General features: G+C 73.5%; 52 protein-coding genes (1 of these 52 only partly in view). 23 read left to right on the forward strand and 29 right to left on the reverse strand.

The window, feature by feature from the left end; all coding sequences use genetic code 11:
* Window positions 1-203: 203 nt before the first annotated feature.
* Entirely contained in the window at window positions 204-1,502 is a 1,299-nt protein-coding gene (locus ACH4UK_RS21585; protein WP_398358550.1) for a DUF6986 family protein, read from the forward strand.
* 159 nt (window positions 1,503-1,661) lie between these two features.
* Here the strand turns inward: ACH4UK_RS21585 and ACH4UK_RS21590 are convergent, their stop codons facing one another.
* Window positions 1,662-2,210: a CGNR zinc finger domain-containing protein gene (locus tag ACH4UK_RS21590; protein WP_398358552.1), complete on the reverse strand. Its 549-nt coding sequence runs from the start codon at window positions 2,208-2,210 to the stop codon at window positions 1,662-1,664.
* A gap of 100 nt (window positions 2,211-2,310) precedes the next feature.
* Between ACH4UK_RS21590 and ACH4UK_RS21595 the strand changes: the two genes are divergently transcribed.
* A complete protein-coding gene (locus ACH4UK_RS21595; protein ID WP_398358553.1) occupies window positions 2,311-3,150 on the forward strand; it encodes an alpha/beta fold hydrolase in 840 nt (279 codons plus the stop codon).
* 16 nt (window positions 3,151-3,166) lie between these two features.
* Here the strand turns inward: ACH4UK_RS21595 and ACH4UK_RS21600 are convergent, their stop codons facing one another.
* Window positions 3,167-4,195: a LacI family DNA-binding transcriptional regulator gene (locus ACH4UK_RS21600; RefSeq protein ID WP_398358555.1), complete on the reverse strand. Its 1,029-nt coding sequence runs from the start codon at window positions 4,193-4,195 to the stop codon at window positions 3,167-3,169.
* A 196-nt stretch (window positions 4,196-4,391) separates the two neighbouring features.
* Between ACH4UK_RS21600 and ACH4UK_RS21605 the strand changes: the two genes are divergently transcribed.
* Both ACH4UK_RS21605 and ACH4UK_RS21610 read left to right on the forward strand, forming a co-directional pair.
* Window positions 4,392-5,321, forward strand: coding sequence for an ROK family protein (locus ACH4UK_RS21605; protein WP_398358557.1), 930 nt, complete (start codon window positions 4,392-4,394; stop codon window positions 5,319-5,321).
* Between the two features lie 191 nt (window positions 5,322-5,512).
* Window positions 5,513-6,550 carry an NUDIX domain-containing protein gene (locus ACH4UK_RS21610; RefSeq protein WP_398358559.1) on the forward strand — a complete coding sequence of 346 codons (1,038 nt, stop codon included), beginning with the start codon at window positions 5,513-5,515 and terminating at the stop codon, window positions 6,548-6,550.
* Window positions 6,551-6,568: 18 nt separating this feature from the next.
* On the opposite strand, the gene ACH4UK_RS21615 is transcribed toward ACH4UK_RS21610, so the two are convergent.
* Together ACH4UK_RS21615 and ACH4UK_RS21620 are read right to left on the reverse strand one after the other, a co-directional pair.
* Entirely contained in the window at window positions 6,569-7,255 is a 687-nt protein-coding gene (locus ACH4UK_RS21615; RefSeq protein ID WP_398358560.1) for an MBL fold metallo-hydrolase, read from the reverse strand.
* A 184-nt stretch (window positions 7,256-7,439) separates the two neighbouring features.
* Window positions 7,440-8,804 (reverse strand): dipeptidase, encoded by a 1,365-nt coding sequence (locus tag ACH4UK_RS21620; RefSeq protein WP_398358561.1) that lies wholly within the window; start codon window positions 8,802-8,804, stop codon window positions 7,440-7,442.
* 195 nt (window positions 8,805-8,999) lie between these two features.
* Here ACH4UK_RS21620 and ACH4UK_RS21625 point away from each other — a divergent pair, with 195 nt between their 5' ends.
* Complete coding sequence (locus ACH4UK_RS21625) at window positions 9,000-10,205, forward strand: geranylgeranyl reductase family protein (RefSeq protein WP_398358562.1); 1,206 nt, start codon at window positions 9,000-9,002, stop codon at window positions 10,203-10,205.
* 83 nt (window positions 10,206-10,288) lie between these two features.
* On the opposite strand, the gene ACH4UK_RS21630 is transcribed toward ACH4UK_RS21625, so the two are convergent.
* Window positions 10,289-10,744, reverse strand: coding sequence for a nitroreductase/quinone reductase family protein (locus tag ACH4UK_RS21630; protein ID WP_398358563.1), 456 nt, complete (start codon window positions 10,742-10,744; stop codon window positions 10,289-10,291).
* A gap of 163 nt (window positions 10,745-10,907) precedes the next feature.
* On the opposite strand from ACH4UK_RS21630, the gene ACH4UK_RS21635 reads away from it, so the two are divergent.
* From ACH4UK_RS21635 to ACH4UK_RS21645, 3 genes are all read left to right on the forward strand, one after another.
* Window positions 10,908-11,609 (forward strand): TetR/AcrR family transcriptional regulator, encoded by a 702-nt coding sequence (locus ACH4UK_RS21635; RefSeq protein WP_398358564.1) that lies wholly within the window; start codon window positions 10,908-10,910, stop codon window positions 11,607-11,609.
* 119 nt (window positions 11,610-11,728) lie between these two features.
* Window positions 11,729-13,036, forward strand: a complete 1,308-nt coding sequence (locus ACH4UK_RS21640; RefSeq protein ID WP_398358565.1) for a sensor histidine kinase — start codon at window positions 11,729-11,731, stop codon at window positions 13,034-13,036.
* Window positions 13,033-13,698 carry a response regulator gene (locus ACH4UK_RS21645; protein WP_398358566.1) on the forward strand — a complete coding sequence of 222 codons (666 nt, stop codon included), beginning with the start codon at window positions 13,033-13,035 and terminating at the stop codon, window positions 13,696-13,698. The genes ACH4UK_RS21640 and ACH4UK_RS21645 overlap by 4 nt, the downstream gene beginning before the upstream one ends.
* Here ACH4UK_RS21645 and ACH4UK_RS21650 read toward each other — a convergent pair.
* The 4 genes from ACH4UK_RS21650 to ACH4UK_RS21665 all read right to left on the reverse strand — a co-directional run bounded on the left by ACH4UK_RS21650 (window position 13,659) and on the right by ACH4UK_RS21665 (window position 16,490).
* The gene (locus ACH4UK_RS21650; RefSeq protein ID WP_398358567.1) at window positions 13,659-13,925 is read right to left on the reverse strand and encodes a DUF6332 family protein; all 267 of its coding nucleotides are present in this window, start codon (window positions 13,923-13,925) and stop codon (window positions 13,659-13,661) included. The two genes, ACH4UK_RS21645 and ACH4UK_RS21650, sit on opposite strands and share 40 nt — an antisense overlap.
* A gap of 89 nt (window positions 13,926-14,014) precedes the next feature.
* Complete coding sequence (locus ACH4UK_RS21655) at window positions 14,015-14,815, reverse strand: maleylpyruvate isomerase family mycothiol-dependent enzyme (protein ID WP_398358568.1); 801 nt, start codon at window positions 14,813-14,815, stop codon at window positions 14,015-14,017.
* 79 nt (window positions 14,816-14,894) lie between these two features.
* Window positions 14,895-15,260, reverse strand: coding sequence for an SCO4225 family membrane protein (locus tag ACH4UK_RS21660; protein WP_398358569.1), 366 nt, complete (start codon window positions 15,258-15,260; stop codon window positions 14,895-14,897).
* Window positions 15,261-15,359: 99 nt separating this feature from the next.
* Window positions 15,360-16,490, reverse strand: a complete 1,131-nt coding sequence (locus tag ACH4UK_RS21665; RefSeq protein WP_398358570.1) for an MFS transporter — start codon at window positions 16,488-16,490, stop codon at window positions 15,360-15,362.
* A gap of 352 nt (window positions 16,491-16,842) precedes the next feature.
* Between ACH4UK_RS21665 and ACH4UK_RS21670 the strand changes: the two genes are divergently transcribed.
* Entirely contained in the window at window positions 16,843-18,057 is a 1,215-nt protein-coding gene (locus tag ACH4UK_RS21670; protein WP_398358572.1) for an ROK family protein, read from the forward strand.
* 33 nt (window positions 18,058-18,090) lie between these two features.
* Here ACH4UK_RS21670 and ACH4UK_RS21675 read toward each other — a convergent pair whose 3' ends face one another.
* Window positions 18,091-18,672: a DUF4865 family protein gene (locus tag ACH4UK_RS21675; protein WP_398358574.1), complete on the reverse strand. Its 582-nt coding sequence runs from the start codon at window positions 18,670-18,672 to the stop codon at window positions 18,091-18,093.
* Between the two features lie 11 nt (window positions 18,673-18,683).
* The gene (locus ACH4UK_RS21680; protein ID WP_398358576.1) at window positions 18,684-19,253 is read right to left on the reverse strand and encodes a TetR/AcrR family transcriptional regulator; all 570 of its coding nucleotides are present in this window, start codon (window positions 19,251-19,253) and stop codon (window positions 18,684-18,686) included.
* 180 nt (window positions 19,254-19,433) lie between these two features.
* Between ACH4UK_RS21680 and ACH4UK_RS21685 the strand changes: the two genes are divergently transcribed.
* Complete coding sequence (locus tag ACH4UK_RS21685) at window positions 19,434-19,727, forward strand: SHOCT domain-containing protein (RefSeq protein ID WP_398358578.1); 294 nt, start codon at window positions 19,434-19,436, stop codon at window positions 19,725-19,727.
* 108 nt (window positions 19,728-19,835) lie between these two features.
* Here the strand turns inward: ACH4UK_RS21685 and ACH4UK_RS21690 are convergent, their stop codons facing one another.
* Window positions 19,836-20,354: an ATP-binding protein gene (locus ACH4UK_RS21690; protein ID WP_398358580.1), complete on the reverse strand. Its 519-nt coding sequence runs from the start codon at window positions 20,352-20,354 to the stop codon at window positions 19,836-19,838.
* 259 nt (window positions 20,355-20,613) lie between these two features.
* The gene (locus tag ACH4UK_RS21695) at window positions 20,614-20,976 is read right to left on the reverse strand and encodes a hypothetical protein (protein WP_398359231.1); all 363 of its coding nucleotides are present in this window, start codon (window positions 20,974-20,976) and stop codon (window positions 20,614-20,616) included.
* A gap of 232 nt (window positions 20,977-21,208) precedes the next feature.
* On the opposite strand from ACH4UK_RS21695, the gene ACH4UK_RS21700 reads away from it, so the two are divergent.
* Window positions 21,209-22,342, forward strand: a complete 1,134-nt coding sequence (locus ACH4UK_RS21700) for a PLP-dependent cysteine synthase family protein (protein ID WP_398358582.1) — start codon at window positions 21,209-21,211, stop codon at window positions 22,340-22,342.
* A 19-nt stretch (window positions 22,343-22,361) separates the two neighbouring features.
* On the opposite strand, the gene ACH4UK_RS21705 is transcribed toward ACH4UK_RS21700, so the two are convergent.
* The 5 genes from ACH4UK_RS21705 to ACH4UK_RS21725 all read right to left on the reverse strand — a co-directional run bounded on the left by ACH4UK_RS21705 (window position 22,362) and on the right by ACH4UK_RS21725 (window position 28,106).
* The gene (locus tag ACH4UK_RS21705) at window positions 22,362-22,841 is read right to left on the reverse strand and encodes an SRPBCC family protein (protein ID WP_398358584.1); all 480 of its coding nucleotides are present in this window, start codon (window positions 22,839-22,841) and stop codon (window positions 22,362-22,364) included.
* Between the two features lie 61 nt (window positions 22,842-22,902).
* Window positions 22,903-24,483, reverse strand: a complete 1,581-nt coding sequence (locus ACH4UK_RS21710; RefSeq protein ID WP_398358586.1) for an SDR family oxidoreductase — start codon at window positions 24,481-24,483, stop codon at window positions 22,903-22,905.
* Window positions 24,484-24,568: 85 nt separating this feature from the next.
* On the reverse strand, window positions 24,569-26,599 hold the full coding sequence (locus ACH4UK_RS21715) for a hypothetical protein (RefSeq protein WP_398358588.1): 2,031 nt from the start codon (window positions 26,597-26,599) through the stop codon (window positions 24,569-24,571).
* 140 nt (window positions 26,600-26,739) lie between these two features.
* Complete coding sequence (locus ACH4UK_RS21720; protein ID WP_398358589.1) at window positions 26,740-27,186, reverse strand: SRPBCC family protein; 447 nt, start codon at window positions 27,184-27,186, stop codon at window positions 26,740-26,742.
* A 62-nt stretch (window positions 27,187-27,248) separates the two neighbouring features.
* The gene (locus ACH4UK_RS21725; RefSeq protein WP_398358591.1) at window positions 27,249-28,106 is read right to left on the reverse strand and encodes a DeoR/GlpR family DNA-binding transcription regulator; all 858 of its coding nucleotides are present in this window, start codon (window positions 28,104-28,106) and stop codon (window positions 27,249-27,251) included.
* 246 nt (window positions 28,107-28,352) lie between these two features.
* On the opposite strand from ACH4UK_RS21725, the gene ACH4UK_RS21730 reads away from it, so the two are divergent.
* Complete coding sequence (locus ACH4UK_RS21730; protein WP_398358593.1) at window positions 28,353-30,800, forward strand: hypothetical protein; 2,448 nt, start codon at window positions 28,353-28,355, stop codon at window positions 30,798-30,800.
* Here ACH4UK_RS21730 and ACH4UK_RS21735 read toward each other — a convergent pair.
* The 3 genes from ACH4UK_RS21735 to ACH4UK_RS21745 all read right to left on the reverse strand — a co-directional run bounded on the left by ACH4UK_RS21735 (window position 30,767) and on the right by ACH4UK_RS21745 (window position 34,593).
* The gene (locus ACH4UK_RS21735) at window positions 30,767-33,214 is read right to left on the reverse strand and encodes a right-handed parallel beta-helix repeat-containing protein (protein ID WP_398358594.1); all 2,448 of its coding nucleotides are present in this window, start codon (window positions 33,212-33,214) and stop codon (window positions 30,767-30,769) included. The two genes, ACH4UK_RS21730 and ACH4UK_RS21735, sit on opposite strands and share 34 nt — an antisense overlap.
* Before the next feature lie 166 nt (window positions 33,215-33,380).
* The gene (locus ACH4UK_RS21740) at window positions 33,381-33,983 is read right to left on the reverse strand and encodes a hypothetical protein (protein WP_398359233.1); all 603 of its coding nucleotides are present in this window, start codon (window positions 33,981-33,983) and stop codon (window positions 33,381-33,383) included.
* A gap of 94 nt (window positions 33,984-34,077) precedes the next feature.
* On the reverse strand, window positions 34,078-34,593 hold the full coding sequence (locus ACH4UK_RS21745; protein WP_398358596.1) for a DUF6643 family protein: 516 nt from the start codon (window positions 34,591-34,593) through the stop codon (window positions 34,078-34,080).
* Window positions 34,594-34,851: 258 nt separating this feature from the next.
* Between ACH4UK_RS21745 and ACH4UK_RS21750 the strand changes: the two genes are divergently transcribed.
* Window positions 34,852-36,192: a TerD family protein gene (locus ACH4UK_RS21750; protein WP_398358598.1), complete on the forward strand. Its 1,341-nt coding sequence runs from the start codon at window positions 34,852-34,854 to the stop codon at window positions 36,190-36,192.
* A 49-nt stretch (window positions 36,193-36,241) separates the two neighbouring features.
* Here ACH4UK_RS21750 and ACH4UK_RS21755 read toward each other — a convergent pair whose 3' ends face one another.
* On the reverse strand, window positions 36,242-37,423 hold the full coding sequence (locus tag ACH4UK_RS21755; protein WP_398358600.1) for a glycosyltransferase: 1,182 nt from the start codon (window positions 37,421-37,423) through the stop codon (window positions 36,242-36,244).
* A 58-nt stretch (window positions 37,424-37,481) separates the two neighbouring features.
* Here ACH4UK_RS21755 and ACH4UK_RS21760 point away from each other — a divergent pair, with 58 nt between their 5' ends.
* The 4 genes from ACH4UK_RS21760 to ACH4UK_RS21775 all read left to right on the forward strand — a co-directional run bounded on the left by ACH4UK_RS21760 (window position 37,482) and on the right by ACH4UK_RS21775 (window position 41,134).
* Window positions 37,482-38,267, forward strand: a complete 786-nt coding sequence (locus ACH4UK_RS21760) for a glutamate racemase (protein WP_398358601.1) — start codon at window positions 37,482-37,484, stop codon at window positions 38,265-38,267.
* Between the two features lie 70 nt (window positions 38,268-38,337).
* Entirely contained in the window at window positions 38,338-38,901 is a 564-nt protein-coding gene (locus tag ACH4UK_RS21765) for a hypothetical protein (RefSeq protein WP_398358603.1), read from the forward strand.
* 127 nt (window positions 38,902-39,028) lie between these two features.
* Window positions 39,029-40,618 carry an apolipoprotein N-acyltransferase gene (lnt, locus tag ACH4UK_RS21770; RefSeq protein WP_398359234.1) on the forward strand — a complete coding sequence of 530 codons (1,590 nt, stop codon included), beginning with the start codon at window positions 39,029-39,031 and terminating at the stop codon, window positions 40,616-40,618.
* A gap of 33 nt (window positions 40,619-40,651) precedes the next feature.
* A complete protein-coding gene (locus ACH4UK_RS21775; protein WP_398358605.1) occupies window positions 40,652-41,134 on the forward strand; it encodes an NUDIX hydrolase in 483 nt (160 codons plus the stop codon).
* Between the two features lie 4 nt (window positions 41,135-41,138).
* On the opposite strand, the gene ACH4UK_RS21780 is transcribed toward ACH4UK_RS21775, so the two are convergent.
* Window positions 41,139-43,199: a neutral/alkaline ceramidase gene (locus ACH4UK_RS21780; protein WP_398358607.1), complete on the reverse strand. Its 2,061-nt coding sequence runs from the start codon at window positions 43,197-43,199 to the stop codon at window positions 41,139-41,141.
* 139 nt (window positions 43,200-43,338) lie between these two features.
* Between ACH4UK_RS21780 and ACH4UK_RS21785 the strand changes: the two genes are divergently transcribed.
* Window positions 43,339-44,292 (forward strand): 5'-nucleotidase, encoded by a 954-nt coding sequence (locus ACH4UK_RS21785; RefSeq protein WP_398358609.1) that lies wholly within the window; start codon window positions 43,339-43,341, stop codon window positions 44,290-44,292.
* A gap of 16 nt (window positions 44,293-44,308) precedes the next feature.
* Here ACH4UK_RS21785 and ACH4UK_RS21790 read toward each other — a convergent pair whose 3' ends face one another.
* From ACH4UK_RS21790 to ACH4UK_RS21815, 6 genes are all read right to left on the reverse strand, one after another.
* The gene (locus tag ACH4UK_RS21790) at window positions 44,309-45,235 is read right to left on the reverse strand and encodes a carbohydrate ABC transporter permease (protein ID WP_398358610.1); all 927 of its coding nucleotides are present in this window, start codon (window positions 45,233-45,235) and stop codon (window positions 44,309-44,311) included.
* Entirely contained in the window at window positions 45,232-46,170 is a 939-nt protein-coding gene (locus tag ACH4UK_RS21795) for a carbohydrate ABC transporter permease (RefSeq protein WP_398358612.1), read from the reverse strand. The genes ACH4UK_RS21790 and ACH4UK_RS21795 overlap by 4 nt, the downstream gene beginning before the upstream one ends.
* A complete protein-coding gene (locus ACH4UK_RS21800) occupies window positions 46,167-47,483 on the reverse strand; it encodes an ABC transporter substrate-binding protein (protein WP_398358614.1) in 1,317 nt (438 codons plus the stop codon). The genes ACH4UK_RS21795 and ACH4UK_RS21800 overlap by 4 nt, the downstream gene beginning before the upstream one ends.
* A gap of 156 nt (window positions 47,484-47,639) precedes the next feature.
* A complete protein-coding gene (locus tag ACH4UK_RS21805) occupies window positions 47,640-48,416 on the reverse strand; it encodes a sugar phosphate isomerase/epimerase family protein (protein ID WP_398358615.1) in 777 nt (258 codons plus the stop codon).
* Window positions 48,413-49,435: a Gfo/Idh/MocA family protein gene (locus tag ACH4UK_RS21810; protein ID WP_398358618.1), complete on the reverse strand. Its 1,023-nt coding sequence runs from the start codon at window positions 49,433-49,435 to the stop codon at window positions 48,413-48,415. The genes ACH4UK_RS21805 and ACH4UK_RS21810 overlap by 4 nt, the downstream gene beginning before the upstream one ends.
* Before the next feature lie 51 nt (window positions 49,436-49,486).
* Window positions 49,487-50,623 carry a GntR family transcriptional regulator gene (locus tag ACH4UK_RS21815; RefSeq protein WP_398358620.1) on the reverse strand — a complete coding sequence of 379 codons (1,137 nt, stop codon included), beginning with the start codon at window positions 50,621-50,623 and terminating at the stop codon, window positions 49,487-49,489.
* A gap of 120 nt (window positions 50,624-50,743) precedes the next feature.
* On the opposite strand from ACH4UK_RS21815, the gene ACH4UK_RS21820 reads away from it, so the two are divergent.
* The 5 genes from ACH4UK_RS21820 to ACH4UK_RS21840 form a co-directional block, all read left to right on the forward strand.
* Complete coding sequence (locus ACH4UK_RS21820) at window positions 50,744-51,778, forward strand: NAD-dependent epimerase/dehydratase family protein (RefSeq protein WP_398359236.1); 1,035 nt, start codon at window positions 50,744-50,746, stop codon at window positions 51,776-51,778.
* A complete protein-coding gene (locus tag ACH4UK_RS21825) occupies window positions 51,778-52,839 on the forward strand; it encodes a dihydrodipicolinate synthase family protein (RefSeq protein ID WP_398358622.1) in 1,062 nt (353 codons plus the stop codon). Before ACH4UK_RS21820 ends, ACH4UK_RS21825 begins: the two co-directional genes overlap by 1 nt.
* Before the next feature lie 41 nt (window positions 52,840-52,880).
* A complete protein-coding gene (locus tag ACH4UK_RS21830) occupies window positions 52,881-53,786 on the forward strand; it encodes a polysaccharide lyase (RefSeq protein ID WP_398358625.1) in 906 nt (301 codons plus the stop codon).
* An 82-nt stretch (window positions 53,787-53,868) separates the two neighbouring features.
* Window positions 53,869-55,683, forward strand: coding sequence for a glycoside hydrolase family 20 zincin-like fold domain-containing protein (locus ACH4UK_RS21835; RefSeq protein WP_398358626.1), 1,815 nt, complete (start codon window positions 53,869-53,871; stop codon window positions 55,681-55,683).
* Window positions 55,680-55,851, forward strand: partial view of an acyltransferase domain-containing protein gene (locus tag ACH4UK_RS21840; protein WP_398358628.1) — the beginning only. It continues 845 nt past the right edge of the window; the window shows 172 of its 1,017 coding nt (coding positions 1-172); its start codon is at window positions 55,680-55,682; its stop codon lies off the right edge, out of view. The genes ACH4UK_RS21835 and ACH4UK_RS21840 overlap by 4 nt, the downstream gene beginning before the upstream one ends.

Genomic DNA, 55,851 nt, shown 5'->3' on the forward strand with positions numbered 1-55,851 from the left:
GTTCCCCAGCTCACCGAGGAGATCAACACCCGCAAGGGCTGATCCCCCGCACCACCCCCGCACTGGGCCGCACGGTGAACCCCACCGCGCGGCCCAGAGCCGTTCCGGGCGACCATTGACGCAGGTCCGACGGGCTTATAACTTCACTATACGGATTGTTGATTCCGGGAAGCGGAAAAAACGAGAGCGTGGAGGGTACGGTCATGGGTCAGCAGGAGAAGGTGGCGACGAGCCTCGCGGGCACGGTCAGCGAGGGGATCAGCGCCTCCCTCACGGCGGTCGACGCGGAACTCGCCCGCCGCTACCCGGGAGATCCCGGCACCCGCCAACCCGTGCACACCGTCTACGTACCCGGTGACGTCTTCGAGCCCGGCACGTTGCGCTCCTGGGGCGACCAGGCGCTGGCCGCCCTCGACGAGCACGCCCCCGACGCCTCCTCGCTCGCCGCCGTCCTCGGCATCCCCGAGGAACTGGCCGGGCCGGTCCACGACCGGGTGCGCGCCAAGCTGGAGCGCGAGCCCGTCGAGGACCTGCGCATCGACTTCGAGGACGGCTACGGCCCCCGCCCGGACGCCGAGGAGGACGAGGCCGCGGCCCGCGCCGCCCGGCTGGTCTCCGAGGCGTACGCGAACGGCACCGCGGCCCCGTACATGGGCATCCGGATGAAGTGCATGGAGGCCGGTGTGCGGGACCGGGGCATCCGCACCACGGATGTCTTCCTCACCGGCCTGATGGCGGCGGGCGGGCTTCCCGACGGGCTCGTGCTGACCCTCCCGAAGGTCACCTACCCCGAGCAGGTCACCGCCTTCGTCCAGCTTCTCGAAGCCTTCGAGAAGGCCCACGGCCTCGACGCGGGCCGGATCGGCTTCGAGATCCAGATCGAGACCAGCCAGTCCATCCTCGCCGCCGACGGGACCGCCGCCGTCGCCCGCATGATCGACGCCGCGCAGGGCCGGGCGACCGGGCTGCACTACGGCACCTTCGACTACAGCGCCTGCGTCGGCGTCAGCGCCGCCTACCAGGCCAGCGACCACCCGGCCGCCGACCACGCCAAGGCCGTCATGCAGGTCGCCGCCGCGGGCACCGGCGTACGGGTCTCCGACGGCTCGACCAACGTCCTGCCCGTCGGCCCCACCGCCCAGGTCCACGAGGCCTGGCGGCTCCACTACGGCCTCACCCGCCGCGCCCTGGCCCGCGCCTACTACCAGGGCTGGGACATGCACCCCGGTCACCTGCCGACGCGCTACGCGGCCGTCTACACCTTCTACCGGGAGGGCCTGGAGCCGGCCGCGGCCCGGCTCGCCGCGTACGTCGCCAAGTCCGGCGGTGACGTCATGGACGAGCCCGCCACCGCCAAGGCCCTCAGCGGCTACCTCCTGCGCGGCATCGACTGCGGCGCGCTGGACACCGCCGAGGTCGCCCGGCTGACCGGCCTGACCCGCGCGGACCTGGACGCCTTCGCCTCGCCGCGCCGGGGCGACCTGACGGTCACGGCTCCGTAGGGGCTTCGGGGGCGTCGAGGGGGTGACGGGTCGCCGGGTGCCGCGCCCCGACGGTCGGGCGCACCCGGCGGACGCCGGGGCGCGCCGCTCGGGTTCCGCGGGCGACGGCGCCACGCGGGCCGGTGACGGCTCCACGGGAGCCGCGAAGCTCAGGCGGCTTCAGGCGTCCCGGCGTGCCGTCGCGCCGCCGCGGGCGCGGTAGGCCCGCATCTTGTGCCGCGCGCCGCACACGTCCATGTCGCACCAGAGGCCGTTCGACGACGGCGCGCGGTCGTAGAAGATCCAGCGGCACTCCGGAGCCGCGCAGGCCTTGAGCCGGGTGGCGTGACGCCCCGTCAGGCCCTCGCGCAGAAGCGCTTCGAGCACCGGGCGGACCACCTCGGCCACCGGGCCGCCGGAGGCCGGCCGCAGGCCGAGCGTGCCGTCGGGCCTGACCGCTGGGGCGCCCGCCACCTCGGCGATGAGCCGGTTGAGGCCGTCGACGGCCCCGGGCGAGGTCCGCTCGACCAGGAAGGCCCGGACGGTCTCCCGCGCCTCGGCGAGCGACACCAGCTCTCCGGGGCCGTCGAGTGCCGGGAAGCCGTGCGCGCCGAGCCATCGGGCCGCCGTCTCCGGCCGGGCGAGCTCGTCTTCGCCGTGGAGGTGGGTGGCCGTGTTGCAGAACGCCTCGACGAGGTCGAGTTCCGCGGGTGCCGGGTTCCGTCGCATGATCCCCACTGTATCTGCGTTACCGACAAGCCTGCCATGCTGGTAACGTCGGAAGTCCGATGGGGTTCTCCCCTTCCATCCGCGGGCCAGGAGGCACGGCATGAACGGGAAGCTGACCAGGACGTTCGAGACTCCGGACGGGACGGTGCGGTGGGACGTGCTGGGGGAGGGGGAGCCGGTCGTCCTGCTGCACGGCACCCCGTTCTCGTCCCTCATCTGGCGGGACATCGCGCCGGCCCTCGCCCGCGACCACCGGGTCCACCTCTGGGACCTGCTCGGCTTCGGGCAGTCGGAACAGCGCGACGGGCAGGACGTCGGACCGGCGGCGCAGGCGAGGGTGTTCACCCGGCTCCTGGAGCACTGGGGGCTGGAGCGCCCGCGCGTGATCGCCCACGACATCGGCGGGGCCGTGGCCCTGCGGGCGCTGCTCCTGGACGGTGCGCGGTACGCGGACCTCACCCTGGTGGACGCGGTGGCCTGCGGGGACTGGGGGACCGGGCTCTTCAGGCTGATCAGGGAGAACGCGCACCTCTTCGAGCAACTCCCCGGCTACGCCCACGAGGCACTGGTCGAGAGTCACCTGCTCCACGCCTCTCACACCGGCTACCGGCCCGACGTACTGGCCGCGCATCTCGAACCGTGGCGCGGCGAGCGCGGCCGGGCCGCGTACTACCGCCAGTACCGGCAGGCCGAACAGGCCGCGACCGATGAGTTCCAGCATCTGCTGGGGACCGTTCCGGTGCCGACCCGGATCATCTGGGGACGCGAGGACCGGTTCCTGCCGGAGCCCTTCGCCGAGCAGTTGCACGCGCTGATCCCGCACTCCGAGCTGCACTGGATCGAGGGGGCGGGCCACACGGTCCAGGAGGACGCTCCCGCGCAACTGCTGGCCCTGCTGACCCGGGCGTTCCGGCCACTGCCCGACGCCGCCGGGGCCTGACGGTGCCCTGCGGGCCTCAGGCGGGCGGCAGTTCGCCCGAGCCGCGGGGGATCAGCGTCGTCGGCAGTTCCACCCGCGCCGTGGTGTGGTCCGCCCCGTCGAGACGGCGGAAGAGATGCTCGGCGGCGGTCCTGCCGACCGCCGCCGCGTCCTGCGAGATCACGGTGATGCCGAGCAGGTCGGCCAGCTCGATGTCGTCGAACCCCACCAGCGCCACCGGGCGTTCCCGCTCCGCGATCACCCGGACCACCGTCACCGTCACCCGGTTGTTGCCCGCGAACAGGGCGGTGACCGGCTCGGGCCCGCCGAGCATCTCCTCGGCGGCGGCCCGCACCCGCTCCGGCTCGGTGGAGCCGAGGGAGACCCAGCCGTCCTCGACGGTGATGCCCGCGTCCGTCATGGCGGCGTGATAGCCGCGCAGACGCTCGGTGGCCGTGTGGATCCGCGGCTGGTCGCCGATGAACCCGATCCTGCGGTGGCCGTGCGCGATCAGGTGCGCCACGCCCTGCCTGGCTCCGCCGAAGCTGTCGGAGAGCACCATGTCGACGTCCACGTGGCCCGCCGGACGGTCCACGAAGACCGTGGCGATGCCCGCCTTGATCTCCGGCTCCAGATAGCGGTGGTCGTCGCCGGCCGGGATCACGATGAGGCCGTCCACCCGGCGGGCGCACAGCGCCAGCACCAACTCCTGCTCCCGCTCCGGGTCCTCGGCGCTGGAACCGTTGATCAGCAGCGCGCCGTGCGCGCGGGCGACCTCCTCGACGGCGCGGCTGAGCGGACCGTAGAACGGGTCGGCCAGATCCTCCAGGACCAGTCCGATGGACGCCGTACGGCCCTTGCGCAGCACGCGGGCGCTGTCGTTGCGGCGGAAACCGAGCGCGTCGATCGCCTCCTGCACGCGGCGCTCGGTGTCGGGCGTGACGCCGGGCTCGCTGTTCACCACCCGGGAGACCGTCTTGAGGCCGACTCCGGCGCGGGCCGCCACGTCCTTCATGGTCGGCCGGTTGCCGTAACGGGTCTCGGAATGACGGGTGGTCCGGTCCACGTGCGCTGTCCTGTCGTCGGAATACGGGCGGGGCTGCGGTGCTCCGGCCGGGCCGAGCGGGGCGCCGCGGGGGTGATCGGAGGCTGTGGCGTCGAGCATAGGCCCTGGACAACGTTGTCAGCAGAATGGAGACTGTGCAGACTATGGACGGAACCCGCAGGTCCCGCCCCCTCGCCGATCCGGAGACCCCACACCGATGCATACCGACCTCGTCGCCGCACTCGACATCGGCGGCACCAAGATCGCCGGAGCGCTGGTGGACGGCGATGGATCCCTTCTCGTACGGGCGCAGCGGCCGACGCCCGCCCGGGAGGGCGCCGAGGCGGTCATGGGCGCCGTGGACGAGGTGCTGGGCGAGCTGATGGCCTCGCCGCTGTGGCGCCGCGCGGGGTCCGTCGGGATCGGCAGCGCCGGTCCCGTGGACGCCGCCGCCGGCACGGTCAGCCCGGTCAACGTCCCCGGTTGGCGGGACTTCCCGCTGGTGGAGCGGGTGCACAAGACGGCGGGCGGACTGTCGGTCGCGCTGGTCGGCGACGGGGTCGCGATGACGGCCGCCGAGCACTGGCTCGGCGCGGCCCGCGGCTACGACAACGCGCTGTGCCTCGTCGTGTCGACGGGCGTCGGCGGCGGACTCGTCCTGGGCGGCACCCTGCGTCCCGGCCCCTCGGGCAACGCCGGGCACATCGGCCACATCAGCGTCGACCTGGACGGCGACCCGTGCCCCTGCGGCGCGCGCGGCTGCGTCGAAGGCATCTCCAGCGGCCCCAACATCGCCCGCCGCGCCCTGGAGAACGGCTGGCGGCCCGGCCCGGACGGCGACGCGACGGCGGCCGCGGTGGCGCTCGCCGCCCGCGCCGGGGACCCGGTCGCCATCGCCTCCTACGAGCGCGCGGCCCAGGCGCTGGCGGCGGGCATCGCCGCCACCGCCACCCTGGCGGACCTCGACATCGCGGTGGTCGGCGGGGGAGTGGCCGGGGCCGGCGACGTGCTCTTCGTGCCGCTGCGCCGCAGCCTGCGCGACTACGCCACGCTCTCCTACCTCCGCCGGCTGACCGTGGCGCCCGCCGTGATGGGCACGGACGCCGGCCTGGTCGGTGCGGCGGCCGCGGCCATCGCGCTGCGCTGACGACTTCCCGGAGGCGCCCGGTTCGTCAGCCGGGCGCCTCCCGGGTCGACCCCTTCCGTGCCTTCCCCGCCGCTCCCCGGCCGTCCGGGACCTTCACGGGAACCGCTGTCCGGCAACGCCGTCGCCGCCGCGGGGTTTCCGCGGCAGGGTGTTGCGGGCAAGCCACAGGGGGCTACGGAAGAGGGGGAACCGTGATCGTCTGGATCAACGGTGCGTTCGGCGCGGGCAAGACCGGCGCCGCGGGCGAACTGATCGATCTGATCCCGAACAGCACGCTGTACGACCCGGAGATCACCGGCGCGGGGCTGCGCAGTCTGCTGCCCCAGAAGAGACTCGCCGAGGTCACCGACGTGCAGGACCTGCCGATCTGGCGGCGGCTCGTGGTGGATACGGCGGCGGCGCTGCTCGCCGAGGCGCCCGGGGTGCTGGTGGTGCCGATGACCCTGCTGCGGCAGGAGTATCGCGACGAGATCTTCGGAGGGCTCGCCTCCCGGCGCATCCCCGTCCGGCATGTGGCGCTCTCACCTGAGGAAACGATCCTGCGCGGCCGGATCGCGGACCGCGTGGAATTCCCGGGCGACGAGGAGCAGAGCGAGCGGGTGCGCCGGTGGGCGTACGAGCACATCGGCCCGTACCGCGACGCCCTCGGCTGGATCGCCGATGACGCCCATGTGGTCGACAACAGCACCCTCACGCCCCGGGAGACCGCCGAGCGGATCGCGGTCGCCGTGCGCACGGGGAGCGCCGCGCCGTGTCCGATCGTCCAGAGCCCCGAGCCGACCGGCGAGACGGTGGCCGCCGGTGTGCTGCTCTTCGACGAGCAGGACCGGGTGCTGCTCGTCGATCCCACGTACAAGCCGGGTTGGGAGTTCCCCGGCGGGGTCGTGGAGGCGGGCGAAGCCCCCGCGCAGGCGGGGATCCGTGAGGTCGCCGAGGAGATAGGCCTGCGCCTCGAGCGGGTCCCGACCCTGCTGCTCGTCGACTGGGAGTCGCCCCGGCCGCCCGGCTACGGCGGGCTGCGCTTCCTCTTCGACGGCGGCCTGTTGAGCGCCGAGGACGCCGGCCGGCTGCTGCTGCCGGGATCCGAGCTGCGCGGCTGGCGCTTCGTCACGGAGGAGGAGGCCGCGGGGATGCTGCCGCCGACCCGGTACGAGCGGCTGCGCTGGGCCCTGCGGGCGCGCGAGCGGTCGACGGTGCTGAACCTGGAGGCGGGGGTTCCGGTGGGCTGAGGTGCGCCCGGCCGCCCCTCACACACCGTTCGCCGCCGCCTCCATCACCGCGGCCGCGTTCTCGGTGAGCGGGGCGCCGTGACCGAAGCAGACGGTACGGGGCGCGAGCGCGGCCAGCCGCCGGAACGTGGCCTGTGCCCCGGCGCGGTCCGCGTTGAACACGCCGAGCATCACCCGCTCCGCCGAAGCGACGCAGTCGCCGGTGAACAGCACACCGTGGCGCGGCAGATGGAGGGCGATGGAGCCCGGTGTGTGACCGGGGGCGTGCACCACCCGCGCGCCGCCCCCGAACGGCAGCACCTCGCCGCCGGCCACCTCACGGTCGACCCGGGTGGGCGGGGCGTCGGGGCACGTCAGCCCGTGCTCGTACAGCGGCCGTTCCCAGTCCAGCAGATCCGGTTCCGGTGGCGGGCGCTCGCCCCGGACCGCCGGGGCGTCCAGCGTGTGGGCGAGGATCTCGGCGCCGTGGCGGTCGGCGAGCTCCTGCGCGGCCCCGTAGTGGTCGCGGTGGCCGTGGGTGAGGACGATGCGGCGGATCCGGGCCGGGTCGTGGCCGAGCGAGCGGATCGCGTCCTCGATCGCGGCGGCCGCATCGATGTCGCCCGCGTCGATCAGGGTCAGATCCGTCCCGTCGCGCCAGAGATAGGCCTGACCGATCCGGAAGCGGAACATGTGCAACGGGGGGAGTACCTCGACGAGATCCATGCGGCGAACGTACGCAGCGGCGGCGGGCCGTCGTACGGATCTACGCTGCGGGCGACTTCGCCGAGGGCGTAGGGCGTAGGCGTCGAGGGCGCGGGGCGCGGGGCGCGGGGCCTGGGAGTCGTCCGGGGCCGCCGGGGGTCCTTCCGGGCGGGCGTGCCCGGCCGGAGGACCCCCGGGGCGGCGGTCAGACCTTCTTCGACGCGGCGTAGTTCCGCAGGAACAGCGCCTCGGCGACCGACATCCGCTCCAGCTCCTCGGGCGACACGCTCTCGTTCACCGCGTGGATCTGCGCCTCGGGCTCGCTCAGCCCGATCAGCAGGATCTCCGCATCCGGGTAGAGGCCCGACAGTGCGTTGCACAGCGGGATGGAGCCGCCCATCCCGGAGGACTGCATCTCCTGGCCCGGGTAGGCGTCCCGCATCGCGTCCGCCATCGCCGTGTAGGCCGGGCTGGTCATGTCGGCGCGGAACGGCTGGCCCTGGCCGACCCGTTCCACCCGCACCCGGGCACCCCACGGGGCGCGCGACTCCAGGTGGGCGGTGAGCAGCTTCGCCGCCTCGGCGGCGTCGTGGCCCGGCGGCACCCGCAGGCTGATCTGCGCCCGCGCGCTCGCCTGCACGGACGGCGTCGCGCCGACCACCGGCGGGCAGTCGATGCCGATGACAGTGACGGCGGGACGGGCCCAGATGCGGTCCGCGACCGTCCCCGTGCCGATCAGCTCCACCCCGTCCAGCACCTTGGCGTCCTGCCGGAACTCCGCCTCCGGGTACTGCAGGCCGTCCCAGTCGGCGTCACCGCTCAGACCGTCGACCGTGGTGGTCCCGTCCTCGGCGCGCAGCGAGGCCAGCAGCTGGATCATCGCGGCCAGCGCGTCCGGGGCCGCGCCGCCGAACTGCCCCGAGTGCAGGTTCCCTTCGAGGGTGTCCAGCTGCACCCGCAGCATCGTCATCCCGCGCAGCGTCGCGGTGACCGTCGGCAGGCCCACCCGGAAGTTCCCGGTGTCGCCGATGACGATCGTGTCGGCCGCCAGCAGCTCCGGGTGCGCCTGCGCGTACTGCTCCAGGCCACCGGTGCCCTGCTCCTCGGAGCCCTCGACGATCACCTTCACCGAGACCGGGACGCCCCCGTTCGCCTTGAGGGCGCGCAGCGCGAGCAGGTGCATGATGAACCCGCCCTTGCAGTCGGCCGCGCCCCGGCCGAACCAGCGCCCGTCGCGGTCGGTCAGCTCGAACGGCGGGGAGATCCAGGCCGCCTCGTCCAGCGGCGGCTGCACGTCGTAGTGCGCGTACAGCAGCACCGTCGGCGCACCGGCCGGGCCGGGCAGGAAGCCGTAGACGGACTGCGTACCGTCGGGGGTGTCCAGCAGGGCGACGTCCGTGAATTCCTCGGCGCGCAGGGCGTCGGCGACCCAGTTCGCCGCCCCCTCGCACGCGCTCCTCGGGAAGACCGCCGGGTCCGCCACCGACTGGAACGCCACCAGTTCGGCCAGTTCCCCCCGGGCGCGGGGCATCAGCGAGGCGACGGTCTCGGAAATCGGACGGGCGGTCATGGGCACGCTCCTCGTGGGTGCGACGTTAGGGGGAGGGCGCGGTGAGTACGCGACCGGGTGCGACGCCGTCTCCGCGGCGACGCGTGTACGACGAAATCATGGTCGATCCTCCCACAGGAGGGCTTGGCCGGAACGCGCCGTAGGATGCCGTGAGCAGCTTGGGGCCACTGGTCGGATCGGGAGCAGAAGCACATCGTGAGCAGCGAGAACGCAGACGCCGGACGTGAGCCGGAAGAGTCGTCCGTGTGGGATGTCGTCGTGGTCGGCGCCGGACCGGCCGGCGCATCGGCGGCGTACGCGGCAGCCGTGGCGGGCCGAAGAGTTCTGCTGCTGGAGAAAGCGGAACTGCCGCGTTACAAGACCTGCGGCGGTGGAATCATCGGGTTCTCGCGGGACTCCCTGCCACCCGGTTTCGAACTGCCGTTCAAGGACCGCATCTACGCGGTGACCTTCTCGCTCAACGGCAAGCTGTCACGCACCCGCCGCTCCCGGCGCATGCTCTTCGGGCTCATCAACCGCCCGGAGTTCGACGCCGGGCTGGTGGAGGAGGCGCAGAAGGCCGGGGCCGAACTGCGCACCGGGGCGGCGGTGGTGCGGGTCGAGCAGCACGGTCCCGCCGTGCCCGACCGGCGAACGGTCGCCGTGGTGCTGGCCGGTGGCGAGACGGTGCTCGCGCGGGCGGTCGTCGGCGCGGACGGCAGCGCGGGCCGGATAGGAGCCCATGTCGGGGTGAAGCTCGACCAGGTCGACCTCGGCCTGGAGGCGGAGATCCCGGTTCCGGCCACCGTCGCGGAGGACTGGGCGGGCCGGGTGCTCATCGACTGGGGCCCGATGCCGGGCAGCTACGGCTGGGTCTTCCCCAAGGGGGACACCCTGACCGTGGGCGTCATCTCGGCGCGCGGCGAAGGCGCGGGCACCAAGCGGTATCTGGAGGACTTCATCGCCCGCCTCGGCCTCGCCGGGTTCGAGCCGGCCGTCTCCTCGGGGCACCTCACCCGCTGCCGCAGCGACGACTCGCCGCTCTCCCGCGGCCGGGTCGTGGTCTGCGGGGACGCGGCCGGACTGCTGGAGCCGTGGACCCGCGAGGGCATCTCCTTCGCGCTGCGCTCCGGCCGGCTCGCGGGGGAGTGGGCGGTCAGGATCGCCGAGTCGCACGACGCGGTGGACGCCCGCCGCCAGGCCCTGAACTACGCCTTCGCGATCAAGGCCGGTCTCGGCGTGGAGATGGGTGTCGGCCGCCGCATGCTCAAGCTGTTCGAGCGCCGCCCGGGAGTGCTGCACGCGGTGCTGACCGGCTTCCGCCCGGCGTGGAAGGCGTTCGCCGGGATCACCCGGGGCACGACGTCGCTGGCCGAGCTGGTCCGCACGCACCCGCTGGCGCAGCGGGTGCTGAACCGCTAGCGGCTCACCTCACGACCGCGCATCCCGGGGTGTCGTTCCGTCCGGCCGGACGCAGCGGCACCCCGGGTCCGTGCCCGGCACGGTCAGGCCCCGACCGTGATGCGGAAGACCGGGTGGTCCGGGCAGGCGGCGAGGAGCTCGGCGTCCGTGGACTTCGCCGTGATCCCCTGGAAGTACTGGTTGACCTCCCAGCCCCACCGCTTCAGATAGGCGCGGATGATCCGGGCCTTCTGTGCGTCGTCGGCGATCTCCACGGCGGTGAAGGGGGTGATCCGCCGCCCCAGCCGCAGCTCGCCGCCGCCCGCGACGCGCATGTTGCGCACCCACTGCGAGTGGCCCCGCGCCGAGACGAGGTACCGCTCGCCCTCGAAGGCGTGGGCGTTGACCGGGATGCGCTGCAACTGCCCGCTCTTGCGTCCGCGCACCGACATCTCGGCGGACCCCATCAGGCTGAGGCCGTATCGGGCCAGCAGGCCGACGACCTTGTTGAGGCGGTTGGCGGAGGCGCTCGCCCGGAGGTAGTACGTCTGCTGCGACATGGTGACTCCCGCGGTGTGGATGCTGCTGCGATATAAGGAGAGCGGTGCTCTCGCTTGAGATCAGTGTGCACGCCGGGGGCACCCAAAGCAAGAGCGCTGCTCTCGTTCTTGTCTCTTGCTCTCATTTCTGGCCGGTGCTCCACGCACGTGGCAGACTGATCGCATGAGCACCATCCGAGGGGCCAGGGAACGCGCCCGCATCGAAGTGACCGCGGCCATCAAGGGCGAGGCGAGGAAGCAGCTCGCCGAGGAGGGCGCGGCGAAGCTGTCGCTGCGGGCCGTCGCCCGGGAGCTGGGCATGGTCTCCTCCGCGCTCTACCGCTACTTCCCCAGCCGCGACGACCTGCTCACCGCGCTGATCGTCGACGCGTTCGACGCGATCGGCGAGGTCGCGGAAGAGGCGGCGGAGCGGGCGGGGACCGCTCCGCCCGCCGAACGCTGGGTCGCCGTGGCCTGTGCCGTACGGGAATGGGGGCTCGCCCACCCCCATGAGTACGCCCTGATCTACGGCTCGCCCGTCCCCGGCTACATCGCCCCGATGGACACGGTGGGGCCCGCCTCCCGGGTGGGGCTGGTCCTCATCGACGTGGTCCGCGCCGCGTTCCGGGCCGATGGCCTCGCCGTGCCCTCCCTCGCCCCGGAACTGCGCTCCGACGCCGAGCGGATGGCCGCCGAGTTCGCCCAGGACGTGCCTCCGGCGGCCGTGGCCGCCCTGGTCGCCGCCTGGGCCCAGCTCTTCGGCCTGATCTCCTTCGAGCTGTTCGGCCAGTTCAACCGGGTCGTCGAGGCGCGCGAGCCGCTGTTCCGGCAGGCGGCCGGCGAGCTGGCCCGCTCGGTGGGGCTGCTCGGCGGCCGGACGGGCTGACCGCGGGGGCCGCCGCCCGCGCCCCCGTGCCGCTTCGGCGGCGTACTCCCCACGGAGTACGGGTGATCACCACGCACGGCGGACGCCCCCGCCCCTGTCCGCCGTCTAGCGTGGCCGCCATGGACGAACAGCAACCGCGGCGCCGGGGCGGCGGTCCCCCCTGCGGCCTACCGGGATTCCGGACGCTCGGACGGCCGGGGAGGCGGGGCGGCCCGCCGCCGTGGCTGTCCGGCGCGCGCTCACGGACCGCCGCCGGACTGCCCTGGGTGTCGACGGCCGTGCTGCTGGTGTTCGTCATGGTCGGCACGGGCTTCGCCGAGCACGGGCAGGACCGCCGGCCGCTGGACCTGACGGCCCGGCTGCTGCTGTTCGCCGCGGTGGCCGTGCTGCTCGTGCGCCGGTGCCGCCCCGTGGTCGCCGTGGCCACCACCTGCGCGGCGACCCTGGTCTACCTCGCGGCGGGCTATCCGTACGGGCCGGTGTTCGTCGCCGTCGCCGTCGGCTGCTTCAGCGCGATCGTGGCCGGGCACCGCAAGGCCGCCTGGTGGTCGCTCGGCGGGCTGTGGGCCGGGCACGTTCTGGTGGTCCACTGGCTGTACCGCTGGCTGCCGCCGGGCGACGACCGGGCCGCGCCCTGGGCGCAGGAGGGCCCCATCACCGCGTGGGTGGTGGCCGTCGTGGCCGCCGCCGAACTGCTGCGGGTGCGCCGCGAGCAGTGGGCGGCCGCCCGTGCGGAGCGTGAGGCGGCGGAGCGGCGGCGGGCCGACGAGGAGCGGCTGCGCATGGCCCGCGAACTCCACGACGTGCTGGCCCACAGCATCTCCGTCATCAACGTGCAGGCCGGGGTCGGACTCGCCCTCCTCGACTCCGACCCGGAACAGGCCAGGACCGCCCTCACCACGATCAAGGGGGCCAGCAAGGAGGCGCTGGACGAGGTACGTCAGGTGCTCGCCAACCTCCGTACGCCCGGCGACGCCCCCACGTCCCCGGCCCCCGGCCTCGACCGGCTCCCCGAACTCGTCGAACAGGCGGCCGGCGCCGGGCTCACCGTCACCGTGGAGAGCGAGGGCCGCTCGGCCGCCGTCCCGCCCGGCGCCGATCTCGCCGCCTTCCGCATCGTCCAGGAGGCCCTGACCAACGTCGTCCGCCATTCCGGCTCCCGTACCGCCCGGGTGCACATCGCCTACGGATCCGGGCGCGTCCGGCTCCGCATCGACGACGCTGGACCGGCCACCGGCGGCGACGCGGGCGGCAGCGGCAACGGACTCGTCGGGATGCGGGAGCGGGCCGCCGCGCTCGGTGGCACGATCGAGGCGGGCCCCCGTCCGGACGGCGGCTTCCGGGTCCTGGCGGAACTCCCGTTCACCGACCCGGACCGCGACCGACGCCGCCAGGACCCGCCGGAGCCCGCCGAGGAGACACCGTGATCCGCGTAACGCTCGCCGACGACCAACTGCTGGTACGGGCGGGCTTCCGCGCCCTGCTGGATGCGCAACCCGACATCGAGGTCGCCGGGGAGGCCGCCGACGGCGAGGAGGCCGTCCGCCTGGTCCGCGAACTGCGCCCCGACATCGTGCTGATGGACATCCGCATGCCCCGCCTGGACGGACTGGCCGCCACCCGGCGGATCACCGGCGACCCGGACCTGGACGAGGTGAAGGTGGTCATGCTCACCACCTTCGAACTCGACGAGTACGTCTTCGAGGCCATCCGCAACGGGGCGTCGGGCTTCCTGGTCAAGGACACCGAACCGGAGGAACTGCTCCGCGCGGTGCGGGCGGTGGTCGGCGGGGACGCACTGCTCTCCCCGGGCGTGACGCGCCGGCTGATCGCGGAGTTCGCGGCCCGCTCCAAGGAACCGACGGCCGCCGCCTCGCTCGTCCGGCTCACCGAACGGGAGCGGGAGGTGATGGCGCTGGTCGGCATCGGCCTGTCCAACGAGGAGATCGCCCGCAGACTGGTCGTCAGCCCGCTCACCGCGAAGACCCACGTCAGCCGCACGATGGTCAAGCTCGGAGCCCGCGACCGGGCCCAACTCGTCGTCCTCGCCTACGAATCGGGCCTGGTGCGCCCCGGCTGGCTCGGCTGAGCCGGGGCGGGCGGCCGGGCGTGCCCGCGTCGCGGGAAGCGCCACAGCACATGGACGAGACGGACGGCGAAGGCCAGGAGGGCGGCCGCGGCGGCGGCGTGGGGGAGCACCCGCCGCACGGTCGGAGCGGGATCGAAGAAGAACAGCGTGGGCACGAGCAGGCCAGCGAAGGTCAGACCGGCCACGAAGGCGGCGCTGACCAGGGCGTAGCCGATCTCGATCGTCATCGCGTCCCGGTCGGCCCGCGTCCGCCGTCCGCCGCCGGCAGCGGTGGGCCCGGGAGGCGCCTGCTCCGACCCCTCCCGTCCGGGGGCCCTCACCAGGTGACCGCGGAGTTGTCGGTCCAGAGGCGGGCCACCGAGCGGTCGCCGCGCAGGGTGAGGGCGGTGAGCGGCAGCCGGTTCCAGAGGGTGAGGTAGAGCCCCTCGGCCGTACCGCTCAGCTCGCAGTCGACGGGCTCCGGGCGGCTGTCCGCGCTGCCGTCGCCGTCCCCGGTGGCCGCGCCGTCGGGGTGTCCCGGGGCTGCCGAACGTACGGCCTGCGGCGGCTCCTGCGAGATCCGCACCGTCCAGGTCGCCGCCGTGTCCACGGCCCGCACCCGCAGCGTGCGAGGCGTCCTGGAGCGGACCCGGCTCTTGGGGCGGGCGTGGAATCCGGTGAGGAGTTCGTCGATGCCGTCAGCGGCCCGGTGGGGAGACACCGGGGTCAGCGGACCGCCGAGCGCCGATTCCGCGTCCACGCGGTGCACGGTCGTCTCGTTCAGCTGACGGCGGGACCAGAACGCCAGCGGCGAGGGCGACGGCAGGAAGGTCCAGCAGTCCAGGTCGGCGGGCGCTTCCTCCAGGGACCGGACCAGATGGCGGTGTCCCTCGCGGAACCAGTCCAGGAGCTCCGCGCCGTCCAGGGCGGGTTCGCCGCCGTCGGGCCGGTAGGCGGTGTGCCCCTCGACGACGAACGCCGCGGCCCACCGGTGCACCATGCCGGTGTGCCGCAGCAGATGGCGTATCTGCCAGCCGGGGCAGGTCGGGACCGATGCCCCGGGGCCGGCCTGCTCGGCGGCGGTCGCCAGCAGCCGCCCCTCCTCGGACAACGCCGCGATGTGCTCGGTGATCTGCATGGCGGTGATTGTGCCAGGGCCGTGCGGGGCAGCTGGGGCCTGTCGCCGGTCCTGTGGATCAGGCGTCAGGACTCGGGCCTCAGGCGCCCTGCGGGTGCGCGGATCCGGTCGATCCGGCCCGGCGCACCAGGCGGACGAACCAGCCCAGGGCCAGCGACTGGAAGAGCACCGAGACCACCAGGCCGAGCACGAGGAACCACGCGGGCCCGCCCGCCTCGGCGCCCGCCAGGGAGCTGCCGAAGAAGAACAGGAAGATGGTCGGGGCCGCGAGGAGGAACAGCCAGACGCCGGAGAACGAGGCGTCCTCGTGGGCCACGAACAGGGTGTCGACGGTGACGAAGAGCGTCGCCGCGAGCACCAGTCCGAGGTAGACCAGGGAAGCGGGGTTGCGAAAGGTCAGCCGCACCAGGGTGTTCAGGTGCGGGTGGTCGGTCAGCCGCTTCATGGCGTGCTCCTCGCTCGAAAGATCCTGGATCTCCATCGTGCGCCGGGGGAGCGTGCGCCGCCTGAGTACGGCTACTCAATCGAGCGGGTGTGCGGGTGGTCAGGTGTGCGCATCCGACGTCGCGTTGCGTGCCCCGTAACCCAGGGCGGCCGCCGCCGAGGCCAGCAGGGCGACCGTCGTCAGGGCCAGCGGGAGCGAGAACCAGTCGGCGAGGAAGCCGATCGCGGGCGGGCCGAGCAGCATGCCGCCGTACCCGAGCGTCGACGCCGCGGCGACCCCGCTCGGTCCCGCGAGTTCGCCCGCGCGTCCCACCGCGACGGGGAAGATGTTGGCGAGCCCCAGTCCGGTGACCGCGAATCCGGTCAGCGCCAGCCAGGTGGTCGGCGCCAGCGAGCCCAGCAGCATCCCGGCCGCGGCGGTCGCGCCGCCGAGGACGAGGGTGCGGGTCTGACCGAGCCGTTCCAGGAGCAGCGTCCCGGTCAGCCGGCCGGCCGTCATGGTCAGGGCGAACAGCGCGTATCCGGCGGCGGCGAGCCCGGGGTGCGCGCCCAGGTCCTGTTCCAGGTGCAGCGCTCCCCAGTCGGCCAGGGCCCCTTCCCCGTACGCCGTGCACAGCGCGATCACGCCGAAGAGCGCGACGATCCGGCGGGCCCGGGGCGACAGGCGCTGCTTCGGCTGCCGCGGGTCCAGAGCCTCCGGTGCGGCGGGGGCCGGGCGGTGGCGCAGCAGGGAGGGTCCGGCGAAGGCGGTGACGAGCAGGCCGATCCCGGCCAGCAGGAAGAGGTGGGTGGCGGCGGAGAGGCTGCCCGCGACCAGCCCGCCGAGCCCGGCGCCGACCATGCCGCCCAGGCTGAACGCCGCGTGGAAGCTCGGCATCACGGGCCGGCGCAGCTCGGCGACCAGGTCGACGGCGGCGCTGTTCATCGCCACGTTCATCCCGCCGTACGCCGCGCCGAACACCAGGAGCACCAGGCCCAGGGCGAGCGTCGAATGGGTCTGGGCGGGCAGGGCGATGCTCAGGGGGAGCAGGATGCCGCAGACCACGGTGACGGCATGACTGCCGTAGCGGCGGCAGAGCCGGCCGGTGAGCATCATGGTGATCACCGCACCGGCGGAGACGCCGAGCAGGGCGAGGCCGAGGGTGGAGGCGGAGGCTCCGGTCTGCTGCTTGATGGCCGGGATACGGACCACCCAGCCGGCGAAGAGGAACCCGTCGAGGGCGAAGAACACGGTCAGCGCGGTACGGAGGCGGGCCGACGCGGGTGGGGCGGTGTCTCCGCCAGGTCCCCCCGGTAGGGCCGTCCGCAGTTTGTTTAGTTGCGGCACAAACTCAGGATAGGGGTGCTTCGGCGATGGACGCAACATCGCTGCGCACGGGATGTTCCGGGGTGCGGCCAGGGCCGCACGGGCTCCCCGGGGCCGGTCGTTCTCGGCCTCGCTCGAGCGCGCGGGGCTCCGTCGCGGCGCCGCGATTCTCCGCCTCGCGGCCGCACGCGCCGGACCCCGCTCCCTGATCCGGCCCGCTCCGAACGACAGGCCCTGGGCGTCCGGGACGCCTCCGGATCATGGGAGACTCGCCCCCATGAACGGCAAGGCGACCACCACCCGGACGAAGTTGGAGAGGGGCCGCAGTGCGCTCGGGCCCGCACTGGAACTGGTCCACACCGGACGCGCCCCCACGCGGGCCGTGCTCACCTCCGAACTCGGCGTCACCCGCGCCACCGCCGGGGCGGTCGCCGCGGAACTGGAGGCGCTCGGACTGATCCGGGTCGACTCCAGTCCCGGGTCGGCGGCCGGATCCCAGGGCCGCCCCTCGCACCGGCTGTCCGTCCTGGAGACCGGCCCCGTCGTCCTCGCCGCCCAGGTCCACGCCGACGGCTTCCGGGCCGCGCTCGTCGGGCTCGGCGGCCGGATCGTCGCCACATCGCCGGGCTGTGTCGCGGTGATGGCCGACCCCGCGCAGGTGCTCGGCGAGGTCGTGGAGGCGGGGGCGGAACTGCTCCGCGCGAGCGGGCTGCGCTGCGTCGGCGCCGGTCTCGCGGTGCCGTCCGCGGTCGCCGAGCCGGAGGGGACCGCGCTCAACCCGCTGCACATCGCCTGGCCCGCGGGCTCCCCGGTCCGGGGCATCTTCGCCGCCTGCGTACGCGATGCGGGCATCACGGGCCCCGCGTTCACCGGCAACGACGTCAACCTCACCGCCCTGGCCGAGCACCGGCACGGCGCCGGGCGCGGCGCCCAGCACCTCCTGTGCGTGGCCACCGGCCACCGGGGCGTGGGCGGGGCACTCGTCCTCGACGGCCGCCTGCACAGCGGGAGTTCGGGCCTCGCACTGGAGGTGGGCCATCTCACCGTGAACCCCGAGGGGCGGCCCTGCCACTGCGGCGGACGCGGCTGCCTCGACGTGGAGACCGACCCGCTGGCCTTCCTCACCACCGCCCGCCGTGAACCGGGCCCCGAGGAGTCCCTCCTCAAGCAGGCCGGGAACCTGCTCCGCACGGAGTACGCCGACCCCGCCGTGCGTCATGCCGCCGAGGCGCTCATCGACCGCCTGGGCCTGGGGCTCGCCGGACTGGTCAACATCCTCAACCCCGACCGCATCATCCTCGGCGGGCTCCACCGCGACCTGCTGGAGGCGGACCCGGAGCGGCTGCGCGCCGTCGTCGCCGACCGGAGTCTGTGGGGGCGCAGCGGCAGTGTGCCGATCCTGCCGTGCACCCTGGCGCACAACAGCCTGGTGGGCGCCGCCGAACTGGCCTGGCAGCCGGTCCTGGACGACCCGCTCGCCGCGCTGGCCTGAGGCTCTCGCGCGGTCCTGCCGCCGGGAGGCGGTTCACCACTGTCGTCCGCGCCGCAGCCGGCCGGCCTCCGGTGACGACAGGTGCAGCACCTCGTACGCCTCGCCCGCTGCCCCGGGCTCCGGCCGCTCCCACAGGGTGAAGTGCACCAGCTCCCAGTGGCGCGGATCCACCGCCAGCGCGGTGGCGACCACCCCGGGCAGAGCGGCGATCCGGCGCGTCTCCTCCAGTGCCGCCCCGACGGCGTCGGCGGGCCGCGTGTCGGCGGGCGCGGGCAGCCGCAGCCGGACGGCCGCGCGGGGGAGCGCTCCGGACGAGGGCCCCTCCTCGTAGGCCAGGCCCGTCCAGTGCTGGACCTCGGGGCGGCCGAAGTCGTCGACCAGGCCCTGGAATCCGGCGCCCCACAGGAAGGCGTTCATCCCCTCGGGGGCGTTCCACAGATAGAACGGCGCGTACTGGTTCACCGGCGACCCCGCCCCGCGCTCCCGGATCAGAAAGGCCTTGAGGCCGAGCCCGGGAAAGGCGTCGAGGAGATGGCCCCTGGTCGCGACCCGGGTGCGGATGATCCCCATGTCGTAGTCGGCGGGGAGAGTGATCTCGTACTGCATGGCGTGCACGCGGGGACTCCTCAGATCGGACGGGTACGGGCGGCGAGCAGCGACAGCAGGCCCTCCACCGCACGGTCGAAGGAGGCGGGCGAGCCCGAGGCGCGGGCCAGCACATAGCCGCCCTGCACCGTGGCGACCACGGCCGCCGAGACCGGTGCGGGATCGGTCCCCGGGATGAACTCGCCCCGGTCCACGCCCTCCTGGACGATGTCCGCGATCCGGCCGCGCAGCCACTCCAGCGTGGCGTCCACCGGCGCGCGCAGCGCGTCGTCGGCGAAGACGTCCGGGTCCATCGTCAGCCGCCCCACCGGGCAGCCGCGCAGCACGTCGCGCTCGCGCAGCAGATAGGCCGCGATCCGCTCGTACGCGCTGCCGGGGCCGTCCAGCAGTCGCCCCGCGGCCCGGCGCATCTCCTCGGTGGTCCGGGTGATGGCGGCGAGGGCCAGCTCGGGCTTCCCGTTGAAGTGGTGGTACATGCTGCCCTGGCCGGCGCCGGCCAGCTGCTGAATGGCCTTGGGGCTGGTGCCGACATATCCGCGCTCCCACAGGAGCTCCTGCGTGGCCTCGATCAGCCGGTCCGGGGTGCTCATGCAGTTGAGTGTACATACTAGTAGGTACAGAAGGGGAGAGGAGGCGCGGGCTCCTGCTGCTCCCACCGGAGTACGCGGACGGCCGCCGGGGGGACGACGCCCCGGAGCGCCTCCCCCGGGCAGGCTCGAAAGCGACCGGAAAGGCACCGCGCCCTTCCGCGAACGAGGGAGCTGACCGAGATGAACACCCTGGCGCACTCCGGCGGACCCGGCCCCTGGGTCCTGCTCTTCCCGCTCGTCTGGGCGGCGGTCGTCATCGGGATCGTCACGCTGCTGCGCCGCACCGTCTGGCGCGGGCGTCGAGGCCCGTGGGCGGCCGCCCGTGCTCCGCAGGGCGGCCCCGGCGAGTCCTCGCCGATCGCGCTGCTCGGCCGCCGCTTCGCCGCGGGGGAGATCGACGAGGACGAGTACTGGCGCCGACTGTCGGTGCTGGACGAACAGTTCGGCCGGACCGCGGGCGGCGGCAAGGCCTGACCCCGGCCCGAACGCAGGGGCGGTGGAGCGGTGCGAAGCCGCTCCACCGCCCCTGCCTTCCGGCCCGGCCCGCTCACGAGCCCTCAGGGGTCCGCCCGCCCCGCCCCGTCAGCCGACGACGGCCGACCGGGCGGGCAGGGCCGCGATATCGGTGGGGGTGATGGTCACGGCCCCGAACGGTCCGTCGGTCATCGACCCGTAGACCGCGAGCGGTGGCAGGGTCGAGGCGCCGGTGGCCGCCGGCAGGGTGAACCAGACGGCCTTCCCGGCCGAGCCGATCGGCCGCACGCCCCAGCTCTCGCTGACGGCGGCGATCAGCGCGAGACCCCGGCCCGACGTGGCGAACGCGTCCGCCTCGTTGACCGTGGGCAGGCGCGGGTCGTGGTCGTGGACGGAGACCGTCAGACGGTCGAGCAGCAGCTCGATGTCGACGGTGCATGACTTGTCCGGCTGTGCGTGCCGGTGAACGTTGGTGAGAAGCTCGGTGACGCCCAGGGCCGCCTGATCGATCAGAGGATCGAGATGCCAGTAGCGCAGTTGCGCCGAGATGATTCTGCGGACTTGACCGATCCGCGACGGCAGGGCCTGGAGCTCCACCGTGCAGTGCCTGCTTGGCTCGCTGATCACGGCTGCGACTCCCCGAAATAGGTCCGGAAGAAGAGAAGAGAAACGAACGGAGCCGGCGGACGACGTGACTGCCGAATCCGCTCTGCTCTTGTCGTGTCTGCTCGTGTCGCGCGACCCGGTCCGTGGAGCGGATCACTCTGTCACTGAGGGTGCACCTTCCGTGACATGGATCCAGCGTGGCCCAGGGGATACGGCTCCGCAACTCGCGGCGGAGCCCGGCGCCCCGGAGCGGGCCTGCTGCCGTCCCTGCCGGCCCGGGTCAGCGAGCGTTCGGCCGGCCCGGTCCCGATCCGCCGGACGGGCCCTGGTCCCGGCGGCCGCGCGCATGGCGCAGGGCCTCCAGGAAACGCCGCAGCGGGGCCGCCCCGTCGGGTCTGCGGCTGCGCTGCCCCATCGTCAACCGGTAGCGCACCCCGTTCACCCGGGCGATGACGGAATCCGCCGCGATGAACCACCACTTGCGTGCGTGGACCGTGCCCACCGGGGCGCTGTCGATCTCCCGCCCGTTGCTCGTGAGCAGGGACAGCCTGCCGTCCTTCACCACCACCTGACCAGCCCTGGTCAGCGACCTGGTGAAGCGCTCGATCCTGACCCCCGACGCACTGAACTCGACGTCCGCCATCACGGATTCGCCCCCCTTCGGCACTACTCCTGTTGTGCAGTGTGCCCCGGCGTGGGCCGGATCGCCAGGGGGCACCCTGCGGCGGCACACGGCCGCCCGCACCGCCCGCCACAGCCGCCCCCGGTGTGCCGGTCAAAGGCAGCGCTATGGACCATCAAAGTGACCGTTTGTGCAGGTGGGGCGCATATCGTGGAGGCAGGGACACCGGATCGACGACAACAGGAGCAGGCCCATGGACACCAGTGAGCACGCACGCGGGCACGGGGCCACAGCGACCGTGGACGTCGACCGCAGCGACCCGGAGTACCGGGCCTGGCTGAAGGAGGCCGTCCGCAAGGTCCAGGCCGACGCGAACCGTTCCGCCGACACCCACCTGCTGCGCTTCCCGCTGCCCGAGGCGTGGGGCATCGACCTCTACCTCAAGGACGAGTCGACGCACCCCACCGGCAGCCTCAAGCACCGCCTCGCCCGCTCGCTCTTCCTCTACGGGCTCTGCAACGGCTGGATCAGGCCCGGCAAGCCCGTCATCGAGGCGTCCAGCGGTTCGACCGCCGTCTCCGAGGCGTACTTCGCCAAGCTGATCGGCGTCCCGTTCATCGCCGTGATGCCGCGCACCACCAGCCCGGAGAAGTGCCGCCTCATCGAATTCCACGGCGGCCAGTGCCACTTCGTCGACGACTCGCGCACGATGTACGAACAGTCCGCCGCCCTCGCCGCCGAGACCGGCGGGCACTACATGGACCAGTTCACCTACGCGGAGCGCGCCACCGACTGGCGCGGCAACAACAACATCGCGGAGTCGATCTACCAGCAACTGCGCCTGGAACGCTATCCGGAACCGGCCTGGATCGTCGCCACCGCCGGGACCGGCGGCACCTCGGCGACCATCGCCCGCTACGTCCACTACCTCCAGCACGACACCCGCATCTGCGTGCCCGACCCGGAGAACTCCTGTTTCTTCGACGGGTGGACCCATCACGACCCGCTCGCCACCAGCGACTGCGGTTCGCGCATCGAGGGCATCGGCCGGCCCCGTATGGAGCCCAGCTTCGTCCCCGGCGCCATCGACCGCATGATGAAGGTCCCCGACGCGGCCAGCGTCGCCGCCGTCCGCGCCCTGGAGCGCGCCATCGGCCGCAAGGCGGGCGGGTCCACGGGCACCGGACTGTGGAGCGCGTTCAAGCTGATCGCCGAGATGGTGGAACGGGGCGAGCAGGGCAGCGTCGTCACCCTGCTGTGCGACCCGGGCGACCGCTACCTGGACAAGTACTACTCCGACTCGTGGCTGGAGGAACAGGGCCTGGACATCGCCCCGTACACCGCAGCCGTCGACGACTTCCTCACCACCGGCACCTGGTCCTGCTGAGGCCGGGAGCCGGGCGCGTTCACGGCGTCGTGCTCGCCAGCCTCGCGTCCAGGCGGCGCACGGCGTTGCGGAAGGACCGGCCCATCCCGGCCCGTGCCAGGCTCAGCACCAGGCGGAACAGCCCCGTCCCGTCGGCGGCGAACGTCCACTGCACCCGGGTCCCCGCCCCCTCGGGGGTGAGCCGCCACTCCTCCAACAGGGCCCGCAGGCCCGGTGCGTTGGACTCGTCGGCCCGGTAGGCGTACCGCTCGTCCGGTTCGGCGGCCACGATCGTCTCGCGGAACCTGACCCCGCCCCGCAGCCGCACCTCACGGCCCGCGCCCGCATCGGTGGGCGTGGCCCGGGTGACGGCGCCGAACCAGGACGGCCAGGACGCGACATCCTCGGCGAGCGCACGGTAGACCACGTCCACCGGCGCGGACACCTCCGCGGCGAACACCAGACGTATCGGCGCGGAGTCGGCGAACTCCATTCCCACGGTACGGAGTCGGCGTGCCATCGCGTGCACCTCCCGGTGGTCTGCGGCGTGTGGAGCCGGGCACACGATAGCGGCCGGACCCTCAGTTGTCTGTACCACTGTCGGCCACCGGTGCGCGCCGCTTCTCCTCGGCCGCGGCCGCCTCGGCGATGTTGCGCGCCATCCCGCCGAACACGACCGAATGGAAGGGCCACACGCTCCACCAGTACGCATGACCGAACAGCCCGCGCGGATGGAACAGGGCGCGCTGCCCGTACACCGTCCGGCCCCGGTCGTCGCGGCGCACCGACAGTTCCAGCCAGGCCAGGCCCGGCAGCCGCATCTCGGCCCGCAGCCGCAGCAGTTCACCCGGCACGATCTCCTCCACCCGCCAGAAGTCCAGCGAGTCGCCCACCCGCAACCGGTGGGCGTCCCGCCGGCCCCGCCGCAGCCCCACCCCGCCCACGAGGCGGTCGAGCCAGCCGCGTACCGCCCAGGCGAGGGGGAAGGAATACCAGCCGTTCTCCCCGCCGATGCCCTCGATCACCCGCCACAGCGCGTCCGGCGCGACCGGCACGGCCAGTTCCCGCTCGTCGCGGTAGAGGCTGCCGCCCGCCCAGTCCGGGTCGGTGGGCAGCGGGTCGCTCGGCGCGCCGGGCACCGAGGCGTTGGACCAGCGGGTGTCGACCCGCGCCTCCTGGATCCGCTTCAGGGCCAGGCGCAGCGCCCGGTCGAAGCCGATGGACCCGCCCGGCGGATCGGGGAGGTACTCCTTGATGTCGTGCTCCCGGCAGACCACCTCGTGGCGCAGCGACTCCGTGAGCGGCCGGGCGATGGAGCTGGGCACCGGTGTGACCAGGCCGACCCAGCGGCTGGAGAGCGTCGGGGTGAGCACCGGCACGGGCAGGATCAGCCGCCGCCGCAGGCCCGCCACCCGGGCGTAGCGCTGCATCATGTCCCGGTACGTCATGACGTCCGGGCCCCCGATGTCGAAGGCCCGGTGCACCTCACCGGGCAGCGCCGCACACCCCACCAGATACCGGACCACGTCCCGGACGGCCACCGGCTGGATCCGGGTCCGCACCCAGCTCGGGGTGACCATCAGCGGCAGCCGTTCGGTGAGGTACCGCAGCATCTCGAACGAGGCGGACCCCGAGCCGATGACGATCGCCGCGCGCAGCACCGCCGTCGGCACCCCGGAGTCCAGCAGGAGGTGCCCCACCTCCGCCCGCGAGCGCAGATGCGGCGACAGGTCCTCCTCCGGCACCCCGGCCGGGGTCAGCCCGCCCAGATACACGATCCGGCGCACCCCGGCCGCCCGCGCCCGTTCGCCGAAGGTCCGGGCCGCCCGGCGGTCGGTCTCCTCGAAGTCCGAGCCGGAACCGAGCGCGTGCACCAGGTAGTACGCCACGTCGACGTCCCGCATCGCCTCGGCCAGGGACGCGGCGTCGGTGACATCGCCGCGCACCACGTCGACCCGGTCCGCCCAGGGGTAGTCGCGCAGCTTCTGCGGCGTTCTCGCCAGGGCGCGCACCCGGTACCCCGCATCGAGCAGGGCGGGGACGAGTCGGCCGCCGATGTACCCGGTGGCCCCGGTCACCAGACAGCGTGGGCGCGAGCCGTCGGGCCGGTTCGGACCGTCGGGAGGCGTCGGGCCGTCGGAGCTGTCGTCAAGATCCGTCATCTGTCCGAGTCTGGCACCGGAACGGCCGCGCGACCGGTCGGGCACTCCGTACGGCGGCACGGAACCCCGGCCCCTCCCCGCCGGCTCAGCGCACCGCCGTGAGCCTTCCTCCGCCGCGCAGCGCCGCCGTCAGCTCCACATCGGCGTCACGCGGAGCCCGCACCGCGAACGTCGGCCCGACCGCCGCGCCCCGCACCGCCCCGCTCGCCTCGATACGGGTCACCGCCCGGCTCCCCGCGGCCAGGACGTACCACCGGCCGGAGGCCGCCTTCCAGTGGGTGCCCGCCAGGACGTGCTGCCCGAACCTGCTGCACAGGGCCGTGTCGTCGCGGTCGGCGACCACCGCGGCCGGGTCCGTGGGCGAGGCGCCGGGCCGGAGGAACTGCACCAGGACCCGGCCGGGGCCCCGCCAGGTGTCGGCCCGGGTGCACAGCCAGCCGGCCGACGCACCGCCCTCGGGCAGCCGCTGCTCGGCGAAGGCCCAGTTGTTGACCGCCCGCACCCCGGAGCCGGACAGGGTCCGCAGGGAGCACGCCGTACGCGCCCAGGCGAGCAGCGCCTCGGTGCCCGTCGCCTCGCGCGGCTGCCGGGACGGCGCGCCCCGGCCCGGCTTCGGGGTGTACGTCAGATGCGCGGGGGCCAGGTCGCCCAGATCCGTCACCAGGAACGCGTGCTTCTCCACGATCCGCTCGGAGGACCGCAGCTGGAGCACCGGCCAGGAGTCGCACGCGCCGCCCGCGGCGGGCCGGGGCACCGGAGCGGTGACCCCGTCCGGGCCCACCTCCAGCGGACGGCCGGGCGTGTCCGGCGCGAGCAGGTCCCGGGTGGTGGACTCGGCGATCCAGGGGGCGAGCAGGAACCGCGCGCTGTCGCCCGTGCGGCCGACGACGACGGCCGCGCCCGTCGTCACGTCCGCGTCGTCGGTCCGGGCGAAGTCGAGCGCCGCCCCGCCGGACCCGGACAACGGCTCCGCGTACCGCACGATCCGGACCCCGCCGTCGTGGAACAGCACCACGGCCGCCCCGTCCACCTCACCCGCGAACAGCAGCCGGGGCGGCTGCGCGGGCGGCACCGCCGCCGTGCCCGGCGCGGCGGACACCCGGACCGTGGCCGGCGGCCCGGACCAGGCCCGCAGCGCCCGGCCCAGCAGCTCCTGGTCGCCCGTGCGCCCGCCCCGGGCGGGCCAGGCGGTGAAGTCGACGCGCGAGGTGTCCGCCCACCGCTCCGCCGCCGCCCGCAGCAGCCCGGCCGGCCGGAGCGCCGGGGCGGACACGACCGCCGGGCTCCGGCCGTCGTCCGGGTCGCGTGTTCCCCCGTCGACGGCGACCGCCAGACCTCCCGCCACCACGCACAGCGCCGCGGCCAACGCCACCGCCCGCACCCGGTGCCTGCGCCGCAGCAGGTCGCTCGGGCGGGTCTGCACCGTGCACGGGTCGAACTCGCCGGACCTGAGCATCGCCTGCGCCCCGGCCCGGTCCGGCCTCCCCAGCCGGGCCGCCCGGCGCACCGCACCCGCCGGATCCGACACCTCCGCCTCGGCCAGCAGGTCGCGCGCCCCGGACTCGTCGAGGTCCTCCAGCAACTGCAGCGCGAACGCCGCCCGGACCGCCCCGGGCACCGTGGACAGGGCCCGGTCCAGGGCCAGTTCGTCGACGCCGCCCGCCCGGGGGAAGAGCCGCAGCCCCCACACCACCGGCACGGTCGGCCGCAGCGCGGCCGGAGCCGGCAGCAGACCTGGCCACCAGCGGGGCCGTCGCTCGTAGGCCAGCGCCGCCCGCAGCACCCGCAGCCGCATCCACCCGAACGCCGCGCCCGAGGGGCTCCGGTCCGTCCCGCCGCCGTCCGGCGCGGGCCGCCCGCTCTCCGGTGGGCCGGACCGGCGGGACTGGGCGGGCACGCGGGGGCTCCGCGCGCTGCCCCCGGCCACGGGCAGGGCCCGCTGGACGACGGCGTGGGCGGCCAGGACCCGGCGGTGCCGGCCGAGCGCCGGTGGCAGGACGACGTAGGCGAGCCGCACCAGGCGGGGGTAGTGCTCCACGAGGGCGGCCTCGGCCTGCTGCACGCCCGTGCGGTCGCGTCGTACGTCGGTCCGCTGCTGCGGTTGATGGATCGGCATGAGATGGGTGCCTTCCGAGGCCGTGGCCGGGATGTCATACCGACAAACGAGTCAATCGTGTGACGGTCACATCACCCGTGCCGAACCGGCCACCGGACGTCGGCGGTCCTCGCGGTGTGCGGCGCGCGGCTCCGGTGGTCCTACCGGTCGCCGGGGGAGGCGAGCAGGGAGTCCAGAACCTTGCCGAACATCCGCCGTCCGGTGGAGGCGAGCAGCGGATCACCCCACCGGGGCACCAGACGCACCCGCAGCTCCTCGACCCAGACCACATGCGAACCGGAATCCGTGGGAAGCACGTCGATCGAGGCCCGGCCCAGCACCACGGACCCCCGCTTCTCCAGTCGGCAGACCCCGGCCCGGCCGCCCGCCGGCGGGGTCCACCGCACCACTTCCATCGGATCGTCGAACGCCAGCGGACCCAGGCCCGTACGGGCCACGAAGACCGTTCCGAGCTGCGAGGGAAGCCCCGTCGGGACCGAGATCGCGGTCAACGGCACCTGCGCGGCGTGCCGTTCCCAGTCGGTCACCCGCTGCCAGGCCTCGGCAGCGGGGAGAGGGGAGAAGCGCTCGATCCGGAAGACGGCCACACCGTGATCCTATGGGGTGCCCGGCGCACCCGCGCAGCGCAGAACGGAATCCGGGACCCGCGTCAGCCCTCGGCGGCGGGCGAGGCGGCGGCCTCGGCGGGAGGGTCGCCCGCGACCAGCAGACCCGGCAGATGCTCCCCGATCTCCGCACGCAGCTCCGGGGCCAGACCCGCGTCCGTGACGAACGTGTCGACCTCCTCCAGCCCGGCGAAGGAACTCAGGCCCACCGTGCCCCACTTGGTGTGGTCGGCCACGACCACGATCCGGCGCGCCGCCCGCACGAAGCGGCGATTGGTCTCCGCCTCCGCGAGATTGGGCGTCGAGAGCCCGGCCTCGACCGAGATCCCGTGCACACCGAGGAACAGCACATCGAAGTGGAGGGAGCCGATGGCCCGGTCCGCGACCGGCCCGACCAGCGAGTCCGAGGGGGTGCGCACCCCGCCCGTCAGCACCACCGTCGCCGCCCCGGGCCGCGTCCCGCGCCCCCCGGCCGGACGCTGCGCGTCGTGGAACACGTCGGCCACCCGCACCGAGTTGGTCACCACCGTCAGATCCGGCACGTCCAGCAGATGCCGGGCCAGCGCGAAGGTCGTCGTACCGCCCGAGAGCGCGATGGCGCTGCCGGGCACCGCCAACGCCGCCGCCGCCCGCGCGATGTCCTCCTTGGCGCTCAGCTCCAGCGCCGACTTCGCCTCGAACCCGGGCTCGTGCGTACTCGCCTCGACGACCGGGACCGCCCCGCCGTGGACCTTCTCGATGACACCCTGGCGGGCCAGCGCGTCCAGATCCCGGCGGATCGTCATGTCGGACACGTTCAGCTTGCGGGTCAGCTCGTTGACCCGGACCCCGCCACGCCTGCGCACCTCGTCGAGGATCAGCGCACGGCGCTGCTCCGCGAGCAGGTTCTGGTTCTCGCTCAACGCCGGGTGGGTCCTTCCCTCTGCCGTACCGTCCGCAGCGGCCTGCGCGACACGCTCATCCTGCCACGCAGGCATGTCCGGCGTATCACCTGGGGAGATTCCGTGAGACCGCTCACGCGCCCGCCCCGGGCCGGGGATCGTGGCTCCGGGCGGTCCCGGAGCGTCCGCACCTTCCGGCTCGCCCGCCGCCCGCCCGTCCCCGTTTTCCGTACCCGCTGTGCCGCTCACCCGAGAAAGAGTCCCGCCTTGGCTCCTGCCACCCCGCCCCTGCCGCCCTCCCCGTCTCCGCAGCACACCGGGACAGCACTGGAACTGCTCGTCCACGGCGTCGGCGGCGCCACCCCGCAGGAGATGCTGGGGGATCCGCGTACCGTCCGGGTCACCGGCGACGAGACCGCCGCCGTGTACCGGCGTACCGAGGACGCGCAGGGCGAGAAGCACCCCGAGCGCTACCGGGACGAGCCCGTCGCCGAGGCGTACTGCTGGTCCGGCCTCACCTCCGGCAACGGCTCCCGCGCGCTGTGGCTGCTGCTCCTGCCGTTCATGGTGGTCAACCTCGCCCACTGGATGCGCCCCACCGCCACCGGCCGTACCCGCGCGGTCCGGCTGTACGGCGTCCTGGTGCGGCTCGTCGCGCTCAGCCTCACCGTGCTGTTCACGGCGGCCGCCTGCGAAGTCGCCCTGGACCTGGTGGCCTGGCAGTGCGCGGGCGCCGAGGCCTGCGTCGAACGCCGTTCCTGGCTCGGCTTCCTGTCGGCCCATCAGGGAGGCTGGTGGTCCCAGCCCGGCCGCCGCCTCGCCCTGGCGGCGCTCCTGCCCGCGGCCCTGGTGGGGCTCCTGTGGTTCCTGTCCAACCGGACCTGGAGCGCGTACGAGGCCCAACGCCCCCTGGACGAGGAAGACATCGACGGACAGGACCCCGACGGGCACGACCCCGACGGATCGCTGGAGGCCCATGGGCCCGGCGCGCCCGGCCCGGACGCCGACGGGGCGCCGCGGCCGCCCGCCCCGGTCCGCCCCGCGCTCGGCAGGCCCGGCTTCTGGTACGGCCGCCGGCTCGTCGCCCGGCTCCGGGCCGCCCACACGGCGGCCGGGTTCCTGACCGTCGCCGCGGCCGTCGCCGGCGCCGCCGCACGACACGACCGGAGCGCCGACGGCCAGGTGCCCGAGTTCATCGGCGCGGCCGTCGAGGGCGGCATCGCCCTGTGCGCGCTCGTCGCCGTCGGGGTCGTCTGCCGACGGGGCCGCAGCGAACGGACCCGCGACACCCGGCTGGACGCCGCCCTCATCACCTATCTGCCCGGCTCCGCGCTCGCCCTGCTCGGCCTCGCCGTCCTGTACGCGTCCTGGTCGCGTCCGGACTGGCAGTCCGCGGGCAGCCTGCCCGGCGAGACCACCTTCCGGCTGCTCGCCCTCGGCCAGGGCGTCCTGGTCGTCGGCCTCGCCCTGGTCGCCCGGGGCCTCTACCGGCGCACCCCCGAACCCCGCACCACCCTGTACGGACTCGGCGGCCCCGCGGTCGCGATGCTCGCCTGCGCCCTCGGCGGGGTGATGACCGGCGGGGTGGCCCAGCGCGTCGCCGACTGGCTCGACGGGCCCGGCACCCCCGGCATGGGCCACGGCGCCGACATCGCCGGGCCGCCGGTCCTGCTCAGCTGGCAGGCCTCCGTCATCCCCGTCCTTCTGCTGCTCCTGCTCGTCCCGATCGTGCTGCTGGTCGTCCGCACCCTGCGCACCGCCCGCCGCCTGGGCCCGGTCATCGAGGCGGAGTACGCCCCCGAACCGCCCGACCAGGGCCGCACCCGCCGCATCGCCCGGCTCCGCGCGACCGCCGCCCTCACCGACTCCGCGCCCTGGATCGTCGGCGTCGTCTCCGCCGCGACCCTGCTGCTCGGGGCGGGCGCGATCGTCGGCTCCTGGCGCAGCAACGAGGTGCCGGGCCGGGCCACGGACGGGAGCGGACCGCTCCTCGAATCGCTCGCCGAGGCCGCGCAGTCGACCGGCTCCTGGCTGATCGGCTTCGGCTTCATACTCTTCGTCGCCGGCGGCCGCCGCGCCTACAAGGACGCCTCGGCCCGCCGCACCATCGGCATCCTCTGGGACGTGGGCACCTTCTGGCCGCGAGCCGCCCACCCCTTCGCACCCCCGTGCTACGCCGAGCGCGCCGTCCCCGATCTCGCCTCCCGGATGTCCGCCTGGACGACCACCACGCCACGGGGCCGGCTCGTCATCTCGGGCCACTCGCAGGGCAGCGTGCTCGCCGCGTCCGCCGTCTGGCAGCTGCCCGACGCGACCCGCCGCCGGGTCGCGCTGCTCACCTACGGCTCGCCCCTGGAGCGGCTGTACGGGCGGTGGTTCCCGGCCTACTTCGGCCCCGAGCCCCTGCTCGGGCTGCACCGCTCGGTGCACTGCTGGCGCAATCTGTGGCGGGCCACCGACCCGATCGGCGGCCCCGTCCGCATCTGCGCCGACCCCGACCCGGGCGTCGACCGGGGCCCCCTGAAGGACCCGCTGGCCTACGGGCGCACCACGGAGCTCCCGCTGCCCGAACCGATCCTGGGGCACTCCGACTACCAGGCCGACCCGGCCTTCGCCGAAGAACGGGCCGCGCTCCTGGCGGAGTTGGGCCCCCTCGTCCCCCGGCAGGCGGAGGCGAGCCTTCAGAAGGGCAGTTCGGGAAGATCCTCCGGATAGAGCAGGGTCAGGTCGTCCGTGCTCGTCTCGACGAGCTGGGCGACCCGGCCCGCGTGCCGCTCCACCATCGACTCGAAGGTCTGCCGGGCGGTGCGGCCGTTGCCGAAGGCGGGTCCCTTGGGGAGCGCCGTGAAGTACTTCAGGAGCGCCTCACCGGTCCCCTCCGCCAGGCTGTACTCATGCTCCTCGGCCTGCTGCTCGACGATCCGCAGCAACTCCTCGGGGAGATAGTCGCTGAAGGTGATGGTCCGGGAGAACCGCGAGGCCACCCCGGGGTTGACGGTGAGGAACCGCTCCATCTCGTGGGTGTAGCCCGCGACGATCACGACCACCGCGTCCCGGTGGTCCTCCATCAGCTTGACCAGCGTGTCGATGGCCTCCCGGCCGAAGTCCCGGCCGGAGTCCTCGGGGGACAGGGCGTACGCCTCGTCGACGAAGAGCACCCCGCCGCGCGCCCGGTCGAACGCCTCCTGGGTGCGGATCGCCGTCGAGCCGATGTGCTCGCCGACCAGGTCGACCCGGGACACCTCGACCAGGTGGCCGCGCTCCAGCACCCCGAGCGAGGCCAGGATCTCGCCGTAAAGACGGGCGACCGTGGTCTTGCCCGTACCGGGGGAGCCGGTGAAGACGAGGTGGCGGCGGACGGACGCGGCCTTCAGACCGGCCTGCTGCCGACGGCGGCCCACCTCGATCATGTCCGTGAGCGCGCGCACCTCGCGCTTGACGCTGTCCAGGCCCACCAGCGCGTCCAGTTCGCCCAGGACCGCCGAGGAGTCCCGGGCCGGCTCCGCCGGGGCGACCGGCTCCGGGGCGGGCTCGACCGCGCGTGGGCCGGGCAACGCGCCCAGCAGACCGGGCGTCGACGCGGTGGCCGTCAGCACCGCGGGCAGCGGGGCCGGAGCCGTACGCAGACCGCTCTCGTCGCTCGTGCAGTCCTCGGCCACCGGGCCGGTCGCCGATGAGGCCCCGTCGCCCGTCGCGGCACCGCCCTCGGGGAACTCGTAACCGCCCCGGGCACAGCGCTCGGTACGGCACCGGGTGAGCGTGGTGCGGCAGCCGTCCATGATGTGGAAGCCGTAGCCCTCGCTGCCGGTCACCCGGCAGCTGTCGAAGGTGCCCCGGCCCTCGGCCGAGACGTAGAACCCCGCCTCGGCGGGCGAGGTGACCGTACAGCGCTCGATGGTGGGATCCGCGCCCTTGGTGACGATGACCCCGGTCTGCGCCGCGTCGATGGTGCAGTTGTTCAGCGTGCCGCCGCTGCCGTGGTCGCGGAACCAGGCGCCGGTGGACGCCTCCCGGATCCGGCAGTCGTCCAGCTGGGCGGTCGCCCCGTCGCTCACCGAGACGGCGGTGTTGCGGATCTGGGAGAGGTCGCTGTCCACGACGTCGGCCCGCGAACCCCGGTCGAGGACGAAGAGCGCGTCGGGCACGTCGTGCACCCGGCAGGCGTCCAGTATCACCGTCGCGCCGTCGCTGACCCAGACCGCCGGATAGTCGCCCGTGCTGTCGTGGATCTCGCACTGGTTGGCGTCGACCCGGGTCCCCGGATCCCAGACCGAGAGCCCGTTGCGGCCGAAGCGGCGGACCGTGGAGCGGGTCAGCGTGAGCACCGAACGCGACCGCAGGTCGACGGCGTTCTCCGGAATGTCGTGGATATCGCAGTCGGCGAGGGTCAGTACCGCGTCGGTGTCCAGCGTGACGCCGTCCGCCGAGGTGCGGTGCACGGTGCAGTCGGTGAGGTGGGCCGAGGCGCGGGCGGTGATCTGCACCCCGCTGCCCTTGATCTCGTACACCTCGCAGCCGAGGGCCTCCAGGCCGCTGCCCTCGCCGGCCACGCCGATGCCCGCCCCGGAGGTGTGGTGGATCCGGCAGCGGTCCAGGCGGGGATGCCCGCCGTCGCGGACCGAGACCCCGGACTGGCCGGCCGAGACGATCTCGCACTCCTCGAACACGCCGCCCGCGCCGTCCAGCACGGCGATGCCGACCCCGGCCGGATTGTCGACCGTGCAGCGCCGCACGGTGGGCCGGGCCGCGCCGCGCACCTCGATGCCCGCGGCGGACCGCGTCACGATCCGCAGGTCCGTCAGCTCCGCCGTGCCGTCCTCGACCAGCAGCGCCGGGGCCGCCGAGTCCTGGCCCTCGATGTGGAGGTCCTGGATGACCGCGGAGGCGCGCACGGTCAGCGGTACGCCGTCGACCGGCGCGATCCGCACCGAACCGACCGAGCCCTCGGGGCCGCGCAGCGTCACCGCGCGGTGGACGACGAGGTTCTCCCGGTAGGTCCCGGGCGCGACGGTGAGGACGTCGCCGTCGGCTGCCGCCTCCAGGGCCGCGGAGAGGGAGGCGTACTCGCCGGTGCGGCGGCGCCATCGCGATGTGCCGGTGTGCATCACCTGGACCGTGCCCTGTGCCATGGCGTTGCTGTGCCCCCACCTCGTGCTGTGCGATGCCTCGGGTCCGTCCGTCGCCGGGAGGCGGACGGGGTCGGACCACCGTAGCGCGCGCGAGGGGCGGGAGTTGACGGGTCGGCCCCGCGGAGAGCCGTTCCCGACGGCCGCCTCCGGCCGGGAGAGACCGTGGTCAGCCGCCCGTTCCGGCCCTGCCCCAGTCCGGGCCGACCGCGGCCCACTCCCGGTCCAGCCGCGCGTACCGCCGCCGCACCATGCGCCCCACCACCAGCCGCCTGCCCGCCTCGACGCATCCGGCGGCGAGCAGGAACGTCCCGATGCCGCCCAGCACCGCGTGCGTCCGGGCGGTGCGCCCGTCCATCGGCGGCGGAACCGGGAAGCCCGCCGCGTCGGTCCAGATCCGCACCGGGGAGCCCGGGGCGCCCGGCGGCGACGCGATCGCCACCTCTCCGGTGCGCGGGCTGCCGTCCGGTGCCTGCCAGGACGCCACCACCCGGATGCGCGCGGCCCGTTCGGCGCCGCCCTCGGGATCACCGGCGAACCGTTCCGGCCCCGGCGACCGGTGCACCACGACCGCGTCGACGGCGTGGCGTTCCGCGTGCTGGGCCCGCACCGACCGCTGGAGGGAGGCGTCCGCGACCGCGCCGCCCGCCCAGCCCGCGGCCGGAGCGCCGATCACCAGGAGCAGCAGCGCTCCGAGCGCCACCCAGGTCTCACGGCGGTCGGTGGCACGGCGCAGCGGATTGCGCCGCCCGCGCAGTAGTCCCCCTGACAGCCACACGCCCGTGCCCCCGTTGTCCACACCCCGTACGCGCGGCTCGTCCCGGTGCGTCCCCCGGCGCACCCCGTCCGTCGTACGCGGTCGCGGTTCAGTATCCCCGGCTCTGGTACGGCCGGTTGTACGGGTCCTCGTACGGCGACTGCGCCGGCGCGGGCCGCGGTGAGGCCGGGCGCATCGACTCGTACCCGGTGGCGGGCGCGGGGCGCTGCGGCTGGGGCTGCTGCGGATACCCGCGGACCGCCGCGGGCTGCTGCGGATAACCGCGCACCGCCGCGGGCTGCTGCGGGATGTACGGCGCGGGCGCGTTCTGCAGCTGGGCGTGCTGCATCGGCGCGTGCTGCACCGGAGCCTGCTGGTACTGCGGCATCGGCTGCTGCTGCGGGTAGCCGTAGGAGCCGGTCTGGTGCGAGGGGGCCGCGGGCAGGGCCGGAAGCGCCGACGGCAGGGCCGGCAGATAGCTGTTGCCGGTGTCATAGGCGGCCGGCACCCGGATGGGGGCGATCTGAGGGGTTCCCCGCTCCGCGACCAAGGAGTCGTAGATCGGAGTGTCGGGGAACGACGCGGCGTAGTAGCCGCCGCCGAAGGTGGAGCGGGGGGACGTCATGCCACCTAAGTTAAGCCCACGATGTGCTGGAAGGGGAGCCCGATAAGAGGGTTGTTTTCCGCGATGTGAGTGAACCGCGATCCCCAATGCGAGCGAACTTGGCAAAAAAGGGCGCACCGACGTCTACTGATCGTGTAAAGGCCAAGTTCACGGGGGGTTACCGGCGGGTCTCCGGGAGGGGTCGGGGGCGGCGGGGGGACGCCCCCGTGGGCCGGGGATTAGGTTGTCGGGAAATGCCTGCGGGCAGCCGGACTCGTGATGGGGGCGAGCATGACCATGCAAAAAGGGACCAACGTTCCGGTGCCGGCCGGCACCGTGCGCGTCGAATTGGGGTGGCACGCGACACCGGGCGCCCCGGACGTCGACGCCTCCGCGCTTCTGCTGGTGGCGGGAAAGGTCCGCAGCGACGCGGACTTCGTCTTCTACAACCAGCCGGCCCACGCGTCCGGCGCGGTCCGGCACGAGGGCAAACGGACCGCTCCCGACGGAGTCACCGACACCCTCCTCGTCGACTTCGGGAAGGTCGAGCCCGCGATCGAGCGCATCGTCGTCGCGGCCTCGGCGGACGGCGGGACCTTCGGCCGGGTGAGCGGACTCTACGTACGGATCACGGACGCGGCGGGCGGCGCAGAGCTGGCCCGCTTCGACAGCACGGACGCCACGGTCGAGACCGCCTTCATCCTCGGCGAGCTGTACCTGCGTCAGGGCGCCTGGAAGTTCCGCGCGGTCGGGCAGGGCTACGGCACCGGCCTCGAGGGCCTGGCGACGGACTTCGGCATCTCCGTGGACGAACCGCAGCAGGCCCCGCCTGCGGCCCCCGCGCAACCCCGGCCCGCCGCCCCGGTCGCCCCGGCCCCCGTGCCCCCGGCCCCCGTGCCCCCGGCCCCCGCGCCGGTCGCCCCGACGCCCCCCGCCCCGCCCGCGCCTCCCGCGCCCGTCGCCCCGCCCGCCGCACAGCCCGTACGGCTGACCAAGATCACGCTGACGAAGAGCACGCCGTCGGTCTCGCTCGCCAAGCAGGGCGGCACCTCCGGCGCGCTGCGCGTCAATCTCAACTGGGAAGTGCGCAAACAGTTCAAGGGCTGGGGAGCGAAACTCGGCCGGGCCGTCGCCATGCACGCCGATCTCGATCTTGACCTCTGCGCACTGTACGAACTCGCCGACGGGCGGAAGGGAGTTGTGCAGTCACTCGGAAACGCCTTCGGTTCGCTGAACCAGCCGCCCTTTATCCATCTCGACGGCGACGACCGCACCGGTGCGCTCTCCACCGGCGAGAACATGACCATCAACCTCGACCACAAGGACCTGCTGCGGCGTGTACTGATCTTCGTCACCATCTATGAAGGCGCCCGGAGTTTCGCCGATCTCCACGCCACCGTCACCCTCCAGCCGCAGAACGGCGCACCCATCGACTTCTCCCTCGACGAATGCACCGTGCCCTCCACCGTCTGCGCCCTGACCCTGATCACCAACAACGGCGGCGACCTCACCGTGCAGCGCGAGGCCCGCTACCTCGTCCCGGACCGGGGGGTCAGCCCGCAGCGCACCATCGACGCCGCCTACGGCTGGGGCATGAACTGGACGCCCGGCCGCAAATGACCCGCCCCCGCCGCGCCCGCCCGGACCGGCCGCCCGCCTCCCGCCGGCGTCACCGGTCGGGCGCGGCCTCCGGGCGCGCGTAGGTGCGGCCCTTCCAGGCCGCGCCCCGCCCCCGGTAGTGCTGCACCGCCGAGTCCACCGTCATCAGCAGGTAGAGCACCGCCGTCAGCGGCAGCAGCGGCCCCAGCCACAGCGACTGGCGGTAGTACGCCAGCATCGGCAGGTACGTCGCCGTCATCACCGCCCACGCGGCGCCGCCCGCCCAGGCCGCCGCCCCGTCGCCCGTCAGCAGTCCCGCCGCCAGCGTCGCGGGCGGCGCCGCATAGACGAGCAGCAGCCCCGGCACCGTCCCCGCCAGCAGCAGCGGGTTGTGCCGCAACTGCGCGTAGGCGCTCCGCGCGACCATCCGCCACAGGTCCGCCAGCCGCGGATAGGGCCGCACACTGTCCACGCGCTCCGCGAGCCCCAGCCAGATCCGGCCGCCGCTGCGCCGCACCTCCCGCGCCAGCGACACATCGTCGATCACCGCCTGCCGGATCGAGTCCGGGATCCGCGCCCGCTCGGCGGCCTCGGTACGCAGCAGGACGCAGCCCCCCGCCGCGGCCGCCGTCCGCGACCGGGCCCGGTTCACCCGGCGGAACGGATAGAGCTGTCCGAAGAAGTAGACGAACGCGGGCACCACCAGCCGCTCCCAGACGCTCTCCACCCGCAGCCGCGCCATCTGCGACACCAGGTCGAAGCCGTCCGGGCCCGGGGAGCCGGCCGCGGCCACCAGATCGCGCAGGCTGTCCGGTTCGTGCGCGATGTCCGCGTCGGTCAGCAGCAGGAAGTCCGGCTTGTCCCGCCGGGCCACCGCGATCCCGTGCCGCAGGGCCCAGAGCTTGCCCGTCCAGCCCTGCTCCGGCTCTCCGGGGCTCACCACGGTCAGCGGGAACCCGCCGCACCGGGCGGCCAGGTCCCGGGCCAGCTGCCCGGTGCCGTCGCTGCTGCAGTCGTCGACGAGGATGATCCGGACCTCCCCCGGATAGTCCTGGACCAGCAGCGACGGCAGGCTCACCGGCAGCATCTCCGCCTCGTCGCGGGCCGGTACCACCACCGCGACCGACGGCCAGCGGGCCGGTTCGGTGCGCCGGGGCAGCCGCTGGTCGGTCCGCCAGTAGAAGCCCTGCCCCAGCAGCAGCCACACCCACACGACCAGCGAACCCACGGCGATCCAGGCAACGGCGCTCATCCGCCGAAGTCTGCCCCACTGAGCCCGGTCCGCAAGGGCTGTCGGCTAGGGTGACCGGGTGAAGATCGCGCTCATGGACTCCGGAATCGGCCTGCTGGCGGCAGCGGCCGCGGTACGCCGCCTGCGGCCCGACGCCGAACTCGTGCTTTCCTCCGACCCCGGCTCGATGCCCTGGGGCCCCCGCACCCCCGAGGACCTCACCGCGCGCGCCCTGGACGTCGCCCGCGCCGCGGCGGCCCACCGCCCCGACGCGCTGATCGTCGCCTGCAACACGGCTTCGGTCCACGCCCTGCCGACGCTCCGCGCCGAGCTGGAGCCCGCCCTGCCGGTCATCGGCACGGTCCCCGCGATCAAGCCCGCGGCCGCGGGCGGCGGATCCGTCGCCATCTGGGCCACCCCGGCCACCACCGGCAGCCCCTACCAGCGAGGGCTGATCGCGGACTTCGGCGGCTCCGCCGAGGTCACCGAGGTCCCGTGCCCGGGGCTCGCCGACGCCGTGGAGCACGGCGACGAGGCCGGGATCGACCGGGCCGTCGCGGCGGCCGCCGCCCTCACCCCGCCCGACGTGCGGGCCGTCGTCCTCGGCTGCACCCACTACGAGCTGGTCGCGACCCGGATCCGCGACGCGGTGCAGCGCCCCGGCCGCCCGCCGCTCGCCCTGCACGGCTCCGCCGGAGCGGTCGCCGCCCAGGCGCTGCGCCGGATCGGCGCGGCCCCCGCCCCGACGGCCGAACCCTCCGGCACGCTGACCGTGCTCCAGGCAGGACGCCCGGCCGGCCTCCCGGAAGCCGCCCTGGCCTACGCCGAGGGCCGGATCCTGGCGGCCGCGGTCCCCGTCCGCTGACCGGGTTTCCCGCCCGATCGGCCCTCCGCGTCCCCGGCCGGGAGCCCGGAACGCGGCTACGCTGCTGAATATGACGGAGCACCCCGAGAGTGCGAGGCACGGGTCGAGCCAGGCGCCCCCCACGGAGTGGAACGGCCGCGCAACCAACCGGATCCAGTGGCTGCTGGCCCTCGCGGGCGCGGGCTGCGTGGCCCTCGGCATCGAGCTCGCCGTCGACGGCGCCTGGACCTCCGGCATCGCCCCGCTGCTCATGTCGGTGATCGGCTGCCTCGCGGCGGGACTCCTGATCCTCTTCGGAACGCTCGCCTTCGTCCATGTCTCCGTCAAGGTCGACGGGGACAGCCTGGAGGTGCGCTGCGGTCACGCCGGCCTGCCGCGCCGCCGCATCCTGCTCAGCCATGTGACGGGCGCGGAATTCGTCCCCCGGATCAATCCGCGCCAGTGGGGCGGCTGGGGCTACCGCTGGCGTCCCGAGCAGGGCACCGCCGTCGTGGTCCGCAGGGGGGAGGGCATGGCCCTGCGCCTGGGCGACGGCCGCATCTTCACCGTCACGGTCGACGACGCCGATACGGCCGTACGGTTCATCCGGCAGCGCCTGCACCTGCCGGCCCCCGGCCATCGGCCCGGCGACTGACCACCCCGCCCCGCGCCGCCGGGGAGCCGGGCGGAGCGGCCCCGGAGCGGCCCGCCTCCCGGATCCGCGCAGGTCGACGCCGCCGCTCACAGCCGCCCACCGTAGACTCCGGCGGGTGAGCGCCACCATGACCCCCGTCGACGATCCGCCACCCGCCGCAGCGCCCCGGACCGCCGGAATGCTGCCCCGGCTCGTCCGCCCGGCCGCCGCCGTGCTGTCCGGACTGCTGCTCTACGCGAGCTTCCCGCCCCGGACCCTGTGGTGGCTCGTGCTGCCCGGATTCGCGCTGCTCGGATGGGCGCTGCACGGCCGCAGGCTGCGGGCCGCGTTCGGTCTCGGCCTGCTGTCGGGCCTCGGCTTCATGCTTCCGCTGCTGCACTGGACCGGTGAGGACGTCGGCCCGGTGCCGTGGCTGGCCCTGGCCGTCGCGGAGGCCCTCTTCATCGCGGTGGGGTGCCTGGGCATCGCCGCGGTGAGCCGCCTCGCGTACTGGCCGGTCTGGGCGGCCGCGGTCTGGGTCCTGGACGAGGCGGTCCGTGCCCGGATCCCGTTCGGCGGCTTCCCCTGGGGCAAGATCGCCTTCGGCCAGTCCGAGAGCGTCTTCCTGCCGCTCGCCGCGTTCGGCGGCACCCCGCTGCTCTCCTTCGCCGTCGTGCTGTGCGGCTTCGGGCTCTACGAGGCCGTGCGCCGGTTCGTCGCGTACCGGAGCACCGGAGTGGTTCCGCGCGCGGCCGTCGCCGGTGCCGCCGCAGCCGTGCTCGTCCCGGTCGCCGCCGCGTTCGCCGCGCTGCCCCTGGTCGACGCCTCGGCCGAGGACGGGACCGCCACCGTCGCCGCGATCCAGGGCAACGTGCCGCGCCTGGGCCTGGACTTCAACTCCCAGCGCCGCGCCGTCCTCGACAACCACGCCCGGCGCACCACCCAGCTGGCCGAGGAGGTGAAGGCGGGCAAGGCGAAGCAGCCCGACTTCGTGCTGTGGCCGGAGAACTCCTCCGACCTCGACCCCTACCTCAACGCGGACGCCCGCCAGGTCATCGACGACGCCGTCAGGGCGATCGGCGCCCCCACGGTCGTCGGCTCGGTGGTCGAGAAGGGCTCGGACAGCCTGCGCAACACCCTGATCGAGTGGGACCCCGAACAGGGCCCCGTCGACACCTACGACAAGCGGCACATCCAGCCGTTCGGCGAGTACATGCCGATGCGCACGGTCGCACGCTTCTTCAGCGAGGACGTCGACCGGGTGCAGCGCGAGTTCGTCCCCGGCACCGAGGTGGGCGTCTTCGACCTCGCGGGCACCAAGGTGGGGCTCGTGACCTGCTACGAGGCCGCCTTCGACGACGCCGTACGCGACACCGTCACGCACGGCGGCCAGATGATCGCGGTGCCGAGCAACAACGCGACCTTCGGCCGCAGCGAGATGACCTACCAGCAGCTGGCCATGTCCCAGGTGCGGGCCGTCGAGCACGGGCGGGCCGTCGTCGTCCCCGTCACCAGCGGGGTCAGCGCGGTGATCCGCCCGGACGGCACGATCGTCGAGAAGACCGGGATGTTCACCCCCGACGCCCTCGTCGACGAGGTCCCGCTGCGCTCCTCGCTCACCCCGGCCACCCGGATGGGCCCGCTGCCCGAGGGCGTCATCGCGCTGCTGGCCCTGGCGGGCCTCGGCTGGGTCGGCGTCTCGGCGGTCCGGGCACGCCGGAGCGGGGGGACCGCGTAGGAGCACCCGAGCCCGCCACGTAGGCTCGGATCCATGGCTACCCCCGACTTCATCCGTGAGATCCGTGCCACCGCCGGGCACCAGCTGCTCCTGCTGCCCGGGGTGACGGCCATCGTCCTCGACGACGAGGGCCGGGTGCTGCTCGGGCGGCGCGCGGACACCGGGAAGTGGTCGGTCATCGGCGGGATCTCCGAGCCGGGGGAGGAGCCGGCGGCGACGGCGGAGCGCGAGGTGCTGGAGGAGACCGGTGTGCACTGCGTGGCCGAGCGGGTGGTGCTCACGCAGGCGCTGGATCCCGTGCAGTACGCCAACGGCGACCGCTGCCAGTACCTCGACGTCACCTTCCGCTGCCGGGCGACCGGCGGCGAGGCGCGGGTCAACGACGACGAGTCGCTGGAGGTGGGCTGGTTCCCGCTGGACGGGCTCCCGCCGCTCGGCGAGTTCGCCCTGTTCCGGATCAAGCAGGCCCTCACCGAGGGTCCCGCCTGGTTCCAGCCCACCCCGCGCACGACCTGACCCTCTAGCTCACCGTGAAGGTCCCGGTCGCCCCGGTGAACGGTGTGATCTTCCCGAGCAGGCTCTTCGCGTCCCCGTGGTGCACGATCCGGTAGCTGCCGGGTGCGGTGTCCGCCGCGATGTCCCAGGTGACCGTCGCCTTCGAGGTGCCGGTCAGGCCGTTGAGCCGGGTCCAGCGGTAGGTGGTCTCCCAGTCACCGTCGTCCAGCACCCGCTTCCAGACGCCGTTCTCCAGCCGCTGCACCTCCAGGAAGGTGGAGCCCCGGCGGACGTTGTTCTTCGGATGCCCGGTCGCGAACTCGACGGTCGCGGTGGAGCCGCGCGGGTACGAGGCCTCCGGGGCCTTCAGGACCCCGCCGAACGCCGTGCCCGAGGGCGGGTTGTCGTACACGACCCCCGTCTGGAAGGTGAACTGCCGCCCCGACTCGTCCGGCGGCGCCGTCCCCCGCTCCAGGTCGGTGCCCGCGCGCAGGGACTCCGCGATCCGGGCGTACTCCTGCTGGTAGGCGGGCAGCGTGTAGCGGCCGTACAGCGTGGAGCCGCCCTCGTAGTTCTGGGTGTCGTACTCCTCGGGCGTCGTGACGTACTGGCTGTAGGCGTTGGCGTACCCCTGGAGCAGGACGCGGTCCAGCGGTACGCCGAGCTGCTCGGCCACCGTGCGGCGCACGCGGAGGCCGGAGGTGATCGTGAACTCGCCCGGAGCGGCGACCAGGTGCAGCTCGCCGATCTTCATGATCTGCAGGGGGAGGGTCTTCGGGGTGACCGGGTGGACGTTGCTCAGCAGGCCCGTCGGGATCAGGCTCGCCTTCGGGTACTGGCAGGTCTGGAGCCAGGACGGGGTGTCGATGCGCAGCGCGTCGATGATGCTCGCGACCGGGGTGCGCGTGCCCTCCTCGAAGCCGGGGATCGCCGGCCCGTCCTCGACGCTGCCCGCGAGCGTGGACGCGCCCACGACGGCGGGACAGGTGCGGTGCTCCTTCCCGTCCGGGGTGTACCGCGGGTCCACGGTCACGTTCTCCATGTCGACATAGGCGAGCCGGGAGTCGACGCCTCCGGTGACCGGCCGCGCGTCGTCGTAGACCTCGCGGGCCTTGTCGAGCTGGCGCTCGCCGATGATGCGGGTGTTCTCGAACTCGTCCTCGGTGGGACCCGATCCCGGCTTCAGGTTGAGGTTGGGGGACATGTCCCCGGCGTTGGTGTTCGGGAAGGCGGCGACGAACCCCGGGGCGTCGTCGAGATAGCGCACGCCTTCGTGGTCGTGCTCCCAGGCATAGGCGGCATAGCCCTTGTTGTCCGGGCTGATGAGCGTGTTCTTGTTGGTGATCGAGGTGTTGTGGGTGGCGAACCAGCTGATCGCGCCCGCGTCCCGGTCGCCCTGCTTGAAGCGCAGCACGGTCATCGCCGGGTCGATCGCGTCGGGGAAGGCCGCCCGGTCGGCCGCCGGGTTGCGGTCGAACGCCTCCCGGGACCGGTTGACGCTGGCGTTGGTGAGGGTGCCCGTGCCCAGGCTCATCGTGCCGGGCTTCAGGTCCTCGTGGGCCGCGGCGACGGAGTCCGCTATCCCGTCGACGACGGCCCGGTAGGTCTCCTTCTGGAAGCCGAGGACGGAGAGGTTGTAGGCGACGTGGTGGGAGTAGCCGCCCGGACCCGAATGGGTGTGGGTGGCCGACAGCAGGACGTTCTCCTCGTCGTACAGGCTTCCGTAACGCTCCTTCAGACGGGCGATGACCCCCTGCTGGACGGACTGGAAGATCATCGCGAGGTCGGCGTTCACGTACACCACGCGCTTGCCGCTCGACCGGTCGACGACGACGAAGGCGCGCGACCTCTGCCGCTGGTGGATGCCGGACGTCTTCTGGTCGAAGCTGGAGTAGCCCATCATCCCGGTCTCGGCGGCCTCGCCCGTGACATCGGAGATGCCGCGTCCGACGAGGTACTGCGCGTCGTCCGCGGCGCTCGACGCCGATGCGGGGGAGGGAGCGCCGAGGGTGGCCGCTCCCAGGGCCGCGGCGAGCACCGCGACGGGGAGCCTGCGCCGGGAACGGCGGGCGGTGGGGGGTGGCATGGAACCTCCTGGAGGAGAGTGACCTGCGTCGCCTGAATGCCTACCGGCCAGTAAAGAGGAACGCGGCCCGACTGGGAACAGCCGTGCGACGGTGGGATAGTGGGGGCGCGTCAGCACGGGGCTGACCGGAGGGGTTGCCGTGCACTACGAACTGGCCGACCGGCTGGTCATCGGGATCGCGTCCAGCGCGCTCTTCGACCTGACCGAGTCGGACGCCGTCTTCCAGGAACAGGGCGAGGACAGCTACCGCGCCTACCAGGAGCAGCACGTGGGCGACCGGCTCCGGCCGGGGACCGCGTTCGGCTTCATCCGGCGCCTGCTGGCGCTGAACGACCTGGGCGAGGTGGACGACCCCCTGGTCGAGGTCATCGTCCTGTCCCGGAACGACCCCGACACCGGGCTGCGGGTCATGCGCTCCATAGAGAGCCACGGTCTGCCCATCAGCCGGGCCATCTTCACGCAGGGCCGCTCGCCCCACCGGTTCATGCCCGCCCTCAACATGTCCCTGTTCCTGTCGGCGAACGAGAGGGACGTCCGGGAGGCGGTCGCCTCAGGGCTGCCCGCCGGGCACGTCCTGGGCACTCCCCACGAGGACGACGCGGACGACCGCGACCTGCGGATCTCCTTCGACTTCGACGGAGTCCTGGCCACGGACGCGTCGGAGCAGGTGTTCCAGGAGGGCGGGATCGAGAAGTTCCGCGCCCATGAGGTCACGAACGCCGGGATCCCGCACGACGCCGGGCCGCTCAGGGACTTCCTGGCGAACGTGAACCGGATCCAGCAGCGGGAGGAGCAGGAGCTCCGTAAGGACCCCGACTACCGGATCCGCCTGCACGTCTCCATCGTCACGGCGCGCAACGCGCCCGCGCACGAGCGTGCGGTGAAGAGCCTCCAGGGATGGGGCGTGACCGTCAACGACGCGTTCTTCCTCGGCGGCATCGACAAGGGCCGGATCATGAAGATCCTGAAGCCGCACATCTTCTTCGACGACCAGCAGGGCCACCTGGTGAGCACCTCGCGGACCACCCCGAGCGTGCATGTGCCGTTCGGGAAGCTCAACGAGCAGGCGGTGCCCGGGACTTCGGACGCCTGAGCCCAGGTCCGCGCGGCTACTTCACGCTGCCCGCCGTGAGACCGGACCGCCAGTAGCGCTGGAGCAGCAGGAACGCGATCACCAGCGGCAGCAGCGCGAGCAGCGAACCGATCACCATCAGCGGGTAGTAGTCGGGATTGATGGGAGCGGCGGCGTTCCAGCTGTACAGGCCGAGGCTCAGCGGATAGAGCGACTCGTCGGACAGCATGACCAGCGGCAGGAAGAAGTTGTTCCAGATCCCGGTGAGCTGGAACAGGAAGATCGTCACATAGCCGGGGGCGATCATCCTCAGACCGACCGAGAAGAAGGACCGCAGCTCGTTCGCCCCGTCCACCCGCGCGGCCTCCAGCACCTCGTCGGGAACGTAGGAGGCGGAGAACATCCGCGCCAGATAGACCCCGAAGGGGTTGAACAGCACCGGGATCAGGACCGACCACACGGTGTTGGCGAGACCCAGGTCGGAGGCGAGCAGGTACATCGGCAGGGCGAGCACCGTCGCGGGAACCATCACCGAGATCAGGATCAGCGCGAACAGCGGGCGCTTGCCGGTGAACTCGAACTTGTCGAAGACATAGCCGGCGGCGGTGCTGATCAGCGCTCCGACGGCCGCGCCGCCGACCGCGTACAGCAGGCTGTTCCCGTACCAGCGCAGATACGCCCCGTCGTCCTGGGCCAGCAGCGCCCCGATGTTGTCGAACAGCGCGAAGTCGGACAGGTCGAAGAAGTCCGAGGCGAACAGCGCCTCCGCGTTCACGGTGGAGGCGACGAGCAGCCACAGCAGCGGCAGGAGCGCGTAGAGCGCGCTGACGCCGACCACGAGGTTGGCCGCCGCCCGGCCGTACCAACCCGCCCGCGGCGTCCGGCCGGGAGAGCGGCGGGTTCGGCGCGAGGGGGCGGCCGGCGCGCTCGGCGCCGGCGGGATCGTGCGGACCGACGTACTCACGGGCGGGCCTTTCTCGATGAGGTGACTCGTGTCTTCTGCCGCGTGGAGCCGCGCGTCACGGCGAAGGACAGGGCACAGCAGACGACCAGGAGGAGGACGGAGGCGGCGGAGGCCAGGCCGTAGTTGTTCCGGGTGAACGCGGCGTCGAAGATGTACATGTTCGGCGTGTAGCGCGGGCTGATCAGCGGGGTGGCCTTCGCCAGGAGCATCGGCTCGGTGAACAGCTGGAGCGCCCCGATGGTCGTGAAGATCGCCACGGTGGTGAGCGTTCCGCGCACGAGCGGCACCTTGATGGTCAGCGCGGTGCGGACCGGACCCGCGCCGTCCATCGCGGCGGCCTCGATCAGCTCGCGGGGGATGGCCTTGAGCGCGGCGAAGAAGATGACGGCCGTGTAGCCGAGACCGCTCCACAGTGCGATGTTCACCAGCGAGGGCACGATCATCGTCAGGCCCAGGAAGTTCACCGTGATGTCGAGGCCCTGGAGAGCGTCGAGCACGGGGGAGATGCCCGGCGTGTAGAGGTACAGCCAGATGACCGTCGCGATGATGCCCGGCACCGCGTGCGGCACGAACAGCACGGTCTGCGTGAGCTGTCGGGCCCGGATCAGGCCCGAGTCGAAGAGGAGCGCCAGGGCCAGGGCGCCGACCAGGACCAGCGGGATGAACACCACCGCGTACACCAGGGTGATGCCGACGCCCCGGACGAAGCTCGGATCGGAGAGGACGGCGGCGTAGTTGCGCAGTCCGGCGAAGGAGGTGTGGGCCGTGCCGAAGCCCAGGCCGCTGTGCGAGGTCGAGAAGAAGCTCAAGTAGACCGCGTACAGCGTCGGAACGACGAAGACGGCGAACAGCAGGATGCCGAACGGGCCGAGGAGCGTGCCCACGGCCAGCCGCTGGGGGCGGCGCGCACGGGGTGAGTCGGCGGTGGTGGTCATGCTTGCCTCACAGAAAGGCCCAGGCTGCGCAGGTCGGGCAGCGTCTCGGATTGGGCGGTGCGGAGCGCCTCGGCGATGGTGGTGCCGTACTCCAGGCGTGCCAGCCCCTGGTGCAGCGAGGTCGCGGTCGCCTGCATACGCGGGCCCCACGTCCAGCCCGTGCGCAGCAGCCGCGCCTGCTCCTCCACGAGCCCGTAGAGGTCCTGGCCGCCGTAGAACGCCGTGTCGAACTGGCGGGAGGCGTCCTGGACCAGGCTCGCGTCGGCGGGCAGGATGCTGGACCGGCCGCCGGAGAGGCGGGCGGTGATCGCCTCGGGCGAGGTGGTCATCCACTCCAGGAACCGCATCGCGCGTTCCTTCTTGTTGCTCCCCGCGGTGATCGAGTGCACCGAGACCCCGTCGGTGCCCACGACGTCCTTGCCGCCGGCCCACCGGGGGAGCGGCGCCACGCGCCAGCGGCCCGAGGTGCCCGGTACGGAGCGGACGAGGGCGGCGAGGCCCCACGGTCCGACGAGGTGCGAGGCGACCTGCCCCCGGGCGAGCGCGGAGAGCCACTGCTGGCTGGAGCCGGGGGCGAACATCAGCAGGTCCTCGTCGACCAGGCCCTGCCAGAAGTCCGCCACCCGGCGCGTCGGTTCGCCGAGGAAGTCCAGGACCCAGGCGTCGTCCTCGATGGCGAACCACTGCCCACCGCTCTGCATGGCGTGCCCGGCCAGCACGTTGTACGCGTTGGGGTGGAAGGTCGCGAGATCGATGCCCGCGTCCCGCTTCAGCCTGCCGGCCGCCTCCGCGAACTCCTCCCAGGTCGTGGGGGGTTCGATACGGTGCCGGGTCAGGATGTCCTCGCGGTAGGCGAACAGCATGGGTCCGAGGTCGACCGGAATGCCGTATGTCCGCCCGCCCAGCACTCCGTTGGTCCACGCCTGCGGGCCGAGCCGGTCGCGCAGCCGGGGCGTGACGAGATCGGTGACGTCCGCGCAGACGCCGTCGAGGGCGAAGGAGGGCAGATCGGCGTCGACGAGCGTCACGATGTCCGGTGCGTTTCCGGCCCGCGCCGCGTTCGACAGCTTCGCGTTGCCGCCCGCGAGCCCCGAGGTCATCGGCGAGAAGTCGACGCGGTCCTCCGGGTGCCGTTCGTTCCAGGCCGCGACCAGGGTGTCGGTGCCGCGCAGCGCCGACCACAGGGTCAGCGGGCCGTCGGGATCGCTCCGCCCGGCGTCCGCGCCGCCGCACGCGGTGGCGGTGACGCCGGCCAGGGCGGTCCACAGCCCGGCGGACAGCAGGCCGCGTCTGCTGAGCGCGGGCCTAACCATGGCGGGCGCCCGGCGTGGGAAGGGTGACGGGGGGACAGGACTGGTGCATGGGGAACCCCTTTGGGTCAGGAAGAAGCGAAGAGGAGGAGAGGCGGAAGAGAGGCGGAGTACAGGCGGGAAGGTCCGGTACGAGGGGGAGCGCGGCCGGGCGTGCGGTCAGCCGCCGTCGAGGACGCGGTGGAAGGCGGGCAGCGCCTCGGCCAGCGGGGCCGCCTCGGGATACCAGGCGCGCTCCCATTCGAGGCTGATCCAGCCGCCGTATCCCAGCCGGCGGAGCTGTTCCAGCAGACCGCCGAGCGGCAGCACGCCCCGGCCCGGCACCACCGGCCGCAGGTCGGCGGCCGAGGCGACGTCCTTGAGCTGTACGTGGCGGAGCCAGGGCCCCAGCAGTGCGGCGGTGCGATCCGGGCTCTCGCCGGCCCGCCACGGGTTGACCGCGTCCCACACCGCGCCCACGGCGGGGGAACCGACTGCCTCCAGGACCGCCGCCACCTCGGCGCCGGTCAGGAACACGTCGTGGGTCTCCAGCGCGATGCCGACCCCGGCCGCCTCGGCGATCGGCACGGCGGCGGCCAGATGGCGGACCGCCCGCTCCCGCCGCCCGTCCGGTCGCCCGGCCCCGCCGCCGAAGACCCGCACCTGCGCGGCGCCGAGCCGGGCCGCGAGGGCGATGTGCCGGACCAGCCGGTCCACGATGTCCGGCTCGTCGGCGGCGACCTGGACGTACGAGGCGAGGACCGGCACCGCCAGGCCCGCCCGGCGCAGCGCCCCGGCGAGCCGCTCCGCGTCCGTCGGATCCAGGTCCGGATGAACCAACTGCCCGTCCGCGCAACGAAGTTCGACCCCGGAGCAGGGTCCGGCGCGGGCCAGCCGGACTATCTCGTCCAGGCCCGCTCCCGGGCATCCCAGCGTGCTGAACGCGCGCGGGTTCACCGGGCCACCCGTTCGGCGGCCACGTCGACCCGCTGTCCCCGCTCCGCCGACGCGTACACCGCGAGCGCGGCGGCGACGACACTGCGGCCGTACGCCCCGTCGACGTACGTGCCGGGGCCTCCGCGCGCCGCGTCCACGAAACCGTCCAACTGGGCTCGGAAGGCCTGCTGTTGGTGGACCGGGTCCGCTTCGAGAAGGCGGGTGGCCCGACCGTCGCGGAGCACGAAGAGCCCCTCGGTCGCCGAGATGCGCACGGTGGCCTCGTCGAGCACGACCTCCGTCTCGTCGAAGTACGGCATGCCCCGGCTGGTGAGGGCGATGCTGGCGTTGATGCCGTTGTCGAGCTCCACCAGGGCCAGGGCGTCGGTCTCCACCTCCAGCCCCGGCCGGCCCCGTACGACACCGCTGACACGGCGGACGGCGGAGTCGGCGAACAGCTGGATGCGGTCCAGACCGTGGGTGCCGACGTTGAGGACGATGCCCCCGCCGGCGACCGCCCGGTCGAAGAACCACGGCGGCCGGGAGCCGGGTTCGTAGTGGGAGGAGCGCCGGTGCGTGATGAGCAGCGGCTGTCCGTACCGCCCGGAGGCGATGAGGGCACGGGCCTCCCGGACCACGGGGTCGAAGTGGATGACGTGGGCGACCGCCAGCAGCACGCCCGCCGCCGCGCACGCCTCCGTCATCCGTGCGCAGTCCTCGGCGGTGGTGGCCATCGGCTTCTCCACCAGCACATGGAGTCCGGCCCGTGCGGCCTCGACGGTCATCGGGGCGTGCAGGGCGTGCGGCGCGGCGACCACCACCGCGTCGAGGCCCGCCTCGGCGAACATCACCCGGTGGTCGCTGTAGACGGGGACCTGGGCGGAGTCGGCGAGCGCCTGGGCCGCGGGACGGTTGGTGTCGCAGATCGCCGCGATCTCGTAGCCGAGGGCGCCGGCGGCCGCGTGCACATGGGCGGCGCCGACGCCCCCCGCGCCGAGTACGCCGATACGGAACCGGCCGGTGGACGGCTCGGAAGGCATGGGGTCTCCTGGGAGGTGTGAGGTAGGCGAGCGAGGGGTGAGGGGCGAAGGTCAGCGGTCGCGGGTCGCGGCGCCGCAGGACGCGCGGACGACCAGCCGCGGCTGGATGTGGACCCGGTGGGACACCGCTCCGGGCCCGGACTCCATGCGGCGCAGCAGGAGTCGGGCGGCGATCGCCCCCACCTCCTCCTTGGGCGGGGAGACCGCCGTCAGCGGGATGTCGCCCACCTCCGCCACCTCGTCGTCGTACGCGACGACGGCCAGGTCGTCCGGTACGGACAGGCCGTGCCGGCGGGCCGCCACCACCAGCGCGGCCGCGTCCCGGTCGCCGTGGCAGAACACCGCAGTGATGCCCGCGTCGGCGCAGTGCCGCGCGTAGTCGGCGATGCCCTGCGCGGCCCAGATGTCCTGGCGGGCCACCGCGCCCTCCACGACGTCGACGTCCAGCAGCGCAGCGGCCTCGTCGAACCCCCGCGCCACCGCGTCGGCCGTGCCGGTGCGCAGCCGCCCCAGGTGCCCGATCCGTTCGTGGCCGAGCGAGCGCAGGTGCCGGACGGCCAGGCAGACACCGCCCGCGTGATCGGTGGCCACGTACGAGGTGGGGTCGTCCGGGGCCGGGGCGGGTGGCCGCCGCTCCACGAGGACATGGGGCACGGCGAGTCGCCGCAGCGCGTCGACGTATCCCTGCGGGTCGTCCAGCAGGTGCAGGTTCGGCACCAGCAGCATGCCCTGCACACCGCTGTCGAGCATCGCCCGCACCTCGTCGCGCTCGACGCCCGGGTCGTACTTCGACGAGGCGAGGACGACACCGACGCCGGCGTCCCGCAGCACCCGCTGGATCCCGTCGACGACGCGCGGATAGTAGTACGTCGTCGACGGGACGAGAACGCCGACGAGACGGCGGCCCCTGTGCGGTCCGGTCTCCTCGTCCGGCGCGGCCTCGGGCGTCGGCGACACGAAGGTGCCCGCTCCCTGCCGGCGCTGCACGATGCCCTCGTCCACGAGTTCGCTGACGGCCCGGCGCAGCGTGTTGACGCTGACCGCGAGCGTGTCGGCCAGTTCCCGCTCGACGGGAAGCTGCGTTCCCGGCGCCCAGGAACCGCTCGTGATCTCCCCGCGCAGCCGCTCGGCGACCTGCAGGTATTTGGGGCCACGAAGGAATGAATCCTTCTCCTCTGCCGATTTCATGCTGGGAGATTGCATCAATCAATCTCTTGCGTCAACCACTTGGCGGTGCTTTTGTAACCCCAGCGTCAAGAAATGCAGAAATTCATTCCTTTAAAAGGAATGAATTGGGTGGGAGAATTCATGAAGGAACTCCGGCACAGTGTCCCGGAGCTCGAGGAGGAGCTCGGCCGCCCGGGACCGGCCCTGGTCGCCGAAGCGGCCGAGTGGCCCGGCGACGTGGTGGTCCTCGGCGCGGGCGGCAAGACCGGGGCCGGCATCGCCGCGATGGCCCGCCGGGCGCTGGACGCGGCGGGCCGTGACGGCGTCCAGGTCCTGGCGGTGTCGCGGTGGACGGATGCCCGGGGCCGGGCCGGTCTGGAGGAGCGCGGCGTCCGCACCCTCGTCGCGGATCTCGCCGACCCCGCCGCCCTGGACGCCCTTCCGGACGCGGCCGTCGTGATCCACCTCGTCGGCGCGAAGTTCGGCACCGCCGCCGCCCCGGAGCAGGCCTGGATGACCAACACGGTGCTGCCCGCCTTCGTGGCCCGCCGCTACCGGACCGCCCGGATCGTCGCGCTGTCGACCGGCAACGTCTACGGGATGACCGCCCCGGTGACCGGCGGATCGCGCGAGAGCGACGAGCCCCGGCCCACCGGCGACTACGCCGTCACCTGCCGGGGCCGGGAGCAGGTCTTCACCCACGCCGCACGCGCCGAGGGCACCCCGGTCGCCCTGATCCGCCTCAACTACGCGGTGGAGCCCCGCTACGGCGTCCTCGCGGACCTGGCCCGCACCCTGCTCGCCGGACGTCCGGTCGACCTCGGCGCGGGCGCGGTGAACGTCGTCTGGCAGCGGTACGCCAACGAGGTCGTCCTGCGCACCGTCGGCCACGCCGCGCACCCCGATCCCTTCGTCCTCAACCTGACCGGGCCCGAGACGGCCGGCGTGGCCGCGCTCGCCGCCGGGCTGGCCGAACACCTCGACGTCTCGCCGGAGTTCACCGGAACGGCGCCGGCCACGAGTCTGCTCGCCGACGCCACGCTCTGCCACACCCTGTTCGGCTATCCGGACCGCACGCTCGGACAACTCATCGACCTCCAGGCCCGATGGATCACCGCGGGCGGCGAACTCTGGGACAGACCGACCAAGTTCGAGCGCCGGGACGGACGATTCTGATGCCCGCCCCGATGGCCGCGGAGACCTCCGCACTCCTGCACCGGGGAACCGTCATCCCCGCCCACCCCCTCGCCCTCACCGCGCGGCGCACGCTCGACGAACGACGGCAGCGCGCGCTGACCCGCTACTACCTGGAGGCGGGCGCCGGGGGACTGGCGGTGGGCGTGCACACCACCCAGTTCGCCGTCCGCGACCACGGACTCCTGCGGCCCGTCCTGGAACTCGCCGCCGAGGAGAGCGCGCCGGCCGTCGCCGAACGCCCCTTCCTGCGCATCGCCGGGGTCGCCGGACCGGTCGGCCAGGCCGTCGAGGAGACCCGTACGGCTCGCGAACTCGGCTACGACGCCGTCCTCGTCTCGCCCGCCGGACTTCCGCACGCCACCGTCGACGACCTCCTGGACCGCAGCGCCGCCATCGGCGAGATCCTCCCGGTCATCGGCTTCTACCTCCAGGAGGCGGTCGGCGGCCGCGAACTGCCCCGCGCCTACTGGCGGGCACTGGCCGACCAGGAGTCCACCGTCGCGGTCAAGGCCGCCCCCTTCGACCGCTACCGGACGCTGGAGCTCGTCCAGGGCATCGCCGACTCCGACCGGGGAGCCGAGGTCGCCCTCTACACGGGCAACGACGACAACATCGTCGCCGACCTGCTCACCCCCTACCACGTGAACACCCCCTCGGGACCGGCCGTCCGCCGCTTCGTCGGCGGGCTGCTCGGCCACTGGGCCGTCTGGACCCGCTCGGCCGTCCGGCTGCTGGCCGACGTCCACGCCGCCGACGCCGGGGACGAGAAGGCCCGGCAGCGGGCCCTCGCCCGGCTCGCCGGGGACACCGACGCCAACGCCGCCGTCTACGACGTGACCGGCGGCTTCGCCGGAGTCATCGCGGGCGTTCACGAAGTGCTCCGCCGCCAGGGCCTGCTCACCGGCATCTGGTGCCTCGATCCCGCGGAAGGCCTCTCGCCAGGACAGGCGACGGAGATCGGCCGCGTGCACACCACCTACCCCTGGCTCGCAGAGGAGGATCCGTTCATCGCCCGCGCCCTGCCGCGCTGGCTCGCCTGACGTCACACCGCATCCCCCCACCCCCACCGGGAAGAGGAACGATGAAGACGAAAACCCTGCTCATCGGAGCCGCGACCGCCCTGCTCGTCCCCGCCGCCGTCCTGGCCCCGCAGGCCGCGGCCGGACCGGCCCCGGCCGCGAACGCCGCCGAATACCACGTGAACACCTTCGAACGACCCGCCGCCGGCAACGCCTACCCGCTCAATGAGTGGGCCGCCGACGGATGGAACGCACCCTGGCAGGAGGGCATGGAGACCCGGGCCCGCATCGACGACACGACCCCCGCCCACGGCGGCGCCAAATCCCTGCGCGTCCACTACCCCAAGGGCAAGATCGGCCCCGCCGAATCCGGGGCCCAGGCCCCCTTCACCCTCACCAAGGCACGCGAGTACTACCTGTCCTTCTGGGTGAAGTTCAGCGGCGACTTCAGCTGGGGCACCACCGAGTACGCCGGCAAGGTCGGCCTCGGACTCGCGGGCGGCGCGTCCTGCTCCGGCGGTCAGGTCTGCGACGGCACCAACGGTTTCAGCTCCCGCATGATCTGGCGTCAGAACAACGGCCAGGCAGCGGTGTACTACTACCACATGGGCCACGAGGGCCAGTACGGCGACTACGCCGTCCTCAAGAACGACGGCGCCGACATCCACTGGCCCAAGAACCAGTGGGTGAACGTCGCCCAGCGCGTCAAGGTCAACACCGTCACCGGCGGCAACGCCAACGCCGACGGCGAGATCGAGGTCTTCTACAACGGGAAGTCCGCCGCCGAGGTGACCGGCCTGCGCTTCGTCACCAACAACGACCAGGTGGACCGCGCCTACTTCTCCAGCTTCGCGGGCGGCGCCACACCGTCCTTCGCCCCGAACAACGACAACAGCTACATCTGGTACGACGACCTCAAGGTCTCCACCGACCCCGGCGACATCTGCGAACTCAGCTCCTGCACCTGACCCGCACCGCGCCGGGCGGCGCCGGCCCCGTGCCGCCGCCGCCCGGCGCACCTTCCCCACTCCACCACCCCGGAGCCCCACCGTGCCCGTCACCCCCTTCCCCGCCCCCCGCTCCCTGACCACGACCGCCGGCGGCGCGGCGCTCGACGCACCGGTCCACGCGCACGCCGACCCGGCCCTGCACCCACAGGGGTACCGCCTGCGCACCGGCCCCGAGGGCGTCAGGATCGAGCACCGCGACGCCCTGGGCCTGCGCTACGCCCTGCAGACGCTCGACCAGCTCCGCGCCTCGCGCGACTACACCGACACCGGCTACGACATCGGCGACCACCCCGACTTCGCGGTCCGCGGCTTCCTCCTCGACATCAGCCGCGACCGCGTCCCCACCCGCCGCACCCTGGCCCGCTGGATCGAGATCCTGTCGCTGGCCCGCTTCAACCAGCTGGAGCTGTACGGCGAGCACACCTACGCCTTCCGCGACCACCAGGACGTCTGGCAGGACGCCTCGCCGCTCACCGCCGACGACCTGCGCTGGCTCGACGGGCGGTGCGCCGCGGCGGGCATCGAGCTGGTGGCCAACCAGAACACCTTCGGCCACATGGAACGCTTCCTGCGCCATCCGCGCCATGCGCACCGGGGCGAGAACCCCGAAGGCTTCGAGCGCGGCGGCGTCCACCGCCCGCCCAGCACCCTGGAACCCACCGCCGACAACGCCGCCTTCGCCACCGCACTGGTCGGGGAGGTCGCCCGCGAGATCAGGTCCAAACGCCTCAACATCGGCGCCGACGAGCCCTTCGAGCTGGGCCGGGGACGCTCGGCCGGCCGGGTGGCCGAACAGGGCATCGGCGAGGTCTACTTCTCCTTCGTCACCCGGCTCATGACGCCCTGGCTGGAGTCCGGCCACACCGTCGAGTTCTGGGCCGACGTCTTCGCCGACCACCCCGAACTGATGGACCGGGTGCCGCCGGGAGCCGTCCCCGTGGTGTGGCAGTACGACGGGCCCCGGCTGCTGTCCGAGGTCATCGACGGCGACACCCCGGAGGCCCGCACCTGGCAGCGGCTCGGCGCGGACCTGGACAACCTCCGCCAAGGGTTCCGCTCCCGCGCCAAACTGCTCGCCGAGGCCGCGGTGCCGTTCTGGGTCGCCCCCGGCGCGAGCAACTGGAACTCCGTACTCGGCCGGATCGACAACGCCGTCGACAACATGGTCGACGCCGCCGAAACCGGCCGCGAGAACGCCGCCCAGGGATTCCTGCTCACCTCCTGGGGCGACCACGGCCACTGGGACGCGCCGTCGGTGGCGTACGGGCCCGTGGTCTTCGGCGGCGCCGTGAGCTGGTGCCTGGAGGCAGGCCGGGACCTCGACATCGCCGCCGTGCTGGACGAGCACGTCCTGCTGGACGAGACCCGGCTGACCGGCGGGGTCCTGATGCGCCTCGGCCGGGTGTACCGGGACCTGGAGGTTCCGCTGCTCAACGGCTCGCCGATCGCGCGGGCCCTGTTCCCCGACCCCGCGGTCCCACTGCCGTCCCTCCCGTCGCCGGAGGCGATGGACCGGGTCGCCGCGACGCTCGCCGCCTGCCGCGAGGACCTCGTTGTCGCAGAGCCGGCCGCCGCCGACGGCGATGTGGTGCGGCGCGAACTCCACCACGCCGTCGCGCTGGCGGAGTTCGCCCTGGACGTGCTGCGGGCCCGTGCCGCCGTGGGGGCCGGCGCCGACGCCGGCGCCGACGCGATCGATCCGGCGAGCGCGCGCCGTCTGCTGCGCCGCATCGAGCCGCTGCTCGCCGAACAGCGTGCCTGCTGGCTCCTCAGGTCCCGGCCGGGCGGCCTGGAGGACAGCGTCCAGGAGCTGGACCGGCTCCGCCATCAGCTCCTGACGGCGGCACACGCGTGACCGGCGCGACGGGCGAGGGCCCGGAGCGGGACGCCGACCCGGCGGTGCGACGGTGGCTGGCCGAGCTCGGCGAAGAGCCGGCCGGTGCCGCCGTCGCCGACCCGGTGCTGCCGACCTCCGCCGAACTGGCCGAGCGCACCGCGCTGCTCGCCGTCCCCGAGCAGGACC

Source organism: Streptomyces sp. NPDC020884 (genome assembly GCF_044333935.1).
GTDB lineage: Bacteria > Actinomycetota > Actinomycetes > Streptomycetales > Streptomycetaceae > Streptomyces.

Excerpts from the sequence above, each read along its gene's own strand:
- ACH4UK_RS21655 (WP_398358568.1), bottom strand. The coding sequence starts at position 14,815 with ATGCAGATCACCGAGCACATCGCGGCGTTGTCCGAGGAGGGGCGGCTG.
- ACH4UK_RS21765 (WP_398358603.1), top strand. The coding sequence starts at position 38,338 with ATGACGGAGCACCCCGAGAGTGCGAGGCACGGGTCGAGCCAGGCGCCC.
- ACH4UK_RS21820 (WP_398359236.1), top strand. The coding sequence starts at position 50,744 with ATGAAGGAACTCCGGCACAGTGTCCCGGAGCTCGAGGAGGAGCTCGGC.
- ACH4UK_RS21650 (WP_398358567.1), bottom strand. The coding sequence starts at position 13,925 with ATGACGATCGAGATCGGCTACGCCCTGGTCAGCGCCGCCTTCGTGGCC.
- ACH4UK_RS21795 (WP_398358612.1), bottom strand. The coding sequence starts at position 46,170 with ATGACCACCACCGCCGACTCACCCCGTGCGCGCCGCCCCCAGCGGCTG.
- ACH4UK_RS21780 (WP_398358607.1), bottom strand. The coding sequence starts at position 43,199 with ATGCCACCCCCCACCGCCCGCCGTTCCCGGCGCAGGCTCCCCGTCGCG.
- ACH4UK_RS21660 (WP_398358569.1), bottom strand. The coding sequence starts at position 15,260 with ATGAAGCGGCTGACCGACCACCCGCACCTGAACACCCTGGTGCGGCTG.
- lnt (WP_398359234.1), top strand. The coding sequence starts at position 39,029 with ATGACCCCCGTCGACGATCCGCCACCCGCCGCAGCGCCCCGGACCGCC.
- ACH4UK_RS21695 (WP_398359231.1), bottom strand. The coding sequence starts at position 20,976 with ATGGCGGACGTCGAGTTCAGTGCGTCGGGGGTCAGGATCGAGCGCTTC.
- ACH4UK_RS21685 (WP_398358578.1), top strand. The coding sequence starts at position 19,434 with ATGAACACCCTGGCGCACTCCGGCGGACCCGGCCCCTGGGTCCTGCTC.
- ACH4UK_RS21615 (WP_398358560.1), bottom strand. The coding sequence starts at position 7,255 with ATGGATCTCGTCGAGGTACTCCCCCCGTTGCACATGTTCCGCTTCCGG.
- ACH4UK_RS21635 (WP_398358564.1), top strand. The coding sequence starts at position 10,908 with ATGAGCACCATCCGAGGGGCCAGGGAACGCGCCCGCATCGAAGTGACC.
- ACH4UK_RS21595 (WP_398358553.1), top strand. The coding sequence starts at position 2,311 with ATGAACGGGAAGCTGACCAGGACGTTCGAGACTCCGGACGGGACGGTG.
- ACH4UK_RS21715 (WP_398358588.1), bottom strand. The coding sequence starts at position 26,599 with ATGCCGATCCATCAACCGCAGCAGCGGACCGACGTACGACGCGACCGC.
- ACH4UK_RS21640 (WP_398358565.1), top strand. The coding sequence starts at position 11,729 with ATGGACGAACAGCAACCGCGGCGCCGGGGCGGCGGTCCCCCCTGCGGC.
- ACH4UK_RS21735 (WP_398358594.1), bottom strand. The coding sequence starts at position 33,214 with ATGGCACAGGGCACGGTCCAGGTGATGCACACCGGCACATCGCGATGG.
- ACH4UK_RS21680 (WP_398358576.1), bottom strand. The coding sequence starts at position 19,253 with ATGAGCACCCCGGACCGGCTGATCGAGGCCACGCAGGAGCTCCTGTGG.
- ACH4UK_RS21800 (WP_398358614.1), bottom strand. The coding sequence starts at position 47,483 with ATGGTTAGGCCCGCGCTCAGCAGACGCGGCCTGCTGTCCGCCGGGCTG.
- ACH4UK_RS21750 (WP_398358598.1), top strand. The coding sequence starts at position 34,852 with ATGGGGGCGAGCATGACCATGCAAAAAGGGACCAACGTTCCGGTGCCG.
- ACH4UK_RS21630 (WP_398358563.1), bottom strand. The coding sequence starts at position 10,744 with ATGTCGCAGCAGACGTACTACCTCCGGGCGAGCGCCTCCGCCAACCGC.
- ACH4UK_RS21755 (WP_398358600.1), bottom strand. The coding sequence starts at position 37,423 with ATGAGCGCCGTTGCCTGGATCGCCGTGGGTTCGCTGGTCGTGTGGGTG.
- ACH4UK_RS21585 (WP_398358550.1), top strand. The coding sequence starts at position 204 with ATGGGTCAGCAGGAGAAGGTGGCGACGAGCCTCGCGGGCACGGTCAGC.
- ACH4UK_RS21700 (WP_398358582.1), top strand. The coding sequence starts at position 21,209 with ATGGACACCAGTGAGCACGCACGCGGGCACGGGGCCACAGCGACCGTG.
- ACH4UK_RS21705 (WP_398358584.1), bottom strand. The coding sequence starts at position 22,841 with ATGGCACGCCGACTCCGTACCGTGGGAATGGAGTTCGCCGACTCCGCG.
- ACH4UK_RS21810 (WP_398358618.1), bottom strand. The coding sequence starts at position 49,435 with ATGCCTTCCGAGCCGTCCACCGGCCGGTTCCGTATCGGCGTACTCGGC.
- ACH4UK_RS21745 (WP_398358596.1), bottom strand. The coding sequence starts at position 34,593 with ATGACGTCCCCCCGCTCCACCTTCGGCGGCGGCTACTACGCCGCGTCG.
- ACH4UK_RS21815 (WP_398358620.1), bottom strand. The coding sequence starts at position 50,623 with ATGAAATCGGCAGAGGAGAAGGATTCATTCCTTCGTGGCCCCAAATAC.
- ACH4UK_RS21830 (WP_398358625.1), top strand. The coding sequence starts at position 52,881 with ATGAAGACGAAAACCCTGCTCATCGGAGCCGCGACCGCCCTGCTCGTC.
- ACH4UK_RS21710 (WP_398358586.1), bottom strand. The coding sequence starts at position 24,483 with ATGACGGATCTTGACGACAGCTCCGACGGCCCGACGCCTCCCGACGGT.
- ACH4UK_RS21605 (WP_398358557.1), top strand. The coding sequence starts at position 4,392 with ATGCATACCGACCTCGTCGCCGCACTCGACATCGGCGGCACCAAGATC.
- ACH4UK_RS21670 (WP_398358572.1), top strand. The coding sequence starts at position 16,843 with ATGAACGGCAAGGCGACCACCACCCGGACGAAGTTGGAGAGGGGCCGC.
- ACH4UK_RS21775 (WP_398358605.1), top strand. The coding sequence starts at position 40,652 with ATGGCTACCCCCGACTTCATCCGTGAGATCCGTGCCACCGCCGGGCAC.
- ACH4UK_RS21825 (WP_398358622.1), top strand. The coding sequence starts at position 51,778 with ATGCCCGCCCCGATGGCCGCGGAGACCTCCGCACTCCTGCACCGGGGA.
- ACH4UK_RS21620 (WP_398358561.1), bottom strand. The coding sequence starts at position 8,804 with ATGACCGCCCGTCCGATTTCCGAGACCGTCGCCTCGCTGATGCCCCGC.
- ACH4UK_RS21590 (WP_398358552.1), bottom strand. The coding sequence starts at position 2,210 with ATGCGACGGAACCCGGCACCCGCGGAACTCGACCTCGTCGAGGCGTTC.